The organism is Shewanella sp. SW24, assembly GCF_025653395.1.
Taxonomy (GTDB): domain Bacteria; phylum Pseudomonadota; class Gammaproteobacteria; order Enterobacterales; family Shewanellaceae; genus Shewanella; species Shewanella oncorhynchi.
Map to the genome: position 1 here is coordinate 1 of NZ_JAKKSH010000006.1, position 57,671 is coordinate 57,671.

The 57,671-nt window shown below is 45.3% G+C and carries 48 protein-coding genes and 4 tRNA genes (1 of these 52 running past the window's edge); 28 read left to right on the forward strand and 24 right to left on the reverse strand.

The genetic code is table 11. The features are described 5' to 3' along the window. The first annotated feature begins 17 nt into the window (after window positions 1-17). From L5M17_RS06760 to L5M17_RS06775, 4 genes are all read left to right on the forward strand, one after another. Window positions 18-93, forward strand: a tRNA-Glu gene (locus tag L5M17_RS06760). A gap of 131 nt (window positions 94-224) precedes the next feature. Then, a tRNA-Glu gene (locus L5M17_RS06765) sits at window positions 225-300 on the forward strand. A gap of 131 nt (window positions 301-431) precedes the next feature. Continuing rightward, window positions 432-507: transfer RNA gene (locus tag L5M17_RS06770), tRNA-Glu, on the forward strand. A gap of 131 nt (window positions 508-638) precedes the next feature. Continuing rightward, window positions 639-714 (forward strand) — tRNA-Glu (locus L5M17_RS06775). A gap of 587 nt (window positions 715-1,301) precedes the next feature. On the opposite strand, the gene L5M17_RS06780 is transcribed toward L5M17_RS06775, so the two are convergent. Further along, window positions 1,302-3,131, reverse strand: coding sequence for an ABC transporter ATP-binding protein (locus L5M17_RS06780; protein ID WP_113941006.1), 1,830 nt, complete (start codon window positions 3,129-3,131; stop codon window positions 1,302-1,304). Between the two features lie 172 nt (window positions 3,132-3,303). On the opposite strand from L5M17_RS06780, the gene L5M17_RS06785 reads away from it, so the two are divergent. The 7 genes from L5M17_RS06785 to L5M17_RS06815 all read left to right on the forward strand — a co-directional run bounded on the left by L5M17_RS06785 (window position 3,304) and on the right by L5M17_RS06815 (window position 10,509). Further along, window positions 3,304-4,995: a DNA-3-methyladenine glycosylase 2 family protein gene (locus L5M17_RS06785; RefSeq protein ID WP_263146144.1), complete on the forward strand. Its 1,692-nt coding sequence runs from the start codon at window positions 3,304-3,306 to the stop codon at window positions 4,993-4,995. A gap of 45 nt (window positions 4,996-5,040) precedes the next feature. Beyond that, window positions 5,041-5,598, forward strand: a complete 558-nt coding sequence (locus L5M17_RS06790; RefSeq protein ID WP_263146146.1) for a methylated-DNA--[protein]-cysteine S-methyltransferase — start codon at window positions 5,041-5,043, stop codon at window positions 5,596-5,598. Between the two features lie 47 nt (window positions 5,599-5,645). Then, complete coding sequence (locus L5M17_RS06795) at window positions 5,646-6,929, forward strand: DEAD/DEAH box helicase (protein ID WP_263146149.1); 1,284 nt, start codon at window positions 5,646-5,648, stop codon at window positions 6,927-6,929. Window positions 6,930-7,001: 72 nt separating this feature from the next. Further along, complete coding sequence (locus L5M17_RS06800; protein WP_028761083.1) at window positions 7,002-7,472, forward strand: dual specificity protein phosphatase family protein; 471 nt, start codon at window positions 7,002-7,004, stop codon at window positions 7,470-7,472. Window positions 7,473-7,611: 139 nt separating this feature from the next. Next, the gene (locus L5M17_RS06805) at window positions 7,612-8,511 is read left to right on the forward strand and encodes a chemotaxis protein CheV (RefSeq protein ID WP_028761082.1); all 900 of its coding nucleotides are present in this window, start codon (window positions 7,612-7,614) and stop codon (window positions 8,509-8,511) included. A gap of 171 nt (window positions 8,512-8,682) precedes the next feature. Beyond that, the gene (gene sstT, locus L5M17_RS06810) at window positions 8,683-9,909 is read left to right on the forward strand and encodes a serine/threonine transporter SstT (protein ID WP_028761081.1); all 1,227 of its coding nucleotides are present in this window, start codon (window positions 8,683-8,685) and stop codon (window positions 9,907-9,909) included. Window positions 9,910-9,984: 75 nt separating this feature from the next. Continuing rightward, window positions 9,985-10,509 (forward strand): CIA30 family protein, encoded by a 525-nt coding sequence (locus L5M17_RS06815; RefSeq protein WP_263146153.1) that lies wholly within the window; start codon window positions 9,985-9,987, stop codon window positions 10,507-10,509. Window positions 10,510-10,671: 162 nt separating this feature from the next. On the opposite strand, the gene L5M17_RS06820 is transcribed toward L5M17_RS06815, so the two are convergent. Then, window positions 10,672-12,051 carry a Gfo/Idh/MocA family oxidoreductase gene (locus tag L5M17_RS06820; RefSeq protein WP_263146156.1) on the reverse strand — a complete coding sequence of 460 codons (1,380 nt, stop codon included), beginning with the start codon at window positions 12,049-12,051 and terminating at the stop codon, window positions 10,672-10,674. A gap of 670 nt (window positions 12,052-12,721) precedes the next feature. Between L5M17_RS06820 and L5M17_RS06825 the strand changes: the two genes are divergently transcribed. From L5M17_RS06825 to L5M17_RS06835, 3 genes are all read left to right on the forward strand, one after another. Next, entirely contained in the window at window positions 12,722-13,138 is a 417-nt protein-coding gene (locus tag L5M17_RS06825) for a DUF4279 domain-containing protein (protein ID WP_263146159.1), read from the forward strand. A 143-nt stretch (window positions 13,139-13,281) separates the two neighbouring features. After that, window positions 13,282-13,749 carry a DUF3617 domain-containing protein gene (locus L5M17_RS06830; RefSeq protein WP_263146161.1) on the forward strand — a complete coding sequence of 156 codons (468 nt, stop codon included), beginning with the start codon at window positions 13,282-13,284 and terminating at the stop codon, window positions 13,747-13,749. Window positions 13,750-14,133: 384 nt separating this feature from the next. Next, complete coding sequence (locus L5M17_RS06835) at window positions 14,134-14,574, forward strand: hypothetical protein (RefSeq protein ID WP_131523165.1); 441 nt, start codon at window positions 14,134-14,136, stop codon at window positions 14,572-14,574. A gap of 98 nt (window positions 14,575-14,672) precedes the next feature. On the opposite strand, the gene L5M17_RS06840 is transcribed toward L5M17_RS06835, so the two are convergent. Together L5M17_RS06840 and L5M17_RS06845 are read right to left on the reverse strand one after the other, a co-directional pair. Continuing rightward, window positions 14,673-15,344, reverse strand: coding sequence for an RluA family pseudouridine synthase (locus L5M17_RS06840; protein ID WP_219251542.1), 672 nt, complete (start codon window positions 15,342-15,344; stop codon window positions 14,673-14,675). A gap of 75 nt (window positions 15,345-15,419) precedes the next feature. Continuing rightward, window positions 15,420-16,043, reverse strand: a complete 624-nt coding sequence (locus L5M17_RS06845) for an acyl carrier protein phosphodiesterase (RefSeq protein ID WP_263146164.1) — start codon at window positions 16,041-16,043, stop codon at window positions 15,420-15,422. A gap of 207 nt (window positions 16,044-16,250) precedes the next feature. Here L5M17_RS06845 and L5M17_RS06850 point away from each other — a divergent pair, with 207 nt between their 5' ends. From L5M17_RS06850 to L5M17_RS06895, 10 genes are all read left to right on the forward strand, one after another. Next, window positions 16,251-16,460 (forward strand): hypothetical protein, encoded by a 210-nt coding sequence (locus L5M17_RS06850; RefSeq protein ID WP_105252070.1) that lies wholly within the window; start codon window positions 16,251-16,253, stop codon window positions 16,458-16,460. Window positions 16,461-16,522: 62 nt separating this feature from the next. After that, window positions 16,523-17,560 (forward strand): tRNA preQ1(34) S-adenosylmethionine ribosyltransferase-isomerase QueA, encoded by a 1,038-nt coding sequence (queA, locus tag L5M17_RS06855; RefSeq protein WP_198572755.1) that lies wholly within the window; start codon window positions 16,523-16,525, stop codon window positions 17,558-17,560. Window positions 17,561-17,721: 161 nt separating this feature from the next. Continuing rightward, window positions 17,722-18,846, forward strand: a complete 1,125-nt coding sequence (gene tgt / locus L5M17_RS06860; RefSeq protein WP_006082277.1) for a tRNA guanosine(34) transglycosylase Tgt — start codon at window positions 17,722-17,724, stop codon at window positions 18,844-18,846. A gap of 27 nt (window positions 18,847-18,873) precedes the next feature. Beyond that, complete coding sequence (yajC, locus tag L5M17_RS06865; protein ID WP_007649452.1) at window positions 18,874-19,206, forward strand: preprotein translocase subunit YajC; 333 nt, start codon at window positions 18,874-18,876, stop codon at window positions 19,204-19,206. Window positions 19,207-19,223: 17 nt separating this feature from the next. Further along, window positions 19,224-21,074: a protein translocase subunit SecD gene (secD, locus tag L5M17_RS06870; RefSeq protein ID WP_173496405.1), complete on the forward strand. Its 1,851-nt coding sequence runs from the start codon at window positions 19,224-19,226 to the stop codon at window positions 21,072-21,074. 12 nt (window positions 21,075-21,086) lie between these two features. Continuing rightward, entirely contained in the window at window positions 21,087-22,034 is a 948-nt protein-coding gene (secF, locus tag L5M17_RS06875; protein WP_198572756.1) for a protein translocase subunit SecF, read from the forward strand. 234 nt (window positions 22,035-22,268) lie between these two features. Further along, window positions 22,269-22,586 carry a DUF2007 domain-containing protein gene (locus L5M17_RS06880; RefSeq protein WP_028761071.1) on the forward strand — a complete coding sequence of 106 codons (318 nt, stop codon included), beginning with the start codon at window positions 22,269-22,271 and terminating at the stop codon, window positions 22,584-22,586. A gap of 128 nt (window positions 22,587-22,714) precedes the next feature. After that, window positions 22,715-23,074 (forward strand): rhodanese-like domain-containing protein, encoded by a 360-nt coding sequence (locus L5M17_RS06885; protein WP_263146167.1) that lies wholly within the window; start codon window positions 22,715-22,717, stop codon window positions 23,072-23,074. 19 nt (window positions 23,075-23,093) lie between these two features. Then, entirely contained in the window at window positions 23,094-24,005 is a 912-nt protein-coding gene (locus tag L5M17_RS06890; protein ID WP_168824282.1) for a bifunctional precorrin-2 dehydrogenase/sirohydrochlorin ferrochelatase, read from the forward strand. Window positions 24,006-24,181: 176 nt separating this feature from the next. Beyond that, window positions 24,182-24,727 (forward strand): YaeQ family protein, encoded by a 546-nt coding sequence (locus L5M17_RS06895; RefSeq protein WP_028761068.1) that lies wholly within the window; start codon window positions 24,182-24,184, stop codon window positions 24,725-24,727. Between the two features lie 83 nt (window positions 24,728-24,810). Here L5M17_RS06895 and L5M17_RS06900 read toward each other — a convergent pair whose 3' ends face one another. Then, window positions 24,811-27,267: a S8 family serine peptidase gene (locus L5M17_RS06900; RefSeq protein ID WP_263146170.1), complete on the reverse strand. Its 2,457-nt coding sequence runs from the start codon at window positions 27,265-27,267 to the stop codon at window positions 24,811-24,813. Window positions 27,268-28,284: 1,017 nt separating this feature from the next. Between L5M17_RS06900 and L5M17_RS06905 the strand changes: the two genes are divergently transcribed. Then, a complete protein-coding gene (locus L5M17_RS06905; protein ID WP_219253877.1) occupies window positions 28,285-28,776 on the forward strand; it encodes a GNAT family N-acetyltransferase in 492 nt (163 codons plus the stop codon). 327 nt (window positions 28,777-29,103) lie between these two features. Here the strand turns inward: L5M17_RS06905 and L5M17_RS06910 are convergent, their stop codons facing one another. From L5M17_RS06910 to L5M17_RS06985, 16 genes are all read right to left on the reverse strand, one after another. Further along, window positions 29,104-29,520: a rhodanese-like domain-containing protein gene (locus tag L5M17_RS06910; RefSeq protein ID WP_263146172.1), complete on the reverse strand. Its 417-nt coding sequence runs from the start codon at window positions 29,518-29,520 to the stop codon at window positions 29,104-29,106. Between the two features lie 108 nt (window positions 29,521-29,628). After that, window positions 29,629-29,841 (reverse strand): DUF2892 domain-containing protein, encoded by a 213-nt coding sequence (locus L5M17_RS06915; RefSeq protein WP_105252075.1) that lies wholly within the window; start codon window positions 29,839-29,841, stop codon window positions 29,629-29,631. Window positions 29,842-29,884: 43 nt separating this feature from the next. Beyond that, window positions 29,885-33,139 (reverse strand): efflux RND transporter permease subunit, encoded by a 3,255-nt coding sequence (locus L5M17_RS06920; RefSeq protein WP_263146175.1) that lies wholly within the window; start codon window positions 33,137-33,139, stop codon window positions 29,885-29,887. Window positions 33,140-33,175: 36 nt separating this feature from the next. Beyond that, on the reverse strand, window positions 33,176-34,189 hold the full coding sequence (locus L5M17_RS06925; protein ID WP_212601835.1) for an efflux RND transporter periplasmic adaptor subunit: 1,014 nt from the start codon (window positions 34,187-34,189) through the stop codon (window positions 33,176-33,178). Between the two features lie 176 nt (window positions 34,190-34,365). Further along, window positions 34,366-35,082: an SIMPL domain-containing protein gene (locus L5M17_RS06930; protein WP_028761062.1), complete on the reverse strand. Its 717-nt coding sequence runs from the start codon at window positions 35,080-35,082 to the stop codon at window positions 34,366-34,368. Between the two features lie 143 nt (window positions 35,083-35,225). Beyond that, a complete protein-coding gene (locus L5M17_RS06935) occupies window positions 35,226-35,612 on the reverse strand; it encodes a VOC family protein (protein WP_028761061.1) in 387 nt (128 codons plus the stop codon). 103 nt (window positions 35,613-35,715) lie between these two features. After that, window positions 35,716-37,032 carry an OmpP1/FadL family transporter gene (locus tag L5M17_RS06940; protein ID WP_263146179.1) on the reverse strand — a complete coding sequence of 439 codons (1,317 nt, stop codon included), beginning with the start codon at window positions 37,030-37,032 and terminating at the stop codon, window positions 35,716-35,718. 353 nt (window positions 37,033-37,385) lie between these two features. After that, window positions 37,386-38,837, reverse strand: a complete 1,452-nt coding sequence (gene putP / locus L5M17_RS06945; protein ID WP_028761059.1) for a sodium/proline symporter PutP — start codon at window positions 38,835-38,837, stop codon at window positions 37,386-37,388. A gap of 157 nt (window positions 38,838-38,994) precedes the next feature. Then, window positions 38,995-39,699 carry a DUF3379 domain-containing protein gene (locus tag L5M17_RS06950; protein ID WP_263146182.1) on the reverse strand — a complete coding sequence of 235 codons (705 nt, stop codon included), beginning with the start codon at window positions 39,697-39,699 and terminating at the stop codon, window positions 38,995-38,997. Next, a complete protein-coding gene (locus L5M17_RS06955; RefSeq protein ID WP_006085483.1) occupies window positions 39,692-40,255 on the reverse strand; it encodes a sigma-70 family RNA polymerase sigma factor in 564 nt (187 codons plus the stop codon). Before L5M17_RS06955 ends, L5M17_RS06950 begins: the two co-directional genes overlap by 8 nt. A gap of 72 nt (window positions 40,256-40,327) precedes the next feature. Next, on the reverse strand, window positions 40,328-42,049 hold the full coding sequence (locus L5M17_RS06960) for a BatD family protein (RefSeq protein ID WP_263146184.1): 1,722 nt from the start codon (window positions 42,047-42,049) through the stop codon (window positions 40,328-40,330). After that, window positions 42,043-44,079: a VWA domain-containing protein gene (locus tag L5M17_RS06965; protein ID WP_263146186.1), complete on the reverse strand. Its 2,037-nt coding sequence runs from the start codon at window positions 44,077-44,079 to the stop codon at window positions 42,043-42,045. The genes L5M17_RS06960 and L5M17_RS06965 overlap by 7 nt, the downstream gene beginning before the upstream one ends. Beyond that, a complete protein-coding gene (locus L5M17_RS06970) occupies window positions 44,079-45,098 on the reverse strand; it encodes a vWA domain-containing protein (RefSeq protein ID WP_131525283.1) in 1,020 nt (339 codons plus the stop codon). Before L5M17_RS06970 ends, L5M17_RS06965 begins: the two co-directional genes overlap by 1 nt. After that, window positions 45,092-45,736 (reverse strand): DUF4381 domain-containing protein, encoded by a 645-nt coding sequence (locus L5M17_RS06975; protein WP_263146188.1) that lies wholly within the window; start codon window positions 45,734-45,736, stop codon window positions 45,092-45,094. The genes L5M17_RS06970 and L5M17_RS06975 overlap by 7 nt, the downstream gene beginning before the upstream one ends. A 2-nt stretch (window positions 45,737-45,738) precedes the next feature. Next, window positions 45,739-46,692 carry a DUF58 domain-containing protein gene (locus L5M17_RS06980; protein WP_263146189.1) on the reverse strand — a complete coding sequence of 318 codons (954 nt, stop codon included), beginning with the start codon at window positions 46,690-46,692 and terminating at the stop codon, window positions 45,739-45,741. Window positions 46,693-46,716: 24 nt separating this feature from the next. Continuing rightward, window positions 46,717-47,673 carry an AAA family ATPase gene (locus L5M17_RS06985; protein ID WP_028761051.1) on the reverse strand — a complete coding sequence of 319 codons (957 nt, stop codon included), beginning with the start codon at window positions 47,671-47,673 and terminating at the stop codon, window positions 46,717-46,719. A gap of 262 nt (window positions 47,674-47,935) precedes the next feature. Between L5M17_RS06985 and fadI the strand changes: the two genes are divergently transcribed. The 3 genes from fadI (at window position 47,936) to L5M17_RS07000 (ending at window position 51,941) form a co-directional block, all read left to right on the forward strand. Beyond that, window positions 47,936-49,246: an acetyl-CoA C-acyltransferase FadI gene (gene fadI / locus L5M17_RS06990; RefSeq protein WP_014610833.1), complete on the forward strand. Its 1,311-nt coding sequence runs from the start codon at window positions 47,936-47,938 to the stop codon at window positions 49,244-49,246. Between the two features lie 5 nt (window positions 49,247-49,251). Next, on the forward strand, window positions 49,252-51,378 hold the full coding sequence (fadJ, locus tag L5M17_RS06995) for a fatty acid oxidation complex subunit alpha FadJ (RefSeq protein WP_263146192.1): 2,127 nt from the start codon (window positions 49,252-49,254) through the stop codon (window positions 51,376-51,378). A gap of 362 nt (window positions 51,379-51,740) precedes the next feature. Further along, window positions 51,741-51,941 (forward strand): hypothetical protein, encoded by a 201-nt coding sequence (locus tag L5M17_RS07000; protein ID WP_263146193.1) that lies wholly within the window; start codon window positions 51,741-51,743, stop codon window positions 51,939-51,941. Between the two features lie 309 nt (window positions 51,942-52,250). Here L5M17_RS07000 and L5M17_RS07005 read toward each other — a convergent pair whose 3' ends face one another. The 3 genes from L5M17_RS07005 to L5M17_RS07015 all read right to left on the reverse strand — a co-directional run. Then, complete coding sequence (locus tag L5M17_RS07005; RefSeq protein WP_263146195.1) at window positions 52,251-52,643, reverse strand: hypothetical protein; 393 nt, start codon at window positions 52,641-52,643, stop codon at window positions 52,251-52,253. Between the two features lie 109 nt (window positions 52,644-52,752). Beyond that, on the reverse strand, window positions 52,753-57,012 hold the full coding sequence (locus L5M17_RS07010; protein ID WP_263146197.1) for an EAL domain-containing protein: 4,260 nt from the start codon (window positions 57,010-57,012) through the stop codon (window positions 52,753-52,755). Window positions 57,013-57,296: 284 nt separating this feature from the next. Further along, on the reverse strand, window positions 57,297-57,671 hold the final stretch of the coding sequence (locus tag L5M17_RS07015; protein WP_263146199.1) for an insulinase family protein. Its footprint extends 2,415 nt past the window's final position; only the last 375 of its 2,790 coding nucleotides appear in the window; its start codon lies beyond the right edge, outside the window; it ends in the stop codon at window positions 57,297-57,299.

The following is a 57,671-nucleotide window of genomic DNA, read 5'->3' on the forward strand; positions in this document are numbered from 1 at the left end:
TTAAAACATAAGTCCGGGTCCCCTTCGTCTAGAGGCCTAGGACACCGCCCTTTCACGGCGGTAACAGGGGTTCGAATCCCCTAGGGGATACCATCTATATTTTATAGAGAGTGGTTCCTAGCAAATAACTAACGAGTTGTTTGGTAAGAACAAGGCATTTGCTTCCTAGCCTACTGAAGTGAATGTGTTACAAAACTCGGTTACGAGTTAAATCATAAGTCCGGGTCCCCTTCGTCTAGAGGCCTAGGACACCGCCCTTTCACGGCGGTAACAGGGGTTCGAATCCCCTAGGGGATACCATCTATATTTTATAGAGAGTGGTTCCTAGCAAATAACTAACGTGTTGTTTGGTAAGAACAAGGCATTTGCTTCCTAGCCTACTGAAGTGAATGTGTTACAAAGCTCGGTTACGAGTTAAAACATAAGTCCGGGTCCCCTTCGTCTAGAGGCCTAGGACACCGCCCTTTCACGGCGGTAACAGGGGTTCGAATCCCCTAGGGGATACCATCTATATTTTATAGAGAGTGGTTCCTAGCAAATAACTAACGAGTTGTTTGGTAAGAACAAGGCATTTGCTTCCTAGCCTACTGAAGTGAATGTATTACAAAGCTCGGTTACGAGTTAAATCATAAGTCCGGGTCCCCTTCGTCTAGAGGCCTAGGACACCGCCCTTTCACGGCGGTAACAGGGGTTCGAATCCCCTAGGGGATACCAATTTTAATCAAGGTTTATCGAAACTTTGATTAAAGACAATAAACCACCTCAAGGTGGTTTTTTTGTGTCTGAATTTTGAATATTAAATCGAGATCTCCCCGATTCATTTACGAGTCATACGTTCCGAGTTATTTGCCGAATTTACCCACCAATTCAAACCACCTAAATAAAAATGAATGATGCTTCGAGAGGCTTACTTAGTGTAGTGAAGTCATTCTGTTCAATCGTGTGATAAGAATTATTTAAGTGTTTTCCTGCTTAACTTTGCGCTAATCCATGGCTCAAACTCACCTTTTGGATTGTTCAGTGTGTTGGCACTTTGAATGCAGCTACTTTCAATACTGATAAGTTGAATCGTTAATCGCGATTTATCTCATGCTTCCAATCGCTAAACGAGCGCAATTTGAAGTGAGCCGTTCTCACGGTCGCCATTGTAATAGATGAATCGTGTATTACTGCGGTGAATATGAGCGCGAGTGTAAGAGTGAAGCTTTGTGGGAAGAGGGCAGAAGTAGGCGGAAACTTATTTGAGATAAAAAAGGCGACACTCACTGCTGAGTGTCGCCTTTCGTCATCTTACCTTTGGCTTAGTCTACACCTAAGAATCCACCTGTTTGGTGGGCCCATAATTGAGCATAAATACCGCCTGCGGCGATGAGTTCATGGTGCGTGCCTTGCTCAACGACTCGGCCTTGATCTAATACAATTAACCTGTCCATCGCGGCAATAGTAGAAAGTCGATGGGCAATCGCGATCACTGTCTTGCCTTGCATTAATTCATACAAACTTTCTTGAATTGCAGCTTCGACTTCGGAATCTAGTGCAGATGTGGCTTCATCAAGCAGTAAAATGGGCGCATTTTTCAATAAAACCCGCGCGATGGCGATACGCTGTCTTTGGCCACCAGAGAGTTTTACGCCGCGTTCACCCACTTGGGCATCTAAGCCATGATTACCGTTAGGATCACTGAGTTCCTGAATAAAGTCATAGGCTTGAGCTTGTTTAATCGCGCGATCAAGTTGCTCTTCACTGGCACTGGGATTGCCGTAAAGAATATTCTCGCGAATGGTGCGGTGCAAGAGGGAGGTATCTTGAGTTACCATGCCAATTTGCGAACGCAGTGAATCTTGCATAACCATCTTGATGTCTTGATCATCGATATTAATCTGACCTTTTTCAACATCGTAGAATCGCATTAGTAGATTCACTAGGGTCGATTTACCCGCGCCAGAACGCCCCACTAAGCCAACTTTTTCACCTGCTTTAATATTCAAATTCAGATCTTCAATCACGCCAGTCTGCTCACCGTAATGGAAACACACTTGGTTGAAATCAATCTTGCCATGATTGACGACCAGCGCCTTGGCGTTTGGCTCATCTTGGATGATCGTTGTTTTCGATAAGGTGTTCATTCCATCGGTAACCGTGCCGATATTTTCGAATAACGAACTGATTTCCCACATTATCCACTGTGACATGCCGTTTAAGCGCAGTGCTAAACTGACCGCAATGGCGATGGCGCCGACCGTGATTGCGCTATCGGTCCATAGGGCTATCGATACTGCTGCAATACTAAAGGCCAACAGATAGTTGATGATTTGCACGCTGACGCTGATGCCCGTCACTAAGCGCATTTGGCGATAAACCGTGTCTAAAAATATCCGCATACTGGATTTGGCGTATTCGGCTTCTTTTTGCGTGTGGGCGAATAGCTTCACTGTGGTGATGTTGGTATAGCTGTCGACGATACGGCCTGTCATGGTGGAGCGCGCATCGGCTTGCTCGGTAGAGACACTTTTTAGTCTAGGCACAAAGTACCATTGCAGACCAACATACAGTGCAAGCCAGACGAGCATAGGTATGACTAAGCGCAGATCAGCGCTGGCAATCATCACCAGCATAGAGGTGAAATACACTAAAATGTATACCAACACATCGAGCAATTTCATCACAGTTTCGCGCACGGCTAAGGATGTTTGCATCACTTTCGTGGCGATTCTGCCAGCAAAATCATCTTGATAAAACGATACACTTTGTTTTAGCAAATAACGGTGTGCAAGCCAGCGGATCGACATAGGATAATTGCCGAGCAAGGTTTGATGCATGATAAGCGCATGCAGTAATACCAATATTGGCATCACAATTATCACCATTCCTCCCATCAGCATTAAGGTCGTGCCTTCGTCTTGGAATAACGTTTCGGGATTTTTTTTCACAAGCCAATCCACTAATTGGCCCATGAATCCGAACAGTGACACTTCAAGCATGGCTAGCATGGCGGTCAGCACTGACATTAAGATCAGCGGCAGTTCGTAGCCCTTAGTATAGTGGCGACAAAAAGCATAAACCCCTGTGGGTGGTTTAGTGGGTTCATCATCGGGTAGGGCTTCAACCCAGGATTCAAATCGTTTAAACATGAATTAACTCTATGGTGAGATAAAAAATAGTCGGCTCTAGCATATAGGATTTCATGCTCTAAAAGCATTGAAATGATTGAGTTCCGTTTTCCGCTAGTGCTACATGCTAGTTTTACGTAAAGTAATGAACAAGAAATTAATTGTGAGCGAATATTGTCGGGCGTGATGAAAAATGAGTACAGATAGAGCGTCTGAGAGTGCAAATAAGCGTGATGAAATAGATTCGGTGCATTCACTGGAGTCCAGTGCGGGGCTACTTTCTGCGTCCATTTGCCGTGAGGCGAGGATGAGCCGTGATCCACGGTTTGATGGTAAGTTTTTTGTGGGCGTCTTAACGACGGGCATTTATTGCCGAACTGTATGTCCCGCCGTCGCGCCAAAAGAGCAAAATGTGCGTTATTTTGATTCGACCGTGAAAGCCGCGCAGGCGGGATTACGCCCATGTTTGCGTTGTCGGCCCGACAGTGCGCCGGGATCGAATCCTTGGAAGGGGACTGGCACAACGTTAGCGAGGGCCATTAGCTTAATCGAAGCGGGCGCCTTAGCGGGAAAATCATCGGGAGAGCCAGCCTCGACAGTAACACAATTGGCTGACCGATTAGGGATCAGCAGTCGTTATCTCAATAAGCTCTTTACCGAAGGCTTTGGCACTTCGCCAAAACAATATGCCTTATATCGGCAATTACTGTTTGCTAAACAATTATTGCACCAAACCCAATTACCCATCACTCAAGTCGCGATGGCGGCGGGTTTCAACAGTATTCGCCGTTTCAATGAGGCGTTTAAGCAAACCTTGCAATTGACGCCGACCCAGTTAAGAAAGAGCGCATTAACCAAAGCGGCAAAGGAGTCCATGATTGAGCCACTAGCAGGATTAGGTGAGATTGATACTATGGGTGAATTTGTGCCGCACTATGGATTAACCTTGTATCAGTATTATCGGCCACCATTGGATTGGGCGTCACAGCTGGCGTTTTATCGATTACGTGCGGTAACAGGGATGGAATGGTTCACACCGCAGATGAGTCATCCACAAGCGAGCGATGTCGTTGGTGATGAGGCGACCGTGGTAGATGAGGCCAAAGCTGGCGATAATGGGTTCGAATATGGTCGTTGTTTTGCCCTAGGTAAGATGCGCGGCACAGTGCACATTATCCATGAGCCTAAGCTAAATCGCTTCAAACTCGCGATAATGTTGACCGAAGACTCTCCTGTCGATGAGCTGCAATTGCTGGTCACTGAAGTGCGGCGCATGTTAGATCTCGATGCGGATATGCTGCTGATTGAACAAGGCTTAAGTGCGCTACCAAGTTTAGGATTAACACCGTTTTCGGGATTACGCATTCCCGGTGCAGGCTCCTTATTTGAGGCGGCCTGCCGTGCGATTTTAGGTCAGCAAGTGACGGTAGTGCAGGCGACTAAGCTACTTAATCAATTGGTTGAAGCCTATGGCGAGCGCTTTAGTCTCAATGGTTGCGAGTATCGTTTATTTCCTACACCCGAGGCCATTCGTGAGGCGAGTCTAACAGAGCTAAAAATGCCCGGCGCTCGTAAATTAGCCCTCAATGCGCTCGCGGCGTTTATCTACGATCATCCTGAGGCGAGTGTCGATGATTGGCTCAGAGTTAAGGGCATAGGTCCTTGGACAATCGCGTATGCTAAGCTCCGCGGTTTGGGCGATCCCAATGTGTTTTTGCATACCGATTTGATTGTTAAAAAGCATTTGCTGGCCTTGTATGGCAAGACCCATAGGCTGGATGAAGCCGCTGCGGGTGCAGTCAACTACCCGCAGCTGTGCCAGCAACTGAGTCAAGACATCGCGCCTTGGGGCAGTTATTTAACCTTTCAGCTTTGGCATCAATAGCGACTAAAACGATCTAAGTTGAAGACATAAATAGAGAGATAAATTATGAAACATGCGATTCGTCAATTGAGCCAAGCGCCGAGTATTGCTGCGTATCAGCCCTGTGCCGTAGATACTTTTATGAGTCCTGCCGGAATATTGCAGTTAAATGCCAATGCCTATGGGCTGAGTCATTTAACTGTTGTCGGCTCGGATCGCACTGAGATTGCGCTTGCTAAGGTGAGTGAGGATGTCCTCAATCAAGCTAAGGCGCATATTAGTGAAACTCAAGTGCAGCTCGCGCGTTATTTTGCAGGTGAACTGATTGAATTTAATTTAAAGCTCGCACCTAAAGGCACTGAATTTCAGCGTGAAGTTTGGCAAGCTTTGCTCAATGTCGATTATGGCCAGAGCTGCAGCTATGGGCAGATTGCCGAGCAAATTGGTCGGCCTAAGGCGGTGCGCGCCGTGGGCGCGGCCAATGGTGCCAATCCCATTGCGATTATCGTGCCTTGCCATAGAGTGATAGGCAAAAACGGCAAGTTAACGGGTTACGCCTATGGGCTTGTGATGAAACAGCAGTTATTAACGCTGGAAACTGCCAAGCATTGCCTCGATATTTAAGCTAGAATAGCCGCCTATTAAGATATTGGTGAGCAGTTAAACTTTCTATGACTCAGGCTTCTTCCTCTGCGGCAAGCTTTGCCCAACTCGGCATTATTGCACCTCTGCTAAATCGACTAACCGAATTAGCGTATGTTTCGCCCACACCAGTACAGGCGGCGACGATCCCCGCTGTGCTTGCGGGGCGCGATGTGTTAGCCGGTGCTAATACGGGCTCGGGTAAAACGGCAGCCTTTGCCGTGCCGCTGTTGCAACAACTTGTTGAAGCAAAAACAGACGATAAGACTGGCGTTTATGTTCGTTGTTTGGTCTTAGTCCCAACCCGTGAATTAGCACAACAAGTCGCCGACAGCTTTTTATCCTATGCCTCACATCTTAATGGCAAGCTAAAAATTGTCGCTGCGTTTGGCGGTGTGTCGGTGAATGCGCAAATGCAGAGTCTACGCTCTGGTGCCGACGTCCTAGTAGCAACGCCGGGTCGTTTGTTAGATCTGTTGTCCAGTAATGCCATCAAACTCAATCGTGTCAGCGCCTTAGTGCTAGATGAAGCTGACCGCATGTTAAGCCTTGGTTTTACTGAAGAATTAGCTCAAGTGCTCGACGCTTTGCCCGTCAAGAAACAAACCTTATTATTCTCTGCGACATTCCCTGAAGAAGTCCGTGAGTTAACGGCAAAACTGCTTAATAATCCACTTGAATATCAATTGCAAAGTGAGCAAGAAAGCACGATTCATCAACGGGTGATTACGGTTAATCGTCCGATGAAAACCGCATTATTGGCGCATCTGATTAAAGAACATCAGTGGTCACAGGCGTTGATCTTCGTGAGTGCTAAAAATACTTGTAATCACTTAGCGCAAAAGCTGTCTAAACGTGGGATCACAGCCGAAGTGTTCCATGGCGATAAAGCCCAAGGTGCGCGTACGCGGGTGCTCGATGGCTTTAAAAATGGTGAGATCAGTGTGTTAATTGCGACCGATATTGCCGCCCGAGGTATCGATATCGATAAACTGCCTGTGGTGATCAACTTTGATTTACCACGAAGCCCTGCAGATTATATGCATCGTATTGGCCGTAGTGGCCGCGCCGGTGAAGCAGGCTTGGCCGTGACCTTGATTTCCCATGAGGATTATCACCACTTTGGCGTGATAGAGAAAAAGAACAAACTTAAGTTAGTGCGTGAGCAAATTGTCGGTTTTGAAGCCGATGATGAAATGCCAGCCGAACTGTTAGAACAAGCTAAACCTATCGCCAAGCCTGAAGGTATGGGTAAAAAAAAACGTAAACAGTTACCGCCTGCCAATGCTGAATTTTGGGGTAAAAAATCTTAAGTCGTTGGAAACAAGCTATTCTTAGCTTATCTCTGGCGTTCCTTGTCATCTCACTTGTCGTAGGTAAGGTTTATGCAACACTTATTCTGGTTAGTTGAAGGTAAAGTCGCAGGGCGCAGTGGCCCTAATAAAGATCCTTGGGATTTACAAGCGCTCAAAGAGGCCGGCATTGGTGCCATTCTGTCGGTCAATGGGGGCGAGGGCTGCGAGCCGAGTGCGTTTAAGCAGCTTGATTTACGTTACGAATGTATTCCCTTTTCGCGCAATGTGCCGCCCCAAGATGGGGATGTGGCGATTTGTGTCGCTCAGTTGCCCAAGGCACTCGCCTTTATTCAGCAATGTGAAGCCGATGAGCTGCCTGTAGTGATCCATTGTCGCTCTGGCAAGGATCGCACCAGTCTTATCATGGCCTATTACTTGATGGTCAATGGTGCAGCGCCATTACATGCGGTGAGCCAAGTTCGTAATATTCGCGATATCGCTTTTACTGCCGAAGGTTGGGATCAATTTGCCTTTGATGTCTTGTATGCATTACAAGACTAAGCATTTGTCGGCGATTGGCGTCGAACCTATTAATAAATAGGTAATAATAGTTTCATTCGTTTGACCTTAGTCATCAAAATTTTACTGTGTTAAGGTTAAGCTATCCGAAGGTTGTTTTTAGTGAGTTATTTATCTAATTATGAAAAGTAAGGCAAGTCAGTCACAGGGATTACTACTGTTTCGGTTATCACAGACTCAAGTGTTTGCCTTAGGCACGTTGAAAGTGCGTGAGCTGGTGCCGTACACACAGCTAAGCAAAATTCCCCAATCTCATCCGACGATTCTTGGCGCTTCAACGATTCGTGGCCATACGATTCCTATCATCGATATGGCGGCTGCGATTGGCTATCGGCCGATAGCCCCTGAAGAGCGCGAAAAATGCTACATCATCATCACTGACTGTCAGCGGATGATCATTGGCTTTTTAGTGCGTGGTATCGATAAGATTATCGAATGTAATTGGCGCGATATTGAGGCACCTTCTGCCAATTTGGGCAAGAATGCTTACTTGACTGGCGTGACTCGTTTTGAGGACCAGTTAGTACAATTGCTCGATGTTGAGTTATTGCTGTCGAAAATTTTCCCGAATAACCCACAGGCAAATCGGGCAATCTTGACCGATGTGCAGCGTGAGAAACTCAAACCCATGAATATCCTGTTAGTGGATGATTCTAAGGTGGCACGTAAGCAGTTATCCGATGCCCTTGATATGATCAACATCCCTTATCGAGTGACCGCCGACGGTAAAGAAGCCTTAGTCATGATGGAACAAGCGGCACTAGAGCATCATCCCATAGATATTCTGGTGAGTGATATCGAGATGCCGGGACTAGATGGTTACGAACTGGCATTTGAGGTGCGTGATAATCCACTGACTGCCAAGGCCTACATCATTTTACACACGTCTTTATCCAGCGAAATAAGCGTGAGTCAGGCCCACCAAGTGGGGGCAAATGAAGCGCTGACTAAGTTCGATGCCCACGAGTTGATTGATGCCATGTTGCGTGGTGCCGATTTAGCCATGAAGCAGCGCCAATAAGGCGCTTGTTAGTTTTTTGTATGCTTTTTGCGGGACAAGGGTAATTTAGTTAGCTTATTTCCCCGCAAAACTAGACAAGTCTAGTCACATCCTATAAAAACCTTATTGGCCTCATTTCCGAAGGTGCGCGTTGGGGATCTCAACCGAAATATAATAACGACAGGTTAAACCATGAAACAAGAATCATCATTATTAGCTAAGTTGGCTAATGGCAGTCTCGTATTACAAATCTTATTAGGGATTATCGCTGGTGTGGTGTTAGCGAGTTTTTCACCCGATAGCGCAAAAGATATCGCCTTCTTAGGCAGTTTATTCGTTGGAGCACTAAAAGCGATTGCTCCAATACTGGTATTTATCTTAGTAGCATCGTCGATTGCCAATCAAAAGAAAAATACGCAAACCAATATGCGCCCAATTGTGATCCTGTATTTATTGGGTACCTTTGCCGCGGCGTTAACTGCTGTGATTTTAAGCTCTATTTTCCCCACGACTTTAGTTTTGGTTGCTGGTGTGGAAGGCACAAGTCCTCCACAAGGTATTGGTGAAGTGATCAATACCTTATTATTTAAACTGGTTGATAATCCAGTGAATGCGTTAATGACGGGCAACTATATTGGTATTCTTGCTTGGGGTGTGGGTTTAGGTTTAGCCTTACATCATGCTAGCGATTCGACTAAGCAAGTATTTGCTGACATGAGCCACGGCATTTCGCAAATGGTGCATTTCATTATTCGTTTAGCACCTATTGGTATTTTTGGTCTAGTTGCTGCGACGTTTGCTGAAACCGGTTTTGCCGCAATTGCGGGTTATGCGCAGTTATTGGCAGTGTTATTAGGTGCGATGGCCATTATTGCCTTAATCGTTAATCCTTTAATTGTTTACGTGAAGATTAAACGTAATCCCTATCCGTTGGTATTTCGTTGTTTGCGTGAAAGTGGCGTGACGGCATTTTTTACCCGCTCGAGTGCGGCGAATATTCCGGTGAATATGGCGCTGTGTGAAAAATTAAATCTGCATGAAGACACTTACTCAGTCTCTATTCCCTTAGGTGCCACCATCAATATGGGCGGCGCGGCGATCACTATTACGGTATTGACCTTAGCTGCGGCGCATACCTTAGGCATTCAAGTCGATTTACTCACCGCATTGTTATTGAGCGTTGTAGCCGCTATTTCGGCTTGCGGCGCCTCGGGTGTAGCGGGTGGTTCATTACTGTTGATCCCACTGGCTTGTAGCTTGTTTGGTATTTCTAATGATGTCGCCATGCAAGTGGTCGCTGTCGGCTTCATTATTGGTGTGGTTCAAGATGCTGCCGAAACCGCATTGAACAGCTCTACTGACGTTATCTTTACCGCTGCTGCTTGTGAAGCCGCTGAGAATAAAGCTAAACTGAGTTAACGAGTGCTGTTATTCGTATTGAAAAGTATTATGGAAGCAGTCACTTAGGTGGCTGCTTTTTTTATGGGAGTCGTTATGATCTTTTTTGATTTTAAAGTGCTAAATGCCGCAAAGCCCTGGTATGGGATAAATGACACTGTGATGGGCGGTTTGTCCCGCAGTAAGATGACGGTGTCACCTTTAGGCTATGGTGAGTTTAGTGGCCATGTGTCGCTGGCAAATGGCGGCGGGTTTGCTTCAGTGCGTTGTGAGTTTAGCCCTATAGATGTCAGTGGATTTACTGGGATCTATGTCGAACTCGATGGCGACCGACCTAAAGATTATAAAGTGAATTTAAAGGATGTCGACACACCCCAAAGCACGGTTTATCAAGCGCCTATGCCCGCGCCAAGCCATCAAACGTTTGGTGTGAGTGGCGCTAGAGTCATGAATTGGCAGCGGATAGAAATTCCCTTCAGTGACTTCTTGCCCCAATGTCGGGGTAAACCGATTTCCCGAGTGGCAATAGATTTAAGCAAAGTCTGTAGTCTAGGGTTAGTGATTGGTGCCCAACAGAGTGGTGATTTTTCTTTGAAAATCAAAGAAATTGGCTACTATTAGCGTTTATAGGTGGTTTCTTATCATGAGTTTTTGCCCCTAATTGCTTGCTATTGATGGTGCGGGCATCTCTAGGCTTCATTTAAGAAAAGAAAAAGGATAAGGCCGAGGCACTTATCCTTATGGTGAACCCATCAAAATGATGAGTTTGGCGAAAGCCGCTGCTTAAGCGCCTACAATCCCTAAGGGTTTGGCGGTTTGCCACGCGCCGCGGGTAAAGTCTGGGAAGGTGACTGAATTACTGCGGTCATTGACTGAATGTTCACTTAAGATATTCACCACCGACCAAGACGCACCATCGTACACATCCTGATCTAAGGCCTCGCCATTGCGTAGGCAATAAATCATGCGCCATAACATCACAAAATCCATGCCGCCGTGGCCGCCGTTAACCTCAGCTTCTTTGCCTATGCGTTGCCAAAGAGGGTGATCATATTTGTCATACCACTTTTGCATGTCCATATCCCACTCGTGGTAACTTTGACCAAAGCCACCATTTTCGACGGCGATACGATTCGGGAAGCCGGCAAACACACCATTTGTCCCTTGGATCAAATTGTGGCGACTGTAAGGTCTTGGGCTCGTCGTGTCATGCTGCACCATGATGGTCCGGCCCTTAACGGTCTTAATCAGGCTGGTATTGATATCCCCATTGATGTACTTGAGCTGATTACGCTCATGATCGGCGGGGAATTCACGTTTAGCATAGAGCGCACGGCCAAGAGCGGGCGAACTCATCGAGGTTAGATAATCAAATCTATCACCGCGGTTGATGTTCATATACTGGGATACTGGCCCTAAACCGTGGGTCGGGTACAAGTTACCGTTGCGCTTGGTATGCCAATAAGTCCGCCATGAGCCCGTCTTATGGTCTATTTCCTTCATCTGCCAACGTAGCTCGTGGATATAAGCGGCTTCGCCGTGGAGTAGCTCACCAAACACACCTTGGCGTACCATGTTGAGAACCATAAGTTCTTCACGGCCGTAGTTGACGTTTTCCATCATCATGCAGTTTTTCTGAGTGCGTTCGGCGGTATCCACAATTTGCCAGCATTCCTCTACTGTGAGTGCTAACGGTACTTCGACAAAGGCATGTTTACCGCTTTCCATCGTCTCTATCGCCATAGGTGCATGCCATTCCCATGGAGTAGAAATGATCAAAATATCAATATCATCGCGGCTTAAGAGATCGCGATAGCTCAGGTCATTACCTGTATAGACAGCCGGTTTTGGCCGATTCTGTTTAACGATATGATCCACGGCTCTGTCCAGCACCGCTAGGTGAGTATCACAAATGGCTTTAAGTTCAACGCCTTCTAAATGACAGAATTGCTCGACATGGCTAAAGCCACGCTCGCCAACACCGATAAAGCCAACTCGAACCACGTCCATCTTGGGTGCTATGAGTCCGATAACGGATTTACCCGTTTGTGGTTTAGGGGCGACACTACTGGCGTAGGCGTTGAGGGCAATATTGGCTGTGACGAGTCCGGCGGTAGCGGCACCCGCTGCTTTAAGAAAATGACGACGATGAATGTTATGCATAGCGCTTCCTGCTTTATTTTTGTTTTGTAGGGATATTGAAATATCACTTGGTCTTATTTGTGCGGTAATTCACTTATGGGTTATATCAGAAACCCTATTAAAATTGGCAATAAAAGATGTAACAAGCTCCTATAAGTCCATTTGATATATGAAATGCGCACGTTATGGGGTTATGTAAAAATTTTAAAAAAAACAATTTCTTGAGTTATTTTTGTTGCGAGTTCATCAATATGATCAAACCAAACTAAAAAACGAAAGTGGGCAATATATGGAGCATATTCATACCAAAGGATTGAGTTCTAGATTTGTAGAAATAACGCTACAGCCCCCTTGTGCTTAACTCTTCAACAAGAGTCGTAGAAACTGGAAGAGATACAATTGTATCTAAATTGCTTGTTTGTGAGTGCTTTCTGTCAATACACGTGCGTGTTATCTCAAACATCTAAATCTAAAAATATTTAAAATTAAACACTTACAGGTTACCGTTTTAGGATAATTGGTCTGGAAAACGCGGATGCGTGTCTTTCTGATGGATTCTTGTATATGAAAAGCGGTAGAAATCTGATAACTTCTAGTTAATACAAATAGTTAAGTGTGTGCGTTTTTATTTTGCTATGGACGCCAACGCTACGCTGCATTGGCGCTTTTTAGCTCAGCATTAGGGCCTTTTATGGGTGCATTTGAATATTCACAAGCCACTCTTCGGATCTTCGGGGATGATTTGATACCTGAAGACGTATCAAATTTACTTGGTGGTACAGCAACTAAAAGTAAAAAGAAAGGTGATGAAGATGTCAGCAAAACCAGTGGAAAAGTGCGGATTGCCAAAACGGGTAGCTGGCATTTTCAGGCTAAAAAGAGAGAGCCAGAAGACCTAAACACGCAGATTGGAGCAATTTTATCCCAGCTAACAAGTGACTTAGCGATATGGGAAAAGCTTTACCAAAGCTACAAAGTTGACATGTTCTGCGGCTTGTTTATGGGCAACTGGAATGATGGTTTGAGCTTGTCACCTGAAATCATGCTGGCACTTGGTCAACGTAGAATTGTTTTAAGTTTAGATGTTTATAGTGGGTCGGACGATTAAGATGGTTGTCGCCCCTAAAAACAAATGTTAAAGCCAGCAAAATTGCTGGCTGCGACCTCAACCCGCAGCACGACTTTGCGTGCTAAATTTGGGCGCTAGGCACTAAAACCTTACTTGTTTTTCATTAATTAAAGGAATAATAAATGACCCACCTAATTACTAAAGTGATGTTAACTGGACTCATAGTGGCATCAACTCATCTTCACGCTGAAAACTATGACTTCAAACCGGGTTTATGGGAAACCACTTGGAAATCCGAAATAGTAGAAATAGACGCACCTCCTGAAATGGAGAAAATGATGCGGAGCATGGCCAAAAGGCCTGATTACACGGAAACTGAATGCATAAATGACATCGCCTCTGCATTTGATTTAGAGCCTGAAGAAAATGAAGGCGAAGAATGCCAAACCAACAGCAATTGGATCAGTGCTAACAAGATGGTGTTTGAAACATCATGCACTAGCCCTGATGGTGCATCTAAAACAGTGGGTGAAATGCGTTTCAATGGGAAAACGTTCACTTCTAAGCTTGAAGTGACAATCTCTGAAGAGTCAATGAAAATCAAGTCGAAACTCGTTGGCAATGGAAAATATATTGGCGCTTGTGACTAAGTGCCATACAAACTCTTCAACTTGACGCATAACGGTTAGCAAGGATGTTATGAGGGCAGTTAGTAATATAGAGGGGATTTATTGGACTTTTGCTTACATTGCCAGTTGGTCTGTTTGGCTGCCGTTCTCATTTTATCGACGTCTATACAGCGCGGTGTTTTTATTCAGCTCGCTAGATAAGTCTTTTAGCTGCCTTTACTTTAGCGATAAGTAAATAGTGATAAAGATCGCGTTTTTATTTTTAGATTGAGCTACACTGCCGATTAATTAGTCAAAGGTATTTATCTTTTATATTTTAAATATTTAGCAAATTTAAATTAACCAAAAAATTACATTTGACGGGCGATTTGAAGTAATTTGCTGCTGTGGGGAGTAAAGAGTTAAATGGGTTCTATGCTTAATGTACTACCACAACTGACATTCACTTTAGGTGATTGGGTATTGCATAAGGATATCAGGATGTCTGGGATTGAAAAACGCCGTCGCCTTCATTGGCGGGAGACAGATATGCAAAATCGTGAAATTATAGGTCGTTGGTTAGATGGGCGTCCTTTATTGGGTGACAAAATTACCCTCTATAAAGAAGACGATAAATATTTTTTAGAAACTTGGTTTAGCGATGGCTGCCATAGTTTAGATGAAGTCTATATGACGCAAACTCCTGAGGGCCATAAGCTAGAGGATGTTGGCGGCAATTTCTTTGGTGAATTTTTTATCGTTACATCGTCGCAGCAATTACAATTTTGTAATGAGCAGGGCTGTTATTTCCAAGCAGAAAAATTAGCGGCTGATGTCGATTTTGGTCAAGGTATACGCGTCGCTTAAACGACGACAGTCGAATCCGTAAATAACGAAGGTCGCACGATAGCTAAGAGCTAAGTCGCGACCTTTTGCTTTTATGGAATTGTAGCGAGTGGTTTAAGTTATTCAGTAAATGGATGTTTGCTGCTAAAAAACAGCGATTTACCCGAATAGGGATGGGTCAAACTTAAGCTTTGTGCATGTAAACATAAACGCGGTTTGGCCTTGATAACCTCGGCATCACCATAAAACTCATCACCCAAAATCGCATGGCCTAGGGCAAGCATATGCACACGCAATTGATGGGTGCGGCCTGTTTCTGGCGAAAGCTCGACTAAGGTGCTGTTTTCTCGGCGCTCTAATACACGGTAGTGAGTGAGGGCGCTTTTGCCGCCAGTCTCTCCCGCCTGTAGCGTTTTTTGATAGGGCGGATGTTCAGTGTCTGGCACTATCGCGAGGTCAATAATCCCCTGATCTTGCAGCACATGTCCCATCACTTCGGCAATATAGACTTTCTTACTCTGTCTATCTTGAAACTGTGTTTTTAAATGCGACTCCGCTTTTTTATTACGGGCGAACACCATAATGCCCGAGGTCGCGCAGTCGAGCCTATGCACTAAAATCGTTTCTGGATAAAGGGCTTGTAAGCGGGTTAACGCGCAATCGAAGGTGTGAGCCGCTCGACCCGGATTAGATAATAATCCCGAAGGTTTATTGATTATAATCAGATCTCTATCTTTATAGCGTATGTCTAGCCAAGGAACTGCTGGGGGCTGGTAATCAAATATCTGCATCTTGTCCTCATTTTTGCGCGGCCATACTAGCAAAATTTACGCAGGCACACAGCATAATCTCATGCTTGCTTATTCTTAGAGGGGGGAGGGCAAATATTCTGTAGGTGTCTTACGGCTCCAAATACGGGTATAAGCCATCAGCTGCGGATAAAAAGTGCGGAACGCGGTTTCGATTTCTATCTGCATTTTATTGACGACTTTATGGGCATCTTTAAACAGTGCGGCTTGCGGATGCTGTTTGGCCACTTGTGCTAAGGAGTGTTGTAATCCTTTATCGGTGGTGTAGCTGCCTAGCCAATCGGCGCTGCGCATTGTGGGCAAGAGTGTAAATAATGCCTCTGGATGGTATGGATCAACACCTTGCGTGGCGAAAGCATCTAGCGCGTCATAGGCCTTGCTGCTGAATTCATCCAAGGGTTGGTGGTGATATTCTTCCCAATAGTAAGCTAAATAGTGATCGAAACTCACCGCCATGAGTTCTGCTGCTATGCTTCTTAAGGGCGCAGGGAAAGCTTCCATTAATTCAATCGTCAATTCATGGCTGGCGCAGAGGGTATTAATCTCTTGGTTTAGCCATAAAGCTTGGCGTAACTCCATTGGGGCTTGCGCAATTGGCGCTTGAATATAGTTACCTGCTACGTTGGCAGCAAGGTGGGTTTTACTGATGTCGGCGAGATGTAAGTGTGTAAGAAAGTTCATTATTTGTGCTTGGTTAACCACGTCGGTTCACGGTATCATGCACAAGCGCGCTTAGGAAAGCGCCGAAGCTAAAAATGCAGTATTTTTTCACTTTTTATTGATAATGACATTTGATTCGCCGTGAATAATTATGGCTGACTTAAACGTTGACATAGTAATCGATACGGGAAAGTGAAATAAAATCAATAACCTTTTTTAGGATCATGGATGATGTGGAACTGGTTCACCAAAATGCTTGGTAAAGACGAGCAGCAGAAGCGCAAAAAAGTGCTAATAGAAATCCCCTTTGAACAACACCGTTTCAGCATGGATGACTTTAGTCGCTCGCGGCTAAAATTCGATGCCGATGACAATCAGCCCCAAGATGGCATCAATCCAGTGGAACCCGAGCAAGAAGTGGACACTGGCAATAAGTAATCTTGATCTTATTGGCCTCTAACCATAGACTAGCCGCCGTTCTAAGCTATCTAGAGGCCAATATGCGCGTTGCAGACTTTTCTTTCGATCTCCCCGATGAGCTGATCGCTCGTTATCCTATGGCGCAGCGTAATGCATCCCGTCTGTTAACCTTAGACGGCAACTCTGGTGCGTTAGGCGACAAGCAGTTTACCGATCTGCTGGGGATGATTAATCCCGGCGATTTAATGGTGTTCAACAATACCCGAGTGATCCCCGCGCGCATGTTTGGTCAAAAGGCCAGTGGCGGTAAGTTAGAAATTTTAGTTGAGCGTATGCTCGATGATAAGCGTATCCTCGCCCATGTTCGCAGCTCTAAATCCCCGAAAGTGGATTCGTTAATCCATCTCGACGGTGGCTATCAAATGAAGATGGTCGCCCGCCACGATACTTTGTTTGAACTTGAGTTGTTATCAGAGTTAACCATCTTAGAAGTGCTTGAAGCAGTAGGGCACATGCCTTTGCCTCCTTATATCGATAGACCCGATGAAGATGCCGACAAAGAGCGCTATCAAACTGTGTATAACCAAAACCCTGGTGCAGTTGCCGCGCCAACGGCGGGTTTGCATTTTGACGATGCCATGCTCGATGCATTAAAAGCCAAGGGCGTGAATGTCGCGTTTGTGACCTTGCATGTGGGCGCGGGAACATTTCAGCCAGTGCGTGTCGATACCATTCTTGAACACAAGATGCATTCCGAGTGGGCGAATGTGCCGCAGGATGTGGTTGATTTAATCGCGCAAACCAAAGCTGCGGGTAAACGTGTGGTGGCCGTAGGGACGACGTCAGTGCGCTCCTTAGAAAGTGCGGCACGCGCAAGCCTTGGCGAACTCAAAGCTTTTAGCGGCGATACCGATATCTTTATTTACCCAGGTTATGAATTCCAAGTGGTCGATGCTATGGTGACAAATTTTCATCTACCTGAATCAACTTTGATCATGTTAGTGAGTGCTTTTGCCGGTTTTGATCATGTTATGGCGGCGTATCAACATGCTATCACGCAAAAATATCGCTTCTTTAGCTATGGCGATGCGATGTTTGTGACGAAAAAAGCCCACTAGACCAAGATTTTGTTTTAAAATAGCCGCCCAAAGTGAGATGGTGCGGCAATTTTTTTCGTTAAAAGATTGAACCTTTTAACACTGTCCCCATCTCTATTGTTAATCAAAATGGCATTAGCCATTAAAAATGTAGTCAGACTGTTTATCTGGCGAGGTGAATTATGAAATTTGAATTAGACACTACCGACGGGCGTGCGCGCCGTGGTCGGTTAATTTTTGATCGTGGCACAGTAGAAACCCCCGCTTTTATGCCGGTAGGAACCTACGGCACAGTGAAAGGCATGACACCGGAAGAAGTCCGTGCCACTGGCGCGGATATTTTGCTCGGTAACACTTTCCATTTATGGTTGCGCCCAGGCGAAGAAATCATGCGTAAGCACGGTGACTTGCATGACTTTATGAACTGGCAGCGTCCTATTTTAACTGACTCGGGCGGTTTCCAAGTGTTTAGTCTTGGCGATATCCGTAAGATCACCGAAGAAGGTGTGCATTTCCGTTCGCCCATTAATGGTGAAAAAATCTTCTTAGATCCTGAAAAATCAATGCAAATTCAAGATGCATTGGGCAGTGATGTGGTGATGATTTTTGACGAATGTACCCCGTATCCTGCCACTGAAGATGAAGCGCGCAAGTCAATGCAGATGTCTTTGCGTTGGGCAAGACGTTCGCGTGATGAATTTGACCGTTTAGAGAACCCTAACTCACTCTTCGGTATTATTCAGGGCGGTGTGTATGAAGATTTACGCGACGAAAGCTTAAAAGGCTTAGTCGATATTGGTTTCGACGGTTATGCCGTCGGTGGTTTGGCCGTAGGAGAGCCTAAAGCAGATATGCATCGCATTCTTGAGCATATTTGCCCGCAAATTCCTGCAGACAAACCTCGCTATCTGATGGGGGTCGGTAAACCAGAAGATTTAGTTGAAGGTGTACGTCGTGGTGTTGACATGTTTGACTGTGTGATGCCAACCCGTAATGCCCGCAACGGTCATCTGTTTACGAGTGAAGGTGTGATCAAAATACGCAATGCGCGTCATAGAGATGACACGTCACCACTTGATACTAAGTGTGATTGTTATACCTGTAAAAATTATTCACGGGCGTATCTTTACCACTTAGATCGTTGTAATGAGATTCTGGGTGCGCGTTTAAACACCATTCACAACTTGAGATACTATCAAATGTTAATGGAAGGTTTGCGCGGTGCGATTGAGACGGGTACATTAGACGCCTTTGTGGCGGACTTCTATACCAGTCAAGGTCGCGAAGTACCAGAGTTAGTCGATTGATTTTTTGCTAATAAGAAGAGAAAAACTATGTTTATTTCAAATGCATATGCAAGCGCTGCCGGCGCACCACAAGGTGGCGGCACGATGGAACTGATTTTCATGCTGGCGATTTTCGGCCTGATTTTCTATTTCATGATTTTCCGTCCGCAATCAAAACGCGTTAAAGAGCACAAAAATCTGATGTCTTCATTAGGCAAAGGCGATGAAGTGTTAACCAGTGGTGGGATTTTAGGCAAGATTGCAAAAATCAGCGACGAAAGCGATTACGTGTTACTGAGCTTGAACGACACAACACAAATCACGATCAAAAAAGACTATATTGCAGCTGTATTGCCTAAGGGCTCTATCCAGTCGTTGTAAGCCAAGAGGGCTCAGGCGTGTTAAATAAATACCCAATGTGGAAAAACATTATGGTGATGCTCGTCATCGCCATAGGTTGTTTCTATGCCGTACCTAACCTTTTTGGTGAAGATCATGCGGTGCAAGTGGTGGCGACTCGAGGTGCTGAAGTAACAGCATCTACCCAAGCCAGTGTGAACGAGCTGTTAGCCAGTAAGAGCATTGCGGTAAAGCGCTCTGAGCTTGAAAAAGGTCAGTTGTTGGTCCGTTTGCAAAATGCGGATCAACAGCTACTGGCGAAAGAACTGATTGCTGACAGCTTAGGTGACAAGTTTACTGTGGCACTTAACTTAGCGCCTGCGACGCCTAAGTGGCTCGAGTCCATGGGTGGTAGCCCAATGAAACTCGGTCTTGACCTTCGCGGTGGTGTGCATTTCCTCATGGAAGTGGACATGGGCGAAGCGATTCGTAAGATGGAAGAAGCTAAAGTCGCTGATTTCCGTTCACAATTACGTGAAGAAACCATTCGTTATGCTGGTATTCGTGTTAATGCCACTGGAATTGAAATCAAGTTCCGTGATGCTGAAAACCTAGCGACTGCCGAGCGTTTTCTTAAGACTCGCAATAAAGATATGGTGTTCACCGACGCTAGCCGTGGCGAAGATTTCGCGCTGCAAGCTGTAATGAGTGAAGCTTATCTAAAGCAGATTAAAGAAGAAGCACTGCAACAAAACATTACTACCATTCGTAACCGTGTTAACGAGTTAGGTGTGGCTGAGCCTGTGGTACAACGCCAAGGTGCTGAGCGCATTATCGTTGAGCTGCCAGGTGTGCAAGATACGGCTCGCGCTAAGGAAATCTTAGGTGCAACCGCATCAATTGAATTCCACATGGTGGATGACAAAGCCGATCCGAATGCTGCCCAATCAGGTCGTGTACCTGCAGGTTCTGAAGTGTATCAGCGCCGCGAAGGTGGCACTGTGATATTGAAGAAAGAAGTGATGTTGACGGGTGACCATATCACTGGTGCACAACCTAGCTTTGACCAGTACAGTCGTCCTCAGGTCAGTATCAACCTCGATGCTAAAGGCGGGACCATTTTCTCTGACGTGACCAAAGACAACATAGGCAAGCCTATGGCGACTTTGTTCATCGAATATAAAGACAGTGGTGATCGCAATGCCGATGGCAGCGTTAAGATGCAGAAAATCCAAGAAGTGATTTCTGTCGCGACCATTCAAGCCCGTTTAGGCCGTAACTTTGTGATCACTGGCTTAAGTCATGGTGAAGCACAAAACCTTGCGCTATTACTGCGTGCGGGTGCCTTGATTGCTCCTGTATCAATTGTTGAAGAACGTACCATTGGTCCAAGCTTAGGTGCTGAAAACATTCAAAGCGGTGTACAAGCCATGGTATGGGGTATGGCAGTTGTCTTACTTTTTATGTTGGTTTACTACCGTAGCTTTGGGCTTATTGCTAACCTGGCTTTAACCGCAAACTTAGTCATGGTTGTAGGCGTTATGTCTATGATCCCTGGCGCTGTGTTAACCCTACCCGGTATTGCCGGTATGGTGTTGACGGTCGGTATGGCGGTTGACGGCAACGTGCTGATTTATGAGCGTATTCGTGAAGAGCTTCGTGCGGGACGTAGCGTACAGCAGGCAATCCATGAAGGTTATGGTAATGCTTTCTCAACTATCGCTGATGCGAACATCACCACCTTCATCACTGCGCTCATTTTGTTTGCCGTAGGTACTGGTGCGATTAAAGGCTTCGCTGTGACCTTAATGATAGGTATTGCGACTTCTATGTTTACCGCCATCGTGGGTACTCGCTCAATCGTTAACGCGATTTGGGGTGGTAAGCGCGTGAAGACTCTGTCTATCTAAGGGGAAGTGACAATGATTGAAGTTTTATCCTTAAAACATACAGTAAACTTCCTCCGCCATGCACTGCCTATTAGCATTATGTCGGCAGTGTTAGTGCTGGGCTCGCTGGTATCACTCGCAACTAATGGCGTTAACTGGGGTCTTGATTTCACTGGCGGTACTGTTGTTGAAATGGAGTTTACTCAGCCGGTTGATTTGAATGCACTGCGTGTGCAACTGACGACGCCAGATTCCGAAGGTGCGATCGTGCAAAACTTCGGTTCTAGCCGTGACGTACTTGTACGTTTACAGGTGAAAGAAGGCGTTAAGAGCGATGTGCAGGTTAAGTCTGTCATGGAAGCCGCGCAGAAAGTTGACCCACAAGTGCAGCAGAAGCGTGTTGAGTTTGTTGGCCCACAAGTGGGTAAAGAACTGGCAGAGCAAGGTGCATTGGCGGTATTAGTCGCGCTGATTTGTATCATGATCTATGTGTCGTTTCGTTTCGAATGGCGCTTAGCGTTTGGTTCTGTAGCGGCACTGGCGCACGATGTCATCGTGACATTAGGGGTGTTTTCGTTATTTCAATTGGAATTTGACTTGACCGTATTGGCGGGCTTGTTGACTGTGGTGGGTTACTCACTTAACGATACTATTGTGGTATTTGACCGTATCCGTGAGAACTTCCTTAAGCTGCGTAAGAGCGATCCTGAAGAAATAGTTAACATTTCAATCACTCAAACTATGAGCCGTACCATTATTACAACGGGCACGACTTTGGTGACTGTTGTGGCCTTGTTCCTTAAGGGCGGCACTATGATCCATGGCTTTGCGACTGCATTGCTGTTGGGGATTTTTGTGGGTACTTATTCCTCTATCTATGTGGCGAGCTTCTTGGCCGTTAAACTGGGTATCAATCGTGAACACATGATGCCAGTTGAGATTGAGAAAGAAGGCGCAGACCAACCTCCTATGATGCCTTAAAGGTTAATTTGGAGTTAAAAAGCCACCGACGAGGTGGCTTTTTTTTGCATCGATTTTGAGGCGTATCTGACATTCTGCTAGCAAACTCACAAAGTTATAGTCAGTTATGCTGTAAAAAGTGAATGTTAATTTATTTAACAACTGATGTAAAAATCAGCGCTCGACAGCCTCGGCTATTTAGCAGTAGGATGTCGGCAACCCATATTCTAGAGAGTTGTAGCCGTAGGATGTCGCATGGAAGAACGTAAAGTGTTAGTTGCTGGTGGTAATTTATTGCAGGCCCATACATGGAAAGGTTTATTGGAGGCCTGTGGCATTCATGTTGAACTCAGAGGTGAAGCGTTATTAGGCGGCATTGGTGAACTCCCTACTGGGATGCAAAACGTCGAGTTATGGGTAGGTGAGTCCCAATACGCGTCGGCACAAGTTCAATTGAATGCGTTGGATGTTGAAAGTCCGCAATGGCAGTGTGTGCAATGCCATGAGACTAATGAAGGCAGTTTTGAGCTTTGCTGGCAATGTAGCTCAGAGCGCAGCGAGAGCCACAACTAGTCTTTCACTGGCAACTTTCTCAGCTTTGCGGTGAGGCTGAAAGATTGCGTCTGCAGGATGAGAAGATTACACTTTGCTGATAAGCTGACATTCATCATGTCATTCAATATCTTATCTAGGAGTTAGTGATGCAGCATCCCAATGCATTTTCCGCCCTTGTTGATGCTATTCTGCCTAATATCACCGAAGTGACAATCGAAGCTTATCAGGCCGATGACTGCTGGCACCTTGTTGATGTGCGTGAGGATCGTGAGTGGCTGCAAGATCATTTACCCCAAGCGAAACATTTAAGCCGGGGTATTTTAGAGCGTGATATCGAAGCGCGTTTCCCCGATAAAAATACACCCATATTACTCTACTGCGCGGGTGGTGCGCGTTCCGCCTTGGCTGCCCATAATCTGCAACTTATGGGTTACACCCACGTTGCCTCTATGATTGGTGGCTATAAGGGCTGGGTACAGCGTCAACTGCTAGTGGTGCAGGACTAAGCGTTCAGGATCTCATCTAATGCAATATTTTCCCTTGTTTGTCGATACGGTTAATTTGAATGTTCTACTGGTGGGCGCGGGCGATGTGGCTAGCCGTAAGTTAGCACTGCTGACACGTACCGAAGCCAATATCCACGTGGTAGCGCCAGAGGTGAACCCAGAAGTGCAACGTTATGCAGATGCTGGCCGTATTTTGTTATCCCAGCGTGAAGTCGTCCATGCCGACATTCAAAATTATGATTTGGTGTATTTAGCTACGGCAAACGACAGTCTTAATGCAGAGTTAGCGACCTTAGCTACCGCGCGTGGTATCTGGGTTAATGCTGTTGATAATCCCGCCTTTTGCCGCTTTATCACTCCTTCTATTGTGGATCGAGGTCGTTTAGTGGTCGCGATCAGCACTGCGGGCGCAGCACCGGTATTTGCACGCACGATTCGCTCGCGTTTAGAATCTAGCCTACCGCAGTCACTCAAACCGTTATTCGATTTTGTCGCCGATAGACGCGTCGAAGTACAAGATAAGCTCGATTCAACCTCGAAACGCCGCTTATTTTGGGAGCGTTTTTTCGATACCAATGGCGACCGTTTTGATAGTCGTACCACCGAGCATTACCATAATGCGTTTAATAACTTAGTCAGCCGCGGCGAAATCCTTTTGTTGGATGATGCAACGTCTGTGGACTTATTGCCGCTCGCCGCCATGCCATTATTACAGCGCCTCGATTGGATATACAGCCAAGGGGATTTGAGCGTCGAACTCGCTGAACTTGTTCGCCGCGACGCAGATCGTGGTTTTTTACCCGCTTTCAGTGAATTGAGTCAACAGTATGAGTTGGGTACGCGCATGCTACTGGTAGCGGATACGCAAAAAATCAGCTTGTTGAAAGCCCATTTCCCCATGGCTAAACATCTGCGACCCGGAGCGATTTAATTTCTTACCGATTCAGTCTTGGGTTCGATTTAACCTTCTGTTCGATTGCACGTTTTGTTCGATTTCATGGGCGTACCCTATTGTTCGTTTGAGCTAATGCCGAGTCTCAGGTAGACTCGGCAGCCTTATTTTAGGGTTTTGCTGTTTCAGGATTTCACTCTGCATTTAGGATGACTATGGCCCTCAAGGCGACCGTGTTTAAAGTCAATTTACAGATAGCCGATATGGATCGGAATTATTACCAAGACCATCAATTGACGCTTGCACAGCATCCTTCCGAAACCGATGGCCGCATGATGGTGCGTTTACTCGCGTTTATTGTGAATGCCAGCGAAACCTTAAGTTTTAGTAAAGGTCTGTGCGTCGATGACGAGCCAGAGCTATGGGACAAAACCCTATCCGGTGAAATTGAGTTGTGGGTTGAGTTTGGTCAGGCCGATGAAAAATGGCTGCGAAAGGCCAGCGGCCGTGCCAAAGTCGTGCAGCTCTTTACCTATGGTGGCCGCAGTGTACCGATTTGGTGGAAACAGAATCAGCAGGCGTTAGAGCGTTATCAGAATTTAAAAGTGTGGAATATTGCCGAAGAGTCCGTCACGGCGATGGAAGCCTTTGTTGGGCGTAATATGGCATTGCAAGTTTCGATTAGTGAAGGCCAAATTTGGTTATCGGATAATGAAACCAGCGTGTTGATTGAGCCTGAAATTCTCAAAGATATTGAATAACATGTTTTGTAAAAAAAGAGCCTGCAATTGCAGGCTCTTTCCGTTTATCACTTTTAAGTATCAGTAAGAGTATCGATTTTGATTTATTTGAAGCTCAGTTCCCAGCTATCGATATAACCAGCATCACCACGGCCACTGTCTACGGCTTTTAACTTCCATACGCCGTTCGAATTCGCACCTGTCATATCTGCGGTATAGCTCTTGTTGATATTGTCTGCACCAAGACCTGTGTTGTTATGCAGGGTGACCGTTTTTCCTGAAGGGCTGATCAGCTGCACTTTTAAGTCACCAATGTAAGGGTGGACTATGTTCACGACTGCAGTCACAGTACCTGAATCACCTGTGCGAGTAACCGTGATTGGGCTGGTGATCCCCGCCGCTTTGTTATCAGGAATATTATAGTTATCAGTATTGGTATAGCTCGTTGGCGTACCGCCGCCATTAGACGCTGTGTAGTTCGCCGTTAACGACACACCAGTGAAAGCCGAATCGCCTTTTACCATGGCATAGTAAGTGCCTGATTGTACGTTGGTGATTGGACAAGACTCACTATTGCCACTTTTATACGGACGGCAATCGTAATTAGTGGTGGTTGGCGCTGCGCCATATTGCACATACAAGTCCGCATCACCTGTGCCACCGTTCATCACAAAGCCTAGGTTAGTTGCACCTGCTGGAACTTCAAATGAAAAATGTAATTCTTCACCTGTTGCGCCTGCTAAACCTGTTTTCGCCACACCGTTCACGAGAACACTATCGCCCGGTTCGGTTGGATCGACAGGACCCGTTGGACCAGTACAAGATGCGTCTAGGAATGCTTTTGCTGCAACTGCATTAACTAAACCATAGCCATAGTAGTTGTCACGACCCGCAGTACCAAGATCTTCGGCGGTCATTTTCAATGCGTTACGGACTTGCGCCGCACTACATTCTGGGTGGTAGCTCCACACTAAGGTCGCAACACCTGACACATGCGGTGTCGCCATTGATGTACCGTTGTAGTACTCGTAATCTTTATTGCCTTGGTTGCTGACAGTGACTGTGGCGCCCAGTTGATTGCGCAATGCTAAACCTGTTGCACGATCAACAGATACAGAAACCATATTGATTTCGTTGTTAGCATCGACAAGGAAGGGGTTTTGTAAGCCGGGTAATGCCGCGTTACTGTAAACAATCGTCGCACTGGCACCCGCATTCTTACAGGCTTTAGCTGCGTTAATTTCAGGGTAGCTAGTGCCTTGATTACCAACACGTTCCACTAAACAAATCTTATTGGTCATGTTGCCGCAGTTGAAGCTTGTGCCGCTAATGGTACATTCTGCCAAAGTTGCAGTGCTGGTACCGTTAAATGGTGCGGGGACATAGCTGCCACCAGAGGATATCAGGCGATTGTGCGGCACGACACCTGAGTCAAAGTAAGACTGACTGCCGATAGTGATATCGGCTAAACGGCCTTCGCCACGGGTAACAGTCGATAGAACGGCTTCACCAGGGCCAGATATTTCCACTTGGTTAGTGTATTGGGAGAATGCTGAGTGGTCTTTATGGTTATCCACAGAGGCGACAGACATGACGCCATCGTAGGATGCTGGGTAGCTGTGAGTGCTATTCCCATCGTTACCCGCAGCAGCAATCAGGAGAACACCATTATTATAGTGGGCGGCCAGAGCGTTACGCTCAGTGGTGCTAGAACCTGAACCACCTAAACTCATAGTGACAACATTGGCGCCGTTGGTGACACAAGTGTCTACGGCAGCGACTAAGGATGAAGAGTAGCCCCAGCCAGATTCATTAAACACTTTGATCACATGAATATTGGCATTTTGATTTGGCATAACGCCGATCACGCCATCATTGTTGGCAATCGCCGCAATCGTCCCCGCAACGTGCGTACCGTGGGCGTTATTATTGCCCGGCTCAAACCAGTTACCCGTGCCTGAGTTATTGGTCCCTGTGACATTGTTGCCACCTAAGTCGCTGTGACTACGGTCGTAGCCTGAGTCGATAATACAAATAGTGCGGTTGCCCGCTTGGCTGTCGCTTAGCTGGGTTGCTCCTACAAAAGTTTGGCCCCAAGGCGTACTTTCACTTAGAAAGCGGCGTGGCATATCTTCTTCGACATATTCCACATCAGCACGGGTTTTTAAGGCATTGATCCCTTTGGCATCGAGTTTCACCGAGTAGCTGTTACTGCGGCCGATACGCTTCATTTCCTTCGCTTGTACTTTATTTAATGCGGTATGTTGGGCACTGATTTCAGCCATTTGTGGCTGATAATTCATTGTGGTTGGTAGCGTATCTGTTGTCGCGTCATTGAGTGACTGCAGATTACTCGTAGATTGCACACTATTGGTTGACATGATGGCAGCGGCATCAGTGTTTTTAAACTTCACAATGTAACGCTTTGGCAGTGGGGAGGTTTGTGCTTGTAATGCTGCGGCAAAACCTGGGGCTTGTGGTGCTGCTTGTACACCGGCTGAGATCGCAATAGCTAAGCTTGAAAGGCTTAACGCTATTTTAGTGGTTCTGTTGATTGTCATGTTCTTCTTCCATGGTCAATTTAGTGTTAATCATTATTATTTTATGTTTCATAAGAATAACTACGACTCAGATGCTACTCGGTTAGTGAATTTATCTGCGACCACAGTGTTTGTAAATAATTTGTTAACGGTATGGCGGTTGGTAAGTGTTTAGATTTAATAGGCATTTATAGTGCATATAAATTCAACTTGTAACGAGTTGTAACCAAATTTTATTAAAATATTTGTTTTTTTATGTGATAAACGTGAATAAGTGAATACGAATTTACGACTCCATATACGGGTTTTTGATTGATTTTGCTGTTAGCAATTCATTGAAATTTATATATATATTTTTTTGTGATTAAAAATAAAAAAAACAAACTTTAAGTTTTCATCATAATGATAAGATTTTCTCAAGTGATTGATTATGCGAAATTGTTGCAAAAGACTGTCAATAGGGTGGCAGTTGCCAATTGATTGACGACGGCTAAGCCATTCGAGCTAATTTGTTGAAGTGTTTTTGAAGGGGAATGTGAGCGGCAAAACGAGAAGTGGAAGCATGCAATATGTGTGATAAAGGAAAATGCTGAGTGTTACATCATCCAAAATAGCGGTACAGGATCTGAGCTACCACTGCGAACTCTAACATGCTTCAATTATGTTTATGAGGCTAATTATGTCGATAAACTTTCAATTAAAAATTTTAAATAATCTTATTTATTTTTCATCGTTAGAACAGTCTAAAAAATATATTCATTTAAATAATTATAACGCCCATCAGTGTGACGCTTTACTTCTAATAATCTGCATACATAAGTGTGAATCTTTCGCATTTTCACAAAATTTAACATATAAGCATTTTGCCTAATAGCGTATCTCTTGGATGGGTGGTAAATTAAATTAATTCATGAGGTAAGTTGTTTTTCTTGTGGCATGGTTTAAGCGAGTGAGTGCACGAATTTAAGGCTGTGCACTATAAATCCTAAATTGGAGTAAATAAAAATTATAAAAAATATAACATCTAAGCGGATCGTATTGATATCTTCTTCAGCTGATCATCTTCATATAGAGCTTGAAACACCACAGTTACTTGCTGAAAAATTAAATGCAATTGTTTCAAATGCTTGGCCTTGTGGCGAATATGATTGTGATGCAATGGCGTTTTTCCTTGCTTGCTATGAAAATGGCGGTGAAGCAGCCCAAGGTTGGTATGGCTGGTATGCAGTTGATATTAATCCTGTTTCAGGAGAGAGAACACTAGTTGGCTCTGGTGGTTATTTTGGACCTCCAGATAGTCATGGGATGGTTGAAATAGGTTATTCAGTGCTACCTGAGTGGCAGCGTCGTGGCTATGCTACAGAAATCGTTAATACACTCGTTTCCCATGCTTACTCTTTTGAAAAAACAAAGAACATTATTGCTCATACTTCAGCGGAAAATGAAGCATCAAAAAGGGTTTTGATTTCCAATGGTTTTAGTGAGACTGGCGTTAATGAAGGTCATCTACGTTTTGAACATGTTAGATAGTTAATTTTTTGCCATACATCGGATCATTTATGTTACTTGTGTAGCAGCGAAAACGATTATTAATTTTTATCTGGATCGATTTACGCTAATAAGACACTTCAATATCTCGTTATTCGCCCGCCATCTCAGACGTCTAATGTTGGGGTGGATAAAAGCTTTTTATATAAAGCAATGTTGATTGATAGGCTATTGCTTAAAGTAAGCTTATTCATTTAGACAATAAAAAAGCGCCCTAGGGCGCTTTTAGCCGTTAAACCTAGCGAGGTGACATTACTTAAGTGATTTATCCTTACTTCCCCACACTAGAGCCAATTTGATGGTTGTTAATTACTTAGCGGGCGTTTTTTGCGCTTCAACTAAGGTGGAGTAACCGCCACCATTATAGGTTTGAGTGTATCCAGCAGCGACTAAGTCTTCGGTTGCGATACTGCTACGTCGACCACTGCGGCAATACAAGATAACAGGGGCATCTTTGGCGATGCCGCGCTTAGCAAACTCCTCTGCCACTTGCTCAAAGGGAATATTTACCGCATTGGCTAGATGACCTTCGGCAAATTCTTCGGGCGTTCTGACATCGAGCACCATAGCACCTGCAGCAATTTTATCTAATGCGATTACAGGGTCTTGGTCGGCGGCGCTGGCTATCATGGGCATTAGCAGCAGTGGCATGAGTACTAGTGCTTGCAAGCTTAATTGGGCTAAGCGCATTAGACTTTGGCCACGGGTTTCGAGGTTGTGGGTCACTTTATCTCTCCTTGACGGCTTTTCGGCACGCTTGTATTAGCCAAGCGTGTACTTGCTCACCTAACTCTTAACTCTTATCTTAACTCTTAAGTAGTGACTGTATGTGGCTTAGCTTTGTTTAGCAATTTCAGCCTCTGATTTTACACCCAATTTGCGTAAAACCATGGCGGCAGGACAAAAACCGGTAAAAGCACTTTGGAATAGGTTAGCGCCAACAAATGCGGTTAACCACAGAAAGTTGTGGTGCACATAGGCGGTTAACACCAGTGACAGTAACACCATCAATCCAGCAAAAGCCATAATACTGCGTTCTAATGACATACCTTACTCCTTGAAGCCATCTTGGTGATGGCCTTTGTTGTGGTTAGTTTTGTGTTTGTGTTTGTGTTTGTATCTGAACAGTATTCATACGGTTTTTCATGGCCGTGTAGTACAGCACAGGGATGACAACTAAGGTCAGTATGGTCGAGATAAAAATACCAAAGATCAGACTGATCGCTAAGCCATTGAAAATCGGATCATCAAGAATAAACAATGCCCCTATCATGGCTGCAAATGCAGTCAGCATGATAGGTTTAGCTCGCACGGCGCCAGAGTGGATCACTGCCCGCTCAAAGGGCACACCGGATGCGGTTTCTTGATTAATAAAATCGACCAATAATATCGAGTTACGCACAATAATCCCCGCCAGCGCTATCATGCCTATCATGGACGTCGCGGTGAATTGCGCTCCGAGCAGGGCATGCCCAGGCATTACGCCAATCACAGTCAGTGGAATTGGCGCCATGATGATAAGCGGCACCAGATACGATCTAAACTGCGCGACCACCAATAAATAAATCGCAATCATACCGACTGCATAGGCGATACCCATGTCTCTAAAGGTTTCGTAGGTGATTTTCCATTCGCCATCCCAGAGCACGGCGACTGAGTCTAACCCTGTGGGTTGGTGAATATAATGCTGATCAAAACCTAAGCCATCGGCGCCATCGATTTTGCCCGCCATATCGAACATGCCGTAGAGCGGGCTGTCCAGTGGTCCCGACATATCGGCGACGACCATGATCATAGGGATCATATTCTTATGGATAATTGGTGCATCGATTTTGCCGCGTTTGATGGTCACCAGCTCAGAGACAGGCACAGATTGCCCCGTTTGGCTCAGTAACTTCATATTCAGCACTTGCTCTAAATCGACTTTCGCGCCTTCGTTTAATTGCAGGCGGATCGGTATCGGTTGTTTTTGCTGGGCTTGATGTAAATAGCTCACATCTTTGCCGCCAACTGAGGTGGCAATCAAGTCGACAATATTGCTGTAGGGCACGGCCATCAGGCTGGCTTTACTGCGGTCGATCATCACTTGCCATTTTTGCTGGGCGGCGGGCAAGAAAATATCGATATCGACCACATCTTTGGTTTCATGGAACAGCGCCTGCATCTCATATGCGGCTTGCTCGCGAATAGCGGGACTTGGGCCATACACTTCTGCAACTAGCGGCGACCACACTGGCGGCCCTGGTGGCACTTCAACCACTTTGATATTGGCTTGATATTGCTCGCCAATTTGCTGCAGTTCGTCTCGCACCGATATCGCTATGCTGTGGCTGTCGCGCTTGCGGTGTTTCTTATCCACTAGGTTCACTTGGATGTCGCCAAGCTCTTGGCTGTGACGCAGGAAATAGTGGCGCACTAAGCCGTTAAAGTTCATTGGCGCGTTAGTGCCCGCATACAATTGCAGATGCTCGACCTCAGGGACGGTTGTTAGGTAGCGACTCAAATCCTGCAATACTCTTTGTGTTTGCTCTACGGGAGTGCCTTCTGGCATATCCACCATCACTTGAAACTCGGACTTATTATCGAAGGGCAGCATTTTAAGCACCACGAGCTGACCGACAGGGAGCGCGACGGCGATGCCGATTAACACAAATACGCCGGCAGCCAGTCCCACTCTTGCCTTACGGGCATTTTTACCCAGCAGGAAAGGACCAATTAAGTGAGTAAAGAGGCGCACCATCTTAGTTTCAGCTTCATCCTCGTGCGAGGCTTGGGCAGTATCGTGTTGGTCATTATGTTTCAGCAGTTTACGACTGAGCCAAGGAGTGACCACAAATGCCACAACGAGGGAAATTAACATGCCCATACTGGCGTTGATGGGGATCGGGCTCATGTAAGGCCCCATTAAGCCCGATACAAAAGCCATCGGCAGCAAGGCTGCGATAACAGTAAATGTCGCCAGAATCGTTGGGCCACCGACTTCATCGACCGCCACAGGGATAAGCTCACTAAAAGACTTTTTGCCGAGTGCCATATGCCGGTGGATGTTTTCTACTACGACTATGGCATCGTCGACCAAGATGCCGATGGAGAAAATCAAGGCGAACAAGGACACGCGGTTTAAGGTAAATCCCCACGCCCAAGAGGCGAAAAGGGTGATCGCTAGCGTGATAATAATGGCCACGCCCACGACTAAGGATTCGCGTGCGCCCATGGTTAAAAAGACCAGCACGACTACGGCGCTGGTGGCAAAAATCAGTTTTAAAATAAGGGTATTAGATTTATCCGCCGCGGTTTCGCCATAGTTACGTGACACTGTGACTTCGACATTTGCCGGGATCAACACATTGTCGACTTTAGCAATCCGCTCAATCACACTGTCGGCGATATCGACGGCATTTTGGCCTGCTTGTTTACCAATTGCGATTGTAACGGCGGGATAAATGTCGGTTTTATCTGCGTGCCAAACGCTCTGTTTAGGGATATCACTTTTTAAGCTGATTTCGGCAATATCCGCCAAATAAATCGGAATATTCTTGCCTTGTTTATCTTGATAGACACTGACGACTAATTGCTTGAGATCGTCGATGGATTGTAAAAACTGCCCAGCCTGAACTTTAATCTCTTGATTGCCTTGCACTAAGGATGCAGGCATAGAGACCATATTATTGTCATTCAGGCTTTGTCTTAACTTATCGTAGGTCAGATTAAAGCTGTTCATCTTGGCGGGATCGATACGTATGTTGGCCACCATATCGTGCTGGCCAACGGTATCTATTTCGCGAGTGCCGGGAATACGCTTAATTTCGGTTTCTAATCCAAGGGCGACATGGGTTAGCTGCTCAGCCGACACTTGCCTGTCCTTAGACCACAAGGTCAAACTGACAATGGGCACATCATCGATGCCGCGGGGTTTAATTAGCGGATCGCCCACGCCAGCGCCCCTTGGCAATTTATCCATATTGGAATAAATCTGGTTGTATAGGCTGACGATGGCATCATTGCGCCCGACGCCGACCTTAAAGATGACGATGATCAGCGCGCCATCGGGTTGGGAGAACGAGTACAGAGTATCTATGCCTTTGATTTCGGAGATCACTTGTTCCGCTGGCAGAGTGACTAAGTTTTCAACTTCCGTGGGTGTCGCGCCGGGAAAAGGGATAAACACATCGGCAAAGGTGACATCAATTTGTGGCTCTTCTTCTTTTGGCGTGACCAAAATAGCGAATAAGCCAAGTAAGAGCCCAAGAAGTGCTAATAGTGGCGTGATGGCGCTATTTTGAAAGGCAGCGGCAATTCGTCCGGAAATCCCAAGTGTGGTTTGTGGTACTGGAGCATGTTTCATAAAACAACCTCGACAAAGCTTAAGTCGCTAGGGAATTTATTGCTTCTTGCTGAGCAACACTTGGTAGGCATCAACGGCCACCTTGTCACCTGACTTAAGGCCCGCAAGCACTTCTACCTCGCCATCTAAGGGCTCAGTGACACGGACTTGGGTCAGCACAAAGGCTTCGCCTTGTTTAAGGTAAACACTGCTCAGTTCGTTCATTGTGAGTAGTGCAGAGGCGGGCAGTTGGATTTTTTCCCGATCGCCATTTTTAAAGGAAGCTTTTGCCCAAGTACCAGGTTGAAGATTGGCTTCATTTTCTGGCAGATTAATTCGCACTTGATAACTGTGGCTGACGGGATCGGCGAAACTGAAAATCGTGAGGTCGGTTGAGGTGAACTCGCGCCCATCACTTAAACGGACGAGAAATTCGGGGGAATTTTTAAGTTGGTTAATGTAACGCTGTGGCACTTGGGTAATGGCGCGCATTTGACTCGCGGAAAACCCTGAAAGTAGTGCTTGTCCTGGGCTTACGGTTTCGCCAAGTTCGACAAAACGCTCAGTGACTATGCCACTAAAAGGCGCTGAAACGACAGTGTATTTTAAGGATTCGTTGGCTTTGATGACACGGGCTTGTGCTGCACTGACGGCTTGTTCTGTTGCTTTAGCATTGGCGGTGGCTTCATCCATCGCGCCCTTAGAAATCGCGCCTTGGGGAAATAGCTCTTTATAACGTTTGTATTGTGCCTGAGCTTCGACATTTAAAGCCTTCGCTTTGGCTAGATCAGCCTCAAAGCTTGCCAGTTCAGCGCCTTGCTCTTTACTGGTAATTTCCAGTAGGGCGGCTCCTTCGGGGACGACATCGTTAACATCGTAGTTGAGTTTGACAATTCGACCAGAGGTTTGCGCCGATACCGTCGCCGCTTTTACTGCTTCAATAGTGGCGTCTAAGGTGACCCAATTCGGATAGGGTTTATTTAAGACTTCGATGGTTTCGACTGAGGCAGCCTGAGCTTGAGTACTGGAAAGTGCCAGCAGTAAGAAAAAAGCACGAGAAATTGATGTCATAACTTATATCACCCCAGATGTAATTTATGAGAAAATTCTAATGGAGTTGTTTTCAATAGGCAATCAATATTTATTAGAAAAATTTAATGTAGTGTTTTTACCTAATTTAGGAATAAGGAATAAGGCCTATAGCGCCTTATTCCTCGTGCTTCAGAGTTTCAAATTAAACCTAAAGTTTAGTCATTTAAATAATAGGTTAGTGTGGAAACGATGCGAATTTGTTTAATGTAAGGCGTGCTGCTGTCGCGGTCTGAAATAGTGAACTGGCCTTGACTCGCACTTTTAATTTTTCCGAGGCGAGAATCCGAATCCTTAGCAAATTTTTCAGCCACTTCGCGGGCATTTTGAGTCGCTTCTTGCACCATGATAGGTTTGACTGAGTTGAGATCGGTAAACAGAAACTCAGTGCGATTATCATAATCTTGGCTGGCGATCGCTATACCTTCTTTTACTAAGTTAATCATTTGCTTACGGGTGTTCAGCATGAGATCAATTTGTGGGGTATAAACCGATAGGTTCACTTTTGCCGAGTAACGGTATCTGACGTTGGGATCGACATAACCTTGGGCTTGGCGATCTTCAATTGAAGGCAAAGAGACAGTAATTTCGCTGTCGCTAAAGCCTTGTTCCTTTAAAAACGCCACAACACGATCGGTTTTTTGCTGAACCGTCTCGTAGAGTTTAGGCAGATTGTTATCGACCTCAGTGAAATTGATTGGCCAAATTGCCACATTGGCTTTAACTTCTTTTTCCGCTAAGCCCTTTACCGTGACAGTGCGTTCCATGGCTTTCATTTGCAATAGTGCTGAGCTTGCTGTCTGGCCTACATAAACAAGTCCAGCGCAAAGGAAACCACCTAACAGTAGGGCAGGAAGGATGTTACTTTTTTCCATAAAAAGAATCTCTTGATTAGATGAACTCAGTCTACGATACCGAATAAACCTCAGTCATGCACTGGGTTTATTCGGAATAGATGCCGCTTAAGGCAGGGGGGATTATGTTGAGAGATGAGTTTTGAAATATCTGTTTAAAGCATTTATTTTTCAGGAGGAATCGCGCTTGGCTGCCATAATTCGACTTTATTGCCATCAGGGTCAATAAACCAGCCAAAGCGGCCAAATTCTGAATCTTCAATACCACCAATCGGTTGACCGCCACCTTGCTCTACTTGTACGAGGGCTTGCTCTAGATCGTCAACGACAAAGTTGAACATAAACCCTTTATCTGAGGGGGCGAAATAGTCCGTGCTATGGGCGAAAGGAGTCCAAACATGGTAGCCAAGAGTTGATTTATCTGTGTGATAAAACGCGGCGCCGCCCCAGTTTTCAATGGGGACTTGAAGATGGGTTTTGTACCAAGTTGCCAAGGCAACGGGATCGACACTTTTAAAGAAAATTCCACCGAGTCCAATGACTTTAGCCATAGCCGTAGCTGCGTTTACAGGAGTATGAATTAACTTTAGGCAATAAATGCTTAAGATACAAAAAAGCCGCAAAAAATGCGGCTTTTGGTGTTAGGAATTTATCTTAGAACTGGTAGCTGTATTGAACTGAGTAGTACATACCACTTGATTCAGTAATAGCATTAACAGGGCCTGCGATTGCGCTGTTTTCGATCAGGTGAACTTCTTCACCTTTAATATAAGCGATACCAAAGTCAACAGTGTTTTGTGGGTTGATGTGGTAGCTCATACCCGCTGTGTACCAGTTACGGTCAGAGTCTGGGAATGAAATAGAGCTGATTTCGTCCACAACGCCTTGGTCATGCATATAACCTGCACGTACAGTAAATTGCTCATTGATAGTATAAGTACCACCTAGGCTGAATAACCATGAATCTTTCCATTGGTATTCTTTCAGAGCAACGTCGCCAGCTTGCAGTTGAGTACCTGCACCCGCTTGACCTGGAATAATAGTGGCTACGCCATCTTTAGCCGTGATTTGTTCAAAGTTGCTCCACTGGGTGTACTGCGCAGTGTAGTGCACTGCAAACTTAGGTGTGAGCTGATGGAAACCAGCAACTTGGAAAATATCCGCAAGGGGTACGTCTAAGCTGTCAAAGCTTGTCGCTAGTGCTGTTTTTGGACCTAAACCAACGGCAGATAGATCTTTAGTGCTGATCGTGTTGATATCACCTTTAACATTCACTGTTGGGCTGAAGCGGTAACTGATACCGAAACGGTTATCTTTATCTAATTCAATCGTGGCACCAAGGATACCACCGAAGGCCCAGCCATCAGCGTCGACGTCAACTAAAGGCGTAGTACCCATGTTACGGGTTAAACGACCTTCACCGTAAATGGCATCAATACCAGCACCGATACTGAACATGTCATTAATACGGTATGAAAGGCTGGTGTTAAAGTTAACCGTTGTTACTTCTGTTTCGCCAAGCAGATCATAAGGTGCTGGTGAGCCTGCTGGCAAACTCTTTGAAAGTGAGCTGGCATCGGTACCGGTACCAAAGTTAGAGAAAGCGGCAAAACCTACGGCGAACTTATCGTCGATGGGGTGGATGTAGAAAATATTAGGGATAATTTTAGAGCTACCCGCGTCATCGATGCTGCCTAAGTCAACGGCACCACCGGCAAAGTTAACATCTTTAACATCAACAGTAATATCGGCATAAGTTAAGCCGAAGGAGATCGCATCTTTATCGAATAATGCCATAGCAGCAGGGTTACGTGATAACACAGAAGCGTTATCGGCAATAACCGCATCACCCGCAAATGCACGGCCCATACCAGTTGCTGATTGGCTGTTTAGTTGAAAACCTGAAGCTAAGGTTTGTGTGCTTGCTAATGCGACAGAAACGGCAATGAGTGTCTTGTTGAATGTTTTCATTATTATTCTCTCTATTTTTTATAAGTATTGGATTTTTATTCGGTCCTAGTCCGCCGAAAGTATTTAAATCCATTTATTAGTCTCCGGCATCTTATGGATTCAATGTACCCTCAACAAGTCCGACCAGAAGTGAAAAATGTTAATTTTCAGTTAATTGAAAGTCTTTAAAACAAGAGTGATACTTTAGTATGCTTGAATGGTCTGGCCAGATGCTTGATATGAAGGGCTTTGGGTGCTGCTATGGGTTTCAATTGAAGTTAACGGTTTGTAATGGTGTGTAGGGTATTTAAAAGGATACAAAATGTAAAAAGCGCACACTTGTGCGCTTTTTAACATATGGAAGCATATCTAGATTAGAGTGCAGACTTAAATTGTTCGAACTCTATTGTTACTTTTTCACTTGGAGCAGAGAATTTACTGACTAAAATACCCGCAATAGTCGCGAATATAAACCCAGGAAGGATTTCATATACTTCAAAAATGCCACCAGTGAGTTGCTTCCAAATCACCACGGTTAATGCACCGACAATAATAGTGGCGATAGCGCCATTACGGCTATATTGCTTCCAAAACAGGGATAACAAGACTACGGGACCAAAGGCCGCACCAAAGCCTGCCCAAGCATAACTCACTAGGCTAAGTACGCTACTTTCAGGATTGAGTGCTATCACACCTGCAATCACAGCGATAGCGAGCACGCCTAAACGACCTACCATCATTAGCTCGCGATCATCGGCCTTTGGGCGCAACCATTTACGGTAGAAATCTTCGGTGATGACACTTGAGCAGACTAAGAGTTGTGAGTCGATAGTACTCATGATTGCCGATAAAATAGCGGCGATTAATAGCCCACCAATCCATGGGTTAAACGCCGCTTGAGCTAAATGGATAAATACCGTTTCAGAATTGGCTAATGGCTCTTTGGCGAAATAGAGCGAGCCTGCGATACCTGTGGCTAACGCGCCAATGAGAGATAACACCATCCAGCTCATGGCTATACGGCGTGACAAGGGCAGGGCATCGGCACTGCCTATCGCCATAAAACGCGACAAAATATGTGGCTGACCAAAATAACCTAGGCCCCATGCGAGCAAAGATAACATGCCGATGGCAGTGGTTTTGTCATTGACCAATGCCAACATTGCGGGATCAATCGTTTCAATACCTGCATGGCTTTCGGGGTGAGCGAAAACGGCGAAAGGGACAATCAATAGGGCGATGAGCATTAAACTGCCTTGGAAAAAGTCAGTCCAACACACGGCAAAGAAACCGCCAATAAAGGTGTAACCGACTATGATGGCCGAGCCAATCACTAGGGCTGCGGTGTAATCAAGCCCAAAGACTTTCTCAAACAAAATCGCGCCACCGACCATGCCTGAGGAGGCATAGAAAGTAAAAAACACCAGAATAGTGATTGCGGAAACGAGCTTGAGATAGCCTTGGGTATCGTGGAAACGTTTCTCGAAAAAATCCGGTAAAGTGAGGGCGTTATCGGCGAGTTGGGTATAAATGCGCAGTCGTTTGGCAACAAATAACCAGTTTAGCCAAGCACCAATAATTAATCCTACGCCAATCCAGGCTGCACCTAAGCCGCTTAAGTAAACTGCGCCGGGTAATCCCAGTAACAGCCAACCTGACATGTCAGATGCACCCACGCTGAGTGCGGTCACTGCGGGGCCCATTTTGCGGCCACCTAAAATATAATCATCAACAGTATCGGTAGCACGGTAAGCCCAAAAACCTATGCCCATCATCAATACTAAGTAACCAACAAATGTGATTAAAATCGGGGTTTCAATCGTCATCTTGCCTTTTCCCATCTTTTTATTATTAAAAGTGGCAAGCATGCTACCAGATGTTTGAACGTGCGCCCATTAGCAGATGTAAGTGTGATTGAAATCTAACCTCAGATAACATGAAAATATCGGAGGTTGATTTTTAAATATCATTTATAACAATGTCTTAAATAAATATATTCTTGATTTCGTCTTTTATATAGCTAAGGTCAGCTTGATCCTCACCTATGAGCAAAATAAATGCATCGGGCGTTTCAAAGCCCATTCCTTGATATTTACCGTCGGCGAAGGTTTTATCCAACACCATACGTTTCTCGAGTGGCACGATAAAAAGCGTCACCTTACTTTGTTCGCCCTGAAGTACTAAGTGCAGGCTTTTTACCCCTTGAAAATCGCAATAAGAGGTGTAATACACTTTGCCCGGTTGTTGGGTAAATTTGGCATTGCCAAAGTCTTTTATCGACGCAAGCTGGGCATTGACTTGACTAAAATTGACATTTTGATCGACATGCAAGGCAATATCTTCATGGTAGACATGGACCAGTGCATGTTCAGCCAAATCAATAGGCCCTAAGCGTAATAGGCTGAAGCTGATGCCTACCACAAACGCGACCGAGGCTGCCATGGCCACTAAAAAAAACGTTTGCCGGCGCTGTTTATGGTGCTGTTGTAACTGCTGCCGCAAAATGAGTTTGTCGGCGAGATCCTCAGCCACATCCACTTTCAATGCATTGCTCAGTTTGGCATCAAGGTTTTTAAGCTCATTGATTAGGGCTTGGTTTTCTGGCTTGGCATTGATCTGCGCCAGAAAGTCAACATCCTGATTATGAGGATCTTCATAAGCTTGACGTCTAAATTTAAGCTCATCCATTGGATTGACCTCTCACATCATTCTTCTCAAGTAATTCTTTCAATTGGCTCCTCGCCCGAAATAAACGCGTCATTACGGTGTTGCGATTGAGCTCCATCAGCTCGGCGATTTCATCGCCGCTAAAGCCACCAATGAGCTGGAGTAAGAGTGGTTCGCGGTATTCGATATCTAGCTTGCCAATTTGTCGACGGATCAGATATTGCTCGGTCTGCTCTTCACTGCTATTGGAGATATTGTCTTCCAATGTATCTTGCTCAACGTCGGAATAATCGAACTGTTTACGCTCGAAACGTCGCGCATTTTCACGCCTAAGAATCGTGATCAGCCAAGCTTTCGCCGCTTTATCATCCTTGAGGGAATCCAAAGAGCGCCACGCCCGCAAGAAGGTTTCTTGGGTAATGTCTTCAGCCACGTGCTTATCGCCGCATAACCAATAGGCGTAGCGGAAAATGTCTGCATGTAGCGCCTTGACTAGGCTGTTGTATCGTCGTTGTTTGCTTAGCATGTCAGAAGAGACCGCGGGCTCGACGGATTTCTTGCGCCAGTTAGCAAACATTTTTTATCTTTGGGCTTTTTGGCGGAATATTTAGCATGGTAGCACTCGCTTCTTTGTTATTAACCCCATCATTTATTTAGGATTCAGTGGGCTTAATGGCGCTGATTTTGGGTTTGAATGTTTATGCTCACAGGCCTTAACCGCGTTAAGTAAAGCGGTACATTCGGCGCTTAAGTGGCTATTTTTATTGTTAGAATTCGCACTGCTCGTATTAGCACTGTCAGTATGGTGGCTCTTATCGGCCTTCGCACTGTAGGCTTTGATTTGCAGTTGCTGTATCGCTGCTGCTAGTTGTGGTGACTGCTCAGCAATCTTATCTAATGTCATAGGCGTTTGCTGTAACTCACTGAAATATCGCTGCAATTGCAACATAATTCGGCTCACATCGCCACTGGCGCAGGCTTGCTCTAATCCTTTCAAGCCGGAGGCAGTCACTGATTGTGCTGAACTGATTGAAGAGTTAATTGCTGTCGGGGCGGTCGATGGTTTTTTTAAAGCGCGGCGCCAAGCGACTAAGGTGATAATCCAAGCGACTAGAGTGACCAGCCATAGCGTAGCAAAAACCGTGGTTAGCCAAGACCAGCCCTTATCGGCCGCTGAGTTGGTTTCCCATGTTGGTTGAGCTGGCGTATCACTGACAGCACCACCTTCAACGATTATGGTACGTGCGGGCAGCGTTGCAGTTTCTTGACGTTTAAGGCGCGGATTCCACCAAGGCACTTTGATTTCGGGCAAGGTAAAGGTGCCCGCTTTGCTGGGAACGATTGCCGAAGTAATACTGTACTGCGAAACAATTTGTGCATCGCGCACAAAGGTCTGCCGCTGGGGTTTTTCTGGGTATGACTTGAGTTCATCGGGCAGAGTTTGCACTATATCAGGCAGACTATTTTCATCGGCATTGGAAGCCAACAGCGTAATAGTGCGGGTGATAGGGCTACCGACGGTAAACTTTTTAATATCCTCAGGGAAGTTTTCTTTTAGCGCTACTAAATCGGCAACCAGCCATTGGCCTTGGAAGCTTGTTGGTGCGGGATTCACTTGAACTGTCAGTGAGGGAGCGCCTGCTTGCATTGGGCGGCTTTCATTAAAGCCAAACATGCCGCCGCGGCGTTGGGATTCTACCAGCACATCGCCAGCAAAGGTTGCACCTTTGATATTCACTTGGCCGGGCAAATCGGGAATGATGCCATAGGTGCGCTCAATCACGCGGTAACGTCGGCCATCGACTATCTCTGAACCATCCCTATCTTCACCGATTTGTTTGATCTGTGCGCCTTCTATCACAGGTGCACTCAATACGCCCCTTTGTAATTCTACCGCCAGATAGAGTTTCACCTTGTAGGTAATGAGCTGCCCAACATAGGCTTCGTCGGTCGAGACTTTGGCGTCAATGAACAGATTGTTCATTTGCGCGGGCTGGCTACCGGTTTCGACCACTTTGAGTGGAATAGGTGATGAGCTGACGCCGTCAATACTAAAGGCTGGAATGGTTAACTGGCCTTGTTGTTTTGGCGCGAGCAGTACTTGCCAGCGGGTTTCTTTGACTGCATCGAAGTTCATGATTTGCGTGCTGCGACTCACGCTAGTACGGCCGACAATAAAATCTTTCAGTAGGGCGGACGTGTCTAGCTTACCGGTATCGACTTCGTCATCGACACTGATGTTGAGCACAAAGTATTCGCCCTCCATCACAGGGTTGCGATCGACCGAGGCCTCAATTTTGCTAAGTGCAAAGGCGGGATGGGCCACTCCGATGGCAAGGAGTAGCAGGATAAAAAATTGTCTCGTCACCACTGTTCGTTATCCTTTGATATTTGGCCATTTTGACGGCGTTTTTGATATTCCAACTGCATCTTGTTGCGCAGTAACACTTGCGGGTCTTCACTCACGCCCCTCAGTGCTCGCTGCATTTCTGCGGGCAGTGGCTCGCTATTGGTTGGCGGTGCCTCGACCGATTCACTCATAGCAGCCTCTTGTTTATCTCGCGTATTTTGCTCTGGAGCTTCTTTGGCGGCAACGCTTTGCTTTTCCTGTTCTGCTGACTTTTGCTCTTCAGCATCGGCTTTAGCCTGCGCTTGCATCTTAGCTTCATTTTCTACAGGTGAATTGTCTACCGGCTCATTTTCCTGCTGAGCTTCATTCTGCTTGTCCTGAGCATTGCCATTTTGCTTATCTTGCTCAGACTGTTGCTCATCCGTTTTTTGCTGTTCAGGGCTTTGATCCGCGTCGGCATCGTCCTGTTGATCCTGAGACTTTTGTCCCGCTTGATCTTGCTTATCTTTCTGAGCGCTATCTTGGTCAGATTGCTGTTTATCCTGCGATTTTTGGTCACCGGATTGTTGGTCGCCAGACTGTTGAACACCTGATTTGGGATCACCGGACTGCTGATCGCCTTGTTGATCTTGGTTCTTATCCTGTTGCTCGTTTTTACCTTGCTGTTGTTGCTGTTCCTGCAATAACTTTTCAGCAAGTTCAAGGTTGGCCTTCGCCGCAGGGAAATCAGCTTGTTTCTCAAGCGCGGCTTGATAGCGCTCCTTGGCCTTATCGGGTTTACCGAGTTGCATCAACGCATTGCCTTGATTGTAGAGGCCTTGGGCTGAGCTATCTTGCTCGAAGGTTTTTAGTGCTTGCGCAAAATCACCGGCTTTGTATTGGGCGCTGCCACGCCATTGGGGCGACTCAAACTGCTTAGCGGCGTTTGCGTAATCTTGGGATTGATAGGCCTGCATCGCTTGTTGATCTGTTGTTTTCCACACATTGTCCCAGGCATTGTCCCACACACTGGCATGGGCTGGCTGAGGCACAGCCGCGAGCAGTAAGCTGCCAGCAAGAGTGACAAATCCAACACTGGCCACGATTCCTTGTCTAAAGCTGAAAAGGGCGGGTAGCAGTAATAATAAGGCGAGGTAAGGACCGAGATCCTGCCAAGTTTCACCATCAAGATCTGTGGCTTTCGCATCGCCAGCATCGCTTAACCATTGCTGTAATTGGGCGAGATCATTACCGTCGGTGCGATTCTGGATCAGAACGCCTTTGTTATTCACGGCCAGTTTTTGTAGCAGAGCGAAATCAGTGCTGGCCACAACGACTTCGTTGCTGCTGTCGCGTTGTAATTGTCCATCGGGTAGACGGATTGGCGCGCCTTGGCTGGTGCCAAAAGCGACGACAGCGAGGCGATATTGGGTGCCACTTAATGCCGAGTTAGCCTCATCAAACTGGGCAGCAGTTATGCCATCTGTCATCAGGATAATATCACCGCGAATATGCCCACCTTGAGCCAGTAGCGTTTTGGCTTGGGTCAAGCCTGCCGCTAAGTTTGAGCCACGAACGGGCATGATCTCAGGACTTAAGGTCGGCAGTAAATTGAGTAATGTGCCGGTATCACGGGTTAATGGGCTGATAGTAAAGGCATCGCCGGCAAAGGCGACTAAACCTGTTTCACCTTCTTTAAGATTACGCAGGAGATCCGTTGCCCTAAATTTGGCTTGGGTTAACCGATTCGGCGCAAGATCGGTGGCGAACATAGATACGGACATGTCCATCACCAGTACGCGGCCTTGCTCGGCGGCAAACACAGGTAAGGATTGTTTATTAACGGCAGGTCCGGCGAGTGCCAAGGTCGCAATCAACCAAGTTAAGGCTAATAAATGCAACGGACGGCGGGATTTCTTATTGCCTTGGGTGACCAATATCTTGGCTAAGTGCGGCGCAATATAACGATTCCAAGCGCTGTGGCTCTCGTGTTGCCGCCATAAACTCAACAAGGCTAAGGCTAGCGGCACTAGGGCGAGTAGCCATTCGGGACGAATAAAATGTAGGCTCATTATTTGATGTTCCCCTGTGAAGTGGTTGCGACAGAGGGTTTAACGCGGCGCGCTGCAAAGAGTGGTAATTGACCTAAGGCAATCCACAGACTCGTCAGTAATGCCAGTGCCAGCGGCCAATAGAACAGATCTGCCTGCGGACGATAGCTTAACTGGTCGCGACTCACAGGTTCGAGTTTATCGATTTCTTGGTAAATCTGGTCTAGCTCTTGGCTGTTACGGGCGCGAAAATAACGGCCGTGGGTGACGTCGGCGATATGCTTAAGTTGGTTTTCATCCAGATCCATCGAAGGATTAACCCGCTCGCGGCCAAAGAGTGTGCGGCGCTCCATTACATCTGCGCCCACACCAACCGTATAAATGGTAACTTTACGATTCGCGGCAATTTGCGCTGCTTGCTCTGGTTCGATATTGCCCGCGTTGTTAGAACCGTCGGTCAATAAAATCAACACTCTATTACTCTCGTCCATTTTATCGAAGCGTTTTACCGCTAGAGCGATAGCTTCACCTATGGCGGTTTGCTTACCGACTAAGCCAATTTGTGCTTCTTTTAAAAATTGCGCCACTGAACGTCTATCTTGGGTCAGCGGCGCCTGTAAATAGGCGTGATCGGCAAAGAGGATCAAGCCGATACGATCACCCTTGCGGCGCTCGATAAAGTCACTGACGACGTGCTGAATTAAAGTGAAACGGTCAACGGTTTTGCCATTCACCACCATGTCTTCAATCTGCATACTGCCAGATAAATCCACCGCCATCATCAAATCGCGGCCTTGGCTTGGCAGTTCGATAGGTTCACCAAGCCATTGCGGACGAGCAATAGCGAGCACTAACAGGCACCACATCAGCCAGTAGCGTTTGCGACTCTGGCGCGTGTTGGCCGCTAAGCTTTGTTTACCTGTTTGGCTTATTCCGGGTAATTGCAGCCGGCCACCATCCACTTGTACTGTGTGTTGGCGCCAAAAAATCAAAGGTAAAGGCAGTAATATCAATAGCCAAGGCCATGCAATTGTTAACATTGTGCCTCCGGTTGTTTGGTGTCAGCTGGCTGGATTGGCGCTTGGCTTTTAGCTTGAGCGTCGCCACTAGCTTGAACGTAGCCCTTAGCTAAAACAAGAGTCGGCTCAGGCGCACTCAGTTTTGCTTTCGATGCCAACCAAGCCTGCGCCAGTTGATGCAAATCATTGGCTTCAGCTAAGGTCAATGGCGAAGCCTGATGGCGTTTGGCCAACAAGGCGCCAATACGTTGGCGTTTTGGCGCGGGTAAATAGCTGTCTAACCAAGCCGCCCAAGCTTCACCATCTAACGAGGCTATTGCTTCTCTGCTGAGGTAACTCATGGCGGTGCGCTTTAATAGGCTGTTGACGTCAGAGGCATAGGAAGTCGCTTGTCTATCGAGCTGATTGAGTAACTGTTTAGCGGCTTTTTTCGGTGCGAAGTCACGGGCGCGTTTTCTTAGCCAGATAACTAAGAGTGTGATGAGGGCAATCACAAGAGCTAAAACCAGCCAATAACCGATTGCCCAAGGCCAAGCGCCGATCGGTTCGGGATGAATAATATCCTGCAGTTGTGCAAGGGCTGGGTTTGGCGCCGTAGAAGGCATAGGTACTGTTGCCTGTGGATTTGCTATTTCTGAATTCACTGTTGCTGGATCCATAGTTAACGCAATAATTCCAATTGATGGGCTAGGGGAGCACCCGCATCTATGAGCTGGGTACGTACGCGCAGTTGCTGCATCATGGCGATAAAGTTGTTTTGTTGACGCAACTGAATGTCGAGCCAAGCCTGATAACTGTGGCGGGTAAGCACTAAGTTCTCATTCCCATCCCGTACCGGCAAATTAAAGTTGTGTGGTAACGGCAGTGTACCTTGACGCAGAGGATCGGTAATAAGATAGGCACCCACATCGCAATGACGCTTAAGCTCGGTGAGAGGCGCGATACATTGGGGACTAAAATGGCTGCCATCTGTCACTATCCAAACTAAGGAGCCGGGTTTGGCGATACGTTGTAATCGCTGACAGGCACGCAGGATATGGTCAGGATCGCGCTGGCCAGTGCCAACATGATTGAGCTGATTTTCGTGCACACGGCGCAGGCCTGAGATCAATTGCAATATGCCCTGACGACGGCTGCGGGGTTTGAGCTCTAAATGCTCAGACTCGCATGCGATCAAGGCGCCGAGCCGATCGCCATGGTTAATCGCATTCCAACCTAAGGTGGTCGCAAGGTGTCCTGCTTGCACCGATTGCAGCAATAAACTCGAACCAAAATAGAGGCTTTGGCTCAAGTCGATTAACAATAAAATAGGGCGCTCACGTTCTTCGACAAATAACTTAGTGTGAGTTGTGCCTGTACGAGCGGTAACGCGCCAATCAATGGTGCGCACATCGTCGCCCTGTTGGTAGTGGCGCACCTCGGCAAACTCCATACCGCGGCCTTTGATTAAGCTGCTGCGATGGCCCGCTAAATTAGCGCGGGCACGGCTATAACGCTCAGGCATAGCACGGGCGATATTTTGGCACGCCAGCAGCTCTTGCTCGGTTAAATGCAAGCCATCGGCAAAAAGCGGCAAGCCATTGACTGAGGCTGAGAGTCGCGCTGTGTCACTCATCTTATTTCACCTTTATCTTCACCGTTAAGGTACTGCAACTTGACTTAAGATGTGGTTGATCACGTGATCGCGGCTGACACCTTCGGCCTGTGCTTGGTAGCTAAGTAGCAATCTGTGTCTTAACACGTTCGGTGCGACGGCTTGAATGTCTTCTGGTGAAACAAAGTCTCGCTCGTGCAGCCAAGCACGGGCGCGGGCGCAGCGTTCTAATGAAATAGTTGCGCGCGGGCTGACGCCGTACTCAAGCCACTTAGCTAAGTCTTCGCTGTAACGTAAAGGCTCACGGGTCGCCATCACGATTTCGACTATGTACTTTTCGAGCGGTTCGGCGAGATAGATTTCCATGGCTTCGTCACGGGCGGCAAACACATCTGCTTGTGCAATCGGCTCAGTGGTTGGCAATTCGTGGGTCAGCGCTTCTTTGCGGGATTGACGCAGAATTTCGATTTCAGTCTCGCCGCTCGGGTAATCAAGGTTTAAGTGCATCAGAAAACGGTCAAGCTGTGCTTCGGGCAGCGGGTAAGTGCCTTCGTTCTCTAATGGATTTTGGGTGGCCATCACTAAAAACAGCGGCGGTAGCTTATAGCTGTGCTTACCAACTGTGACTTGACCTTCGGCCATGGCTTCTAATAAGGCCGATTGTACTTTGGCTGGGGCGCGGTTAATTTCGTCCGCCAGGATTAAATTGTGGAAAATCGGTCCGGCTTCAAATTCGAAGGTGCCAGTTTGCGAGCGATAGATATCTGTGCCAGTTAAGTCGGCGGGCAGCAGATCTGGGGTAAATTGAATGCGGTGAAAATCGCCCTCAACCCCGTCACATAAGGCTTTCACGGCACGGGTCTTTGCCAGTCCCGGAGGTCCTTCAACTAATAAGTGGCCATTGGCAATTAAGGCAATGAGCAGATTTTCGGTCAATACTGGCTGCCCTAAAACAACCTTATTTAGGTAAGTGCGTAATGCGTGGAAGCGACTCAAAGGCATGATGCTACTCGTTTTATTATGTTGAAAATACGTGTGTGGGCTATAGACAACAGCTATGGTAAAGAATTCCCTTAGGGTTTGGCTAGTGTTAAAAAAACAAACAGGTGTTTAAAACTTGCTGACAAGAAGTTAGAATCAGATCACACTTTAATGGTCAGACCTGTTATTGGGCGTTTTTCGCCGTAAAACAATGGGTCAAACACGGAAATAGCTAGCGCCGCCTGAAATCTCTCAGCGATTGCGCACATAAAGAGGGTGACAAATGAGTGATAGACAACAGGTTACGAACGCCAAGGGTGAACGTATCGCCATTGTAGCGGGTTTAAGAACGCCCTTTGCAAAGCAAGCCACGGCATTCCACGGTGTATCGGCGCTCGATATGGGCAAAATGGTGGTCAATGAATTATTGGCGCGCTCTGAACTCGATCCTAAGCTGATTGAGCAATTAGTGTATGGACAAGTCGTGCAAATGCCGGCTGCACCTAACATTGCCCGTGAAATCGTACTCGGTACTGGCATGAATGTGTCGACCGATGCCTATAGTGTCACTCGCGCCTGTGCAACTAGCTTTCAATCTGCCGTAAACGTGGCTGAATCTATCATGACGGGTAATATCGAAATCGGTATTGCGGGCGGCGCCGACTCTTCCTCTGTATTGCCTATCGGTGTATCGAAAAAATTAGCCCATGCGTTAGTCGATCTGAATAAAGCCCGTAGTTTTGGGCAAAAATTACAAATTTTCCGTCGTTTAGGTTTAAAGGATTTATTACCTGTGCCGCCTGCGGTGGCAGAGTACTCAACGGGCTTGTCTATGGGACAAACCGCCGAGCAGATGGCAAAAACCTACAATATTAGCCGTGCCGATCAAGATGCCTTAGCGCACCGCTCACACACCTTAGCGAGTGAAACTTGGGCTTCTGGCCATTTGCGTGACGAAGTTATGGTCGCGCATATACCGCCGTATAAGCAGTTTATCGATCGTGATAACAATATCCGCGAAAACTCAGTATTGGAGTCATATGCTAAGTTGCGCCCTGCATTCGACAAACAACACGGTACTGTGACGGCGGCCAATAGTACGCCACTGACGGATGGTGCCTCAGCGATTATCTTGATGAGTGAAGGTCGAGCCAAAGCCTTAGGTTATCAACCTATTGGTTACATTAAGAGTTACGCCTTTAGCGCCATTGATGTGTGGCAAGATATGCTGATGGGGCCATCCTACGCGACGCCACTGGCGTTAAAACGTGCCGGAATGGAATTAGAAGATCTTACCCTGATTGAAATGCACGAAGCCTTTGCGGCGCAGACATTAGCGAATATGCAGATGTTTGCTTCGAAAAAATTTGCCGAAGAAAAACTCGGCCGCAACCGCGCGATTGGCGAAATCGACATGAGCAAGTTTAACGTGCTCGGTGGCTCGCTCGCTTATGGTCATCCTTTTGCGGCAACGGGAACCCGTTTAATCACCCAAGTGTGTCGTGAGCTTAAGCGCCGTGGTGGTGGAACTGGCTTAACGACGGCCTGTGCGGCCGGTGGTTTGGGTGTGGCTATGATAGTGGAAGTGGAGTAATCGGCATGGAAAAGACCTTTAATTTAACCCGCCGCGACGACGGCATTGCCATTTTGACTATGGATGTTCCTGGCGAAACCATGAACACCCTAAAAGCACAGTTTGGCCCTGAAATCAGTGAGATTCTGGCTGAGATTAAAAGCGATCCTCATATTCGTGGACTCGTGCTGATCTCTGGCAAGAAAGATTCTTTTGTCGCGGGCGCGGATATTTCCATGCTCGATGCCTGTAAAACGGCGGGCGATGCCAAAGCCTTATCCCAGCAAGGGCATGTGGTTTTTAATGAGTTAGAAGCCTTAAAAATTCCTGTGGTTGCGGCAATCCATGGTGCCTGTTTAGGTGGTGGTTTAGAGTTAGCCTTAGCCTGTCATCAAAGGGTATGTAGCGACGATGGCAAGACCATGCTCGGCGTACCGGAAGTTCAACTTGGCTTATTACCTGGCGGCGGTGGGACTCAACGTTTGCCTCGTTTAGTCGGCATTACCACCGCCTTAGACATGATGCTGACCGGTAAACAAATCCGTCCTAAACAAGCCTTGAAAATGGGCTTAGTGAATGATGTTGTACCGCAGACTATTTTGCTGCAAACCGCAGTCGAAATGGCACTTGCGGGTAAACGTGCACCGAAACCTGTTAAAAAGTCACTCGTTAATCAAGTGCTTGAAGGCACGAGCTTTGGCCGTAACATTATTTTCGATCAAGCGACTAAACAAGTCGAAAAGAAAACCCAAGGTAATTATCCAGCACCAGCCAAGATCATTGACTGCGTGCGTCAAGGGATTGCGAAGGGGATGCAAAAAGGGCTAGAAGTCGAAGCGAGTCACTTTGCCGAATTAGTGGTATCAAAAGAATCAGAAGCGCTGCGCAGTATTTTCTTCGCTACCACAGAAATGAAGAAAGAAACCGGCGCTGAGGGTGCTACGCCGCGTAAAGTGAAGAAAGCGGTGATCTTAGGTGGCGGTTTAATGGGCGGCGGTATCGCATCTGTCACAACGACCAAGGCTAAAATCCCTGTTCGCGTCAAAGACATCAGTGAAAAAGGTTTAAGCAATGCATTAGCCTACGCTTATAAGTTGTTGGATAAAGGGGTAAAGCGCCGCCATATGACGCCTGCTGCCCGTGACAACTTAATGGCGCTGATGACTACAACCACTGAGTATAAAGGCGTTAAAGATGCCGACATCGTTGTGGAAGCGGTATTTGAAGACTTAGCGCTTAAGCATCAAATGGTGAAAGACATTGAGCGTGAGTGTGGTGAGCACACGATTTTTGCGTCAAACACCTCATCTTTACCTATTAGCCAAATCGCCGAGGCGGCGACGCGTCCTGAAAATGTGATTGGTCTGCATTATTTCTCGCCAGTGGAAAAAATGCCGCTGGTGGAAGTGATTGCCCATGCTAAAACGTCGCCAGAAACCATTGCGACTACTGTCGCATTTGCCCGTAAGCAAGGTAAAACACCGATAGTGGTGCAGGATGGTGCGGGTTTCTACGTGAACCGTATTCTGGCTCTGTATATGAATGAGGCCGCGCAATTACTACTCGAAGGCCAAAGTGTTGAGCATTTGGATAAAGCTTTAGTGAAATTTGGCTTCCCTGTGGGACCGATTACTTTGCTCGACGAAGTGGGTATCGACGTGGGCGCAAAAATTTCACCGATCCTTGAGAAAGAATTGGGTGAACGTTTTAAAGCGCCAGCCGCATTCGACAAGCTTTTAGGTGACGATCGTAAAGGCCGCAAAAATGGCAAAGGCTTTTATCAATACGGCCAAAAAGACTCTAGCAAGAAAGCGAAAGTCGTCGATGAGAGTGTTTATGGCGTGTTAGGTATTAAGCCTGGCACCAATAAAGATGTAAAAGCGGTTGCTGAGCGTTGTGTCGTACAAATGCTTAATGAAGCGGTGCGTTGTTTAGATGATGGTATTATCGCATCGCCAAGAGATGGCGATATTGGCGCCATTTTCGGTATTGGCTTCCCGCCATTCCTCGGTGGCCCATTCCATTATATTGACTCTTTAGGCGCCGCAAACTTAGTGAAGATCCTTGAAGGTTATCAAAGTCAATTCGGTAACAGATTCGAACCTTGTGAGCGCTTAAAAACCATGGCGCAAGAAAACGCGCACTTTTTCTAAGTTTCAGTGAATCTAGGTCTTAGCCAATCAAAATTGAACAAAAAAGCGGCAGTTTGTTGCCGCTTTTTTATTGCCACAAGGCATATTTTTGCCTAAAAAATGTTCATGTTGGGGATGTGGATCTTGTATAACCCGAGCCCTTTATCGAGAGTTCGGTGTTACGTGTTCTGTACTGAGAGCGTAGCGATGAATGAGTGTTGCTCGTTTATGCATAGTGCGGAGAACTTTTTATCCTGCTGTTAAAACGACGTATTTAACATGTGCATCAATCACCAAGATTACGCGAGTAGCATCCGCATTTTGATGAGGAATTAATTTCTCTACCTTTATGATTTATTTAGTTGTTTTTAAAGAGGTGGTTTGTGGTTTTGCTGGTTATGTTTATCGCATTAATCTCGGCTTGGTACTTCGGCTTAGCTGCATTTACCGCAGGTTTTACTGTTAAGCATTGGGTGCTGCTGGGTTTTGTGCTCGGGCCTCTGGCTTATCCACTCTTTACGACACATAGTCATTTAGCCTTGAGGAAAATCCGTTGTCGTGAGGAAGGGATATTAAATAGCTAATTTATTAATTTGTTAGGTAATTTCCATGACTACATGACTATTAGTTAGTACTTTTATATTCACTTAAAACTAAAGGGAGTCAATGCTCCCTTTATTGTTTCTAAGCTGCGCTAACTTAATTAACTATCACTGTACATGAGTTAGACTCATGGCTACAGAACTTAAATTAGTTCCACCAACCTTTTGCTGAAATCACTTCAAGGTGATTCAAGCCTTCAGGCAACTTAACTTTTTTACGCGCTGGCTTGGATAAACCGAGTGCTTTTTTGATTGAATTTAACATAGTCACTCTCCTTAACCTGATTAATGTTATGCAACTTCAGAGTTAATAAATTTAACGTAAGGATGTCCTGCGACTTCGAGAGGTTTGAACTTCACGTAAGGATGCCCAGCGATTTCAAAAGGTTTGAACTTCACGTAAGGATGCCCAGCGATTTCAAAAGGTTTGAACTTCACGTAAGGATGCCCAGCGATTTCAAAAGGTTTGAACTTCACRTAAGGATGCCCAGCGATTTCAAAAGGTTTAAACTTCACATATGGATGCCCAGTTACTTCTACTGGAGCAAGTTTAACTGCAGGTTCTTCTGAAGTAATTGACTTAGCTGCTGGTTCTAATTTAGTGCTATCTTCAAGTGCATAAGTATTTACTGCAAAACTAATTGAAGATAATAAAGTAACGGCGGCAAGGATTCCTTTCATCATTCTAATTCTCTCTCAGGGTAGTTGATATTGATTTATTATTGACACTGATAGTGCTATTGCACTTGTTGTGCCAATGTTGTAAGTCGCAATCAAGTTGAGAGTAAATTGATTATGTAATGTTGCTTTTTGTGTTTAGCTTTATCATGTCTTCTTGGAGTAGTAAGGTAAATTCGGTCTCCTTTATGGCCTTACTAAAAATATAGCCTTGAATTTCTTCACAGTTGAGTGCCCGTAAAATGTTCAATTGTGCAGCTTGTTCTACCCCTTCTCCTACAACAGAAAGCCCCATGTTATGGGCGATAGTGATAATAGAATCGACCATTTTGAGATCGCGATCAGACTTATCAATATCGTCAACAAAAGCTTTATCAATTTTTAAAGTATGAATCGGGAAACGTTTTAAGTATGAAAGGGACGAGTATCCAGTGCCGAAATCATCGAGTGCTAAACTAACGCCCATTTTAGCCAGTTGCTGCATGACAATAATAGCCGTTTCCGGCTGTTTAATGACGGTACCTTCAGTTATTTCTAATTCAAGATGACATGCAGGTAGTTTAGTGAGTCTTAATATTGACTCTATTCGCTGTTGAATATCGGGCAGTGCAAATTGACGTGACGATAAATTGACGGCGACTCTGCCGCTGAATATGCCTTGTTCACGCCATTTCTGTGCTGCGAAACAGGCTTTGCGTAAGACTATTTCACCAATTTCAACAATTAAGCCGTTTTCTTCAGCAAGCGGAATAAAATCATTTGGGGGTATCAAGCCATGTACTGGATGATTTAATCTGACTAAAGCCTCCATACCTGCAATTTTACCGCTTTTAAGATCAACCTTAGGTTGATAATAAACTTCAAATAGATCATCTTTTAAGCCTTCACGGATAAGATTTTCTACTTCTAATTGCCTAATTGCATGTTGGTTCAAGGACTCAGAATAAAACTGGTAGCAATTACCTCCCGCAGACTTAGCATGGTACATAGCAATGTCAGCCTTTCTCAGTAATGCTTGCTCGCTTTGTTCATCTTCTGGGAACAGCACTATACCAATACTTAATCCTAGGACTAGCTGTTCATTGCTAACGTCAAATGCAGGTTTTAATCCCTCAATAATACGGTTAGCAATCGCAGCGCTGGCGCTTATATCTGAACCCTTGTCTAATACAATGGCGAATTCATCTCCGCCTAGACGATAAATACTGGTATTTTTAGGAAGTAAGGACTTAATGCGGGTAGCAACGAGCTTTAATAATGCATCCCCAATTTGATGGCCTAAGGAGTCATTAATACGTTTAAAATTATCAAGATCAAGTACCATAAGCGCATGAGCTATTTCTCGATTCACTAGGTTACTTAAGGTCACTTGTAAGTTGGAGCGATTTGGCAGTCCAGTTAAGAGATCGTTATTAGTTAATTTTCTAAGCTCTTCTTCTTGCTGCTTACGTCTTGATATATCAGAAAAAACACCAACATAGTGTGATAATTCGCCTAACTCATCATAGATAGCATCGATAGTGAGCTCCATATGGAAGTGACTGTTATCTCCTCTGGCGGCTTCGACTTCATTTGCCCAGCGACCTTGCTGTTTTAACATGGTTCTGATTTGGGTGGAGAAGGTTTCTGGATATAAATCAAATGTGAGTAAGTTGCCAATAAAGTCATTTCGGTTACGTAATGAAATTTTACAGCAAGCTTCGTTGACTTCGACAAAACGGTATTCGTTGTCGAGGATAAACATACCTTCCGAAATGTTTTCAATTGCTTTTTCAAAGAGTTTTAGTTGTTCTTCCTTTTGTTTAAACTGACTAATATTTTTAATCGTTCCAGTCATTCGCAGGGCATTATCTTTGTCATCCCGCTCTACAATTTTGGCACGGTCTAAGATCCATACCCAATTGTCGTCTTTGCCTTTTACCCTATATGCGGCTTCAAAATGATCTGTTTCACCATAAAAATGCTTATTGAGTGCTTCACGAACACGTTCTTGATCCATAGGATGTATATTACTCTCTTCATCCGATTTACCTGAACGATGTCCATCACGGGGAAATTCAAGTGCTCCCCAAATATTGGAGCGAAAAATGTTGCCAGTTTCTATATCCCAGTCCCACATTTCATCACCGCTTCCCCAAAGGGAAAGTTTTAATCTTTCTTCGCTGAGTACAATCTGTCTTTGTGTTTCTCTACGACGTAGCACCGTTTTTATTACTAGATATGAGATACATAATACAATTGCAGCATAAATAGATTTTGCTTGAAATGATGACCACCAAGGAGGTGTTATAATGACAGCAAGCTCTTTTGTTGCTGCTTTTTCACCGGAAAGTGAGTTAACCGCATAAACTTGAAAGGTATAATTTCCTGGAGATAAGTTTGTATATGTTGCTGAGTTTGTTCCATTTGCAGGTATCCATATATCAGAAAGGCCAAACATCCTATAGTAGTAGTTAGTTGATGAGTCGTCTGACATGGGAGATATAAAGTTGAACGAAAATGGATAGTCAGAGTATTTCAATGATATTTTATTAGATGCTGCGATTGATTGTATTAGATAGTTACTTTCTTGATTTTGAACTATATTAAATACTAAGAAATCTGATATTTCTGTTTTATTTACCTTGCTTTTCTTTACATAGCTTACAACATCTTTAGGTGATACTAGACTAATTCCATTGATCCCCGCAAGTAGAGTGTTACCGTTTATATTAATACCATTTGGAGCATTGTACTCATATTGACTCCCATTTGATGTTTTTAAGGTATAAGATACTTTACTGTTTTTTTCAAAAATAATGACTTCACTTAGTGATGAGGCTGTTATAAAACCATCATTATCTACAATGGCGTAGATCTCTTTATTGTTAGAAAGTATTCTCGAAATTTTTTTACTGGTATCATTATAAAGCATCAGTGATGTTGATGTTCCGAAGTAAATGCCATTATCACTTTTTTCGATGCTGTAAGTTATTTCATTGTTTAAGTTTTCTAATAACCCATTTTTATATTTTTTCAGTCCATCTTGTCCGGCTATATATATTAGGTTGTCAGATGTTAACTCTACGTCAAAAATTGGTTCATTCTTTTTTGTATCAATGCTGTTAGTAATTTCACCATTTTTGATGATTAAAACTTTCCCATCAGGTGTGCCAGCAGCAATTGTTAAACTATTTTCATTAATAGAGAGTGATGATATTATATTTTTGCTAATCAACCTGGATGAATCATCTTTCTGTAAAAATAACCCTGCATTAGTACCAAAATAAAGTCCATCATCACTTAGAACTGCGTATTTGTATCCTTGAGTATGAGTGCTGAAACTTTTGATTAGGTTTAAATTTTCATCAAAAAGATTTATTTTTTCAGAGTCAGATGAAACCAGAAAGCCTTTAGTGTTTTTTGTAAGATGCCATGTGCTATCGGTGGTTAAGTTGGTTTTCTGCACTAAATTATTTACTTTTTTTACAATAGTGATGCCTTGATCAATACTTCCTAGTATAAACATATCTTCGGTTGCAAAAAATGAAGATGTTTTATCTGTGCTATCTGTGGCTAGAAGTCCTACAATGCTATTTTTAGAAATATTAACTATATTTTTATTAGTGATACCATAAATAGTGTTTTTGTGTTTCGTGAGTTGAGAAAATACTCGCGGATCAATTTTTACTATTTTATTGTCCTTATACTTATATAGTCCATCACTTAATGATATGAGTAGTGTTGAGTGATCTTCTTGCTCGAAATCAATTGTTTTTTTAGCTATCTCTTTTAATTCATTCTGGGTGAGCTTAAATAACGTACCTGCATAATCTCTTATGTAATAATCGTCGCCTACTTTTATCGTTTTTTTGATTTCACTTAGGCCTTTATTTGAAAGTTCGTATGTTTTTTCTTTGCTATTTATATCTATAATTGCTTTGTTAGTTCCAACAATTAAACTCTTATCACTTGAGTTGAGGCTCCAAACTGGAGAGTTTTTTACCGACAGGCCATAATGAGAAAAGGATTCTTGAAGTTTATCATATACGACTAAGCCACTATCTGTTCCAACATATAAAATGCCTTTATCATCAATAAGTAAACTTCTAATAAAAGAGCTGGGAAGGCCTGTTCTGGTATCATTAGCATAAAAATGCTTAAAGTTTTTCCCATCAAATCGATTTAATCCATTAAATGTTCCTATCCATATATAACCATCATTGTCTTGAACGATAGACGTAACAGTGCTTTGGGAAAGTCCTTCTGGGACACCAAAAGATTGTGATTGGAGAATAATTGGAGATTTATCAGAAAAGGGAGATGCGTTTACGTCTTCGAATGCATGCAAGCTAAAAAAAGCGAGCAAGACGATTTTAAAGAGTGCTTTAGGCATAGTGTTTGTTCTTATTATCCGAGGATGCCATGAAACAATTGTGTTACATCACTTTTCCAGAAAGTGAGCGGTTTGTCAAAGTGGAGTCTGCAGAAAATCCTTTTAACAGCATGTAGATGCAGTAAAATTGTTCAGTGATGAAGTGGTAGAACATGGGCTAGCCATGTTTTACATCAGGATTACGTCCAACACTGAAAGATACGACTATAGTTGGACTGATTTGTAGCGGTTCTGTTTGTTTACCTAACTTTGCTCACAAATGTGTGAGCAAAAGTGTTTTTTGTTTAGAAATTAAACTTTTCTGCCGTTTGCTTAAAAACTTTAAGATCCGTGATCATTTTGTCTGACATCAGCGCGGCTTGGGTTCTGTGTTGTTCACCTGTGCTAAATAACACTAAGCGATCGCTGTGCTTAGTACGCATTTTACGCATCATGAATTTGAGTAAATCAGTGCGGGTGAGCTTAGTGATTTCGTCTACGACGAGTTCTCTTTGGTTAAATTTATAATCTCTATTGCCGACACTGACCCAATAACGTTGACTGCGAGTTTTGAGGTTCGCGTCGTGCTCCATGATTTGATTAATCAGACCTACCTTTGTGCTTTCCCATTCTTCGTTGGTGATTTGCATCACTGCATAATTAAAGTCGGCAATAAACTC

Bases quoted from the DNA above. Each gene is read 5' to 3' on its own strand.
- L5M17_RS06780 (WP_113941006.1), bottom strand. From the start codon at position 3,131: ATGTTTAAACGATTTGAATCCTGGGTTGAAGCCCTACCCGATGATGAA.
- L5M17_RS06785 (WP_263146144.1), top strand. From the start codon at position 3,304: ATGAGTACAGATAGAGCGTCTGAGAGTGCAAATAAGCGTGATGAAATA.
- L5M17_RS06790 (WP_263146146.1), top strand. From the start codon at position 5,041: ATGAAACATGCGATTCGTCAATTGAGCCAAGCGCCGAGTATTGCTGCG.
- L5M17_RS06795 (WP_263146149.1), top strand. From the start codon at position 5,646: ATGACTCAGGCTTCTTCCTCTGCGGCAAGCTTTGCCCAACTCGGCATT.
- L5M17_RS06800 (WP_028761083.1), top strand. From the start codon at position 7,002: ATGCAACACTTATTCTGGTTAGTTGAAGGTAAAGTCGCAGGGCGCAGT.
- L5M17_RS06805 (WP_028761082.1), top strand. From the start codon at position 7,612: ATGAAAAGTAAGGCAAGTCAGTCACAGGGATTACTACTGTTTCGGTTA.
- sstT (WP_028761081.1), top strand. From the start codon at position 8,683: ATGAAACAAGAATCATCATTATTAGCTAAGTTGGCTAATGGCAGTCTC.
- L5M17_RS06815 (WP_263146153.1), top strand. From the start codon at position 9,985: ATGATCTTTTTTGATTTTAAAGTGCTAAATGCCGCAAAGCCCTGGTAT.
- L5M17_RS06820 (WP_263146156.1), bottom strand. From the start codon at position 12,051: ATGCATAACATTCATCGTCGTCATTTTCTTAAAGCAGCGGGTGCCGCT.
- L5M17_RS06825 (WP_263146159.1), top strand. From the start codon at position 12,722: ATGGGTGCATTTGAATATTCACAAGCCACTCTTCGGATCTTCGGGGAT.
- L5M17_RS06830 (WP_263146161.1), top strand. From the start codon at position 13,282: ATGACCCACCTAATTACTAAAGTGATGTTAACTGGACTCATAGTGGCA.
- L5M17_RS06835 (WP_131523165.1), top strand. From the start codon at position 14,134: ATGGGTTCTATGCTTAATGTACTACCACAACTGACATTCACTTTAGGT.
- L5M17_RS06840 (WP_219251542.1), bottom strand. From the start codon at position 15,344: ATGCAGATATTTGATTACCAGCCCCCAGCAGTTCCTTGGCTAGACATA.
- L5M17_RS06845 (WP_263146164.1), bottom strand. From the start codon at position 16,043: ATGAACTTTCTTACACACTTACATCTCGCCGACATCAGTAAAACCCAC.
- L5M17_RS06850 (WP_105252070.1), top strand. From the start codon at position 16,251: ATGATGTGGAACTGGTTCACCAAAATGCTTGGTAAAGACGAGCAGCAG.
- queA (WP_198572755.1), top strand. From the start codon at position 16,523: ATGCGCGTTGCAGACTTTTCTTTCGATCTCCCCGATGAGCTGATCGCT.
- tgt (WP_006082277.1), top strand. From the start codon at position 17,722: ATGAAATTTGAATTAGACACTACCGACGGGCGTGCGCGCCGTGGTCGG.
- yajC (WP_007649452.1), top strand. From the start codon at position 18,874: ATGTTTATTTCAAATGCATATGCAAGCGCTGCCGGCGCACCACAAGGT.
- secF (WP_198572756.1), top strand. From the start codon at position 21,087: ATGATTGAAGTTTTATCCTTAAAACATACAGTAAACTTCCTCCGCCAT.
- L5M17_RS06880 (WP_028761071.1), top strand. From the start codon at position 22,269: ATGGAAGAACGTAAAGTGTTAGTTGCTGGTGGTAATTTATTGCAGGCC.
- L5M17_RS06885 (WP_263146167.1), top strand. From the start codon at position 22,715: ATGCAGCATCCCAATGCATTTTCCGCCCTTGTTGATGCTATTCTGCCT.
- L5M17_RS06890 (WP_168824282.1), top strand. From the start codon at position 23,094: ATGCAATATTTTCCCTTGTTTGTCGATACGGTTAATTTGAATGTTCTA.
- L5M17_RS06895 (WP_028761068.1), top strand. From the start codon at position 24,182: ATGGCCCTCAAGGCGACCGTGTTTAAAGTCAATTTACAGATAGCCGAT.
- L5M17_RS06900 (WP_263146170.1), bottom strand. From the start codon at position 27,267: ATGACAATCAACAGAACCACTAAAATAGCGTTAAGCCTTTCAAGCTTA.
- L5M17_RS06915 (WP_105252075.1), bottom strand. From the start codon at position 29,841: ATGTCATTAGAACGCAGTATTATGGCTTTTGCTGGATTGATGGTGTTA.
- L5M17_RS06920 (WP_263146175.1), bottom strand. From the start codon at position 33,139: ATGAAACATGCTCCAGTACCACAAACCACACTTGGGATTTCCGGACGA.
- L5M17_RS06925 (WP_212601835.1), bottom strand. From the start codon at position 34,189: ATGACATCAATTTCTCGTGCTTTTTTCTTACTGCTGGCACTTTCCAGT.
- L5M17_RS06930 (WP_028761062.1), bottom strand. From the start codon at position 35,082: ATGGAAAAAAGTAACATCCTTCCTGCCCTACTGTTAGGTGGTTTCCTT.
- L5M17_RS06935 (WP_028761061.1), bottom strand. From the start codon at position 35,612: ATGGCTAAAGTCATTGGACTCGGTGGAATTTTCTTTAAAAGTGTCGAT.
- L5M17_RS06940 (WP_263146179.1), bottom strand. From the start codon at position 37,032: ATGAAAACATTCAACAAGACACTCATTGCCGTTTCTGTCGCATTAGCA.
- putP (WP_028761059.1), bottom strand. From the start codon at position 38,837: ATGACGATTGAAACCCCGATTTTAATCACATTTGTTGGTTACTTAGTA.
- L5M17_RS06950 (WP_263146182.1), bottom strand. From the start codon at position 39,699: ATGGATGAGCTTAAATTTAGACGTCAAGCTTATGAAGATCCTCATAAT.
- L5M17_RS06955 (WP_006085483.1), bottom strand. From the start codon at position 40,255: ATGTTTGCTAACTGGCGCAAGAAATCCGTCGAGCCCGCGGTCTCTTCT.
- L5M17_RS06965 (WP_263146186.1), bottom strand. From the start codon at position 44,079: ATGAGCCTACATTTTATTCGTCCCGAATGGCTACTCGCCCTAGTGCCG.
- L5M17_RS06970 (WP_131525283.1), bottom strand. From the start codon at position 45,098: ATGTTAACAATTGCATGGCCTTGGCTATTGATATTACTGCCTTTACCT.
- L5M17_RS06975 (WP_263146188.1), bottom strand. From the start codon at position 45,736: ATGGATCCAGCAACAGTGAATTCAGAAATAGCAAATCCACAGGCAACA.
- L5M17_RS06980 (WP_263146189.1), bottom strand. From the start codon at position 46,692: ATGAGTGACACAGCGCGACTCTCAGCCTCAGTCAATGGCTTGCCGCTT.
- L5M17_RS06985 (WP_028761051.1), bottom strand. From the start codon at position 47,673: ATGCCTTTGAGTCGCTTCCACGCATTACGCACTTACCTAAATAAGGTT.
- fadI (WP_014610833.1), top strand. From the start codon at position 47,936: ATGAGTGATAGACAACAGGTTACGAACGCCAAGGGTGAACGTATCGCC.
- fadJ (WP_263146192.1), top strand. From the start codon at position 49,252: ATGGAAAAGACCTTTAATTTAACCCGCCGCGACGACGGCATTGCCATT.
- L5M17_RS07010 (WP_263146197.1), bottom strand. From the start codon at position 57,012: ATGCCTAAAGCACTCTTTAAAATCGTCTTGCTCGCTTTTTTTAGCTTG.